This window comes from Nocardioides maradonensis (assembly GCF_054777115.1).
Map to the genome: position 1 here is coordinate 167,829 of NZ_BAAHAZ010000004.1, position 55,029 is coordinate 222,857.

Consider the following 55,029-nt stretch of genomic DNA (forward strand, 5'->3'; position numbering starts at 1 on the left):
GCCACCGCCAAGAAGGCTCCCGCGAAGAAGGCCCCGGCCAAGAAGGCCTGACCTCCTCGCTCCTCTCGAAGGCCCCCGGGTTCGCCCGGGGGCCTTCGTGCTGTCCGGGGGTAGGTGGTCGAGCTTGTCGAGGCCGGGGGGTAGGTGGTCGAGCTTGTCGAGGCCGGGGGGTAGGTGGTCGAGCTTGTCGAGACCGGGGGGGTAGGTGGTCGAGCTTGTCGAGACCGTCATCGATCCGTGGGTTCGTCGGCCTTGACATCCGGAGGTCCGAATTCCGTGTAGTTCCGGGAGAGCAGCGGCAGCGCGCCGTAGTCGCGTGCGATCAGGGCCTGCCGCTTCGCCCTGCCCCAGTTCTGAACCTGCTCCTCGCGGTTGAACGCGTCGTCGATCCGACGGAACTCCTCGTACCAGACGAGCTTCACCGGCAGCCTTCGTCGCGTGTACGCCGCTCCCCTGCCTACCTGGTGCTGGTAGAGGCGGGCCTCGAGGTCGTTGGTGCTCCCGACGTAGTAGGTCCCATCGGAGCACTCGAGCATGTAGCAATATCCGCGCACGCTGAGGACGTTGCTCCTGCTGGTGGCTGATGTCGACGCGTCGGAGACCTCGCTGTGGACAGAGGGCGTTGTCCACAGGGCGGGTTGGCCGCCGGGTCTCGACAGGCTCGACCAGCTACGGGGTCTCGACCAGCTACGGGGTCTCGACAGGCTCGACCAACTACACGGGTCTCGACGGGCTCGACCAGCTACGGGGTCTCGACCAGCTACGGGGTCTCGACCAGCTACGGGGTCTCGACCAGCTACGGGGTCTCGACGGGCTCGACCGGCTACGGGGTCTCGACCAACTGCACGGGGTCTCGACAGGCTCGGGCAGCTACGGGGTCTCGACAGGCTCGACCGGCTACGGGGTCTCGACCAGCTACGGGGTCTCGACCAACTACACGGGGTCTCGACCAGCTACAACGAGTCTCGATGGGCTCGACCGGCTGCTCCCCTGGGGCCGTAGGATCGCACCGTGGGATTCGTGCCGGGTGGCGACAACCTCCTCGTGTTCACCGTCGAGGGGTGGATCGACATCGCCGTGTTCGCGGTGCTGCTGATCATCAAGATCTTCGCGCTGGTCTGCTCGCTGCTCTACCCCAACGAGGCGTACCTGGCCGCGGACAAGCGCAACAAGGTCACCTGGAGCGCCTTCCTCGCGGTCGCGGTGGCGATCCAGCTGGTGCCGCTCAACGCTCCGGGGATGTCGCTGGTGCAGATGGGCCTGCTCGTGGCGGCGTGCGTGTTCCTCGCCGACGTGCGGCCCGCGCTGGCCAACCTGCGCCGACGCTGACCGGCGAGAGCCTCAGTCGGCGAGGTACGCCGCGAGCGCTGCGTCGGCGTCGGTGCTGACGAAGCCGGTGGCGGCGAGCTTCGTCAGGTCGAGGGCAGAGTGGGTCGGGCGCGGCGCGATGAGCCTGCCGGCGGCGTACTCCTCGGTGGTGGTGGGGGAGACGTCCGCGGCGGAGCGACCGGAGAGCTCGAAGACCCGCGCGGCGTACTCCGCCCAGGAGCGGACGGTGCCGGAGTTCGTGCAGTTGTAGGTCCCGTACGGCGCCGCGGTGTCGACCAGGTGCCGGATGGCGCGGGCCAGCTCCGGGGTGAAGGTGAGCCGGCCGCGCTGGTCGTCCACGACCGACGGGGAGACCCCGTCCGTCGCGAGCCGGCGCATCGTGCGCACGAAGTTGTTGCCGTCGCCGATGACCCAGGACGTGCGCAGGACGTAGTGCCGCGGAGTCGTGGCGACGGCGATGTCGCCGGCCGCCTTGGACTGCCCGTAGACGCCGAGCGGGGCGAACGGCTCGTCCTCGGGGTGGAGCTCGGTCCGACCGTCGAAGACGTAGTCGCTGGACACGTGCACCAGCGTGAGCCGGTGCTCGGTGGCCACCCGCGCCAGGTGCGCGGGAGCGACGGCGTTCGCGGCCCAGCAGGCGGCGCGGCCCTCGTCGGTCTCGGCGGCGTCGACGGCCGTGTAGGCGGCCGCGTTGAGGACCAGCCGGTAGTCGCCCCACGGCCACGCGGCGACCGCGGCCGGATCGGTGACGTCCAGCTCGTCGAGGTCGACCAGGTCGGCGTCGGGGAACTCCACCTGGAGCGCGCGGCCGAGCTGGCCCTGGGCGCCGATGATGAGCGTCCTCGCGGGCTGCATCGGTACGACGTCGGCGAGGACCGGGTTCGTCCGGTCCTTCTCGGAGATCTCCGCGGAGTCGAGCGGGATCGGCCACGGGATCGCCGCCGTGGTGTCGGCGAGGTGCACCGCCGGGTAGGTGCGGCCGGCGACGTAGTGGTCGTTGACCAGGTAGGAGTAGACGGTGTCGTCGGCCAGCGCCTGGTAGGAGTTGCCGACGCCGCGCGGCACGAACACCGTGGTCGCCTCGTCGATCTCGGTCCAGTACGTCGCGCCGAACGACGCGCCCGCGCGCAGGTCGACCCAGGCCGCGAAGACCCGGCCGGTGGCGACGGAGACGAGCTTGTCCCACGGCTCGGCGTGGATCCCGCGGGTCGCGCCCCGGTGGGCGTTGAAGCTCATGTTGTTCTGCACCGGGCCGAAGTCGGGCAGGCCGAGGGCGACCATCTTCTCCCGCTGCCAGTTCTCCTTGAACCAGCCGCGGGCGTCGCGGTGGACCGGCAGGCGGAGCACCAGCAGGCCCGGGATCGGCGTCTCGAGCACCTCGAGGGAATCGGCCACGGTCACTGGCCCTTCGTGGCGTACTTGGCCTCGGTGGCGGCCTTCGCGGGGCGCCACCAGGCCTCGTTCGCCTGGTACCAGGCGATGGTCTGGGCCAGGCCGGCGTCGAAGTCGGCGTACTGCGGCTGCCACCCGAGCTCGCTGCGGAGCTTGCCGGACTCGATCGCGTAGCGGCGGTCGTGGCCGGCGCGGTCGGTGACCCACTCGATGTCGTCCTCCGGGCGCCCGAAGTGGCGCAGGATCGCGCGGACGACGTCGACGTTGGACTTCTCGCCGTCGGCACCGATCAGGTACGTCTCGCCGATCCGGCCGCGCTCCAGGATCGCGAGCACCGCCGAGGAGTGGTCCTCGGTGTGGATCCAGTCGCGGACGTTGAGGCCGTCGCCGTAGACCCGCGGGCGGCGGCCGTCGATGACCTCGGTGATCTGGCGCGGGATGAACTTCTCGATGTGCTGCCAGGGCCCGTAGTTGTTGGAGCAGTTGGAGATCGTTGCGCGCACGCCGAAGCTGCGCACCCATGCGCGGACCAGGTGGTCCGAGCCCGCCTTCGACGCGGAGTACGGCGAGGACGGCTGGTACGGCGTGTCCTCGGTGAACCGCTTCGGGTCGTCGAGCTCGAGGTCGCCGTACACCTCGTCGGTGGAGACGTGGTGGAAGCGCACGTCGTGGCGGCGTACCGCCTCGAGCAGCTCGAAGGTGCCGACGAGGTTCGTGCGGATGAAGGGCGAGGGGTCGGACAGCGAGTTGTCGTTGTGCGACTCGGCCGCGTAGTGCACGACCGCGTCGGAGGCGGCCACCAGCCCGTCGACGACCTCGGGGTCGGCGATGTCGCCCTCGACCAGCCGCACGCGGTCGGCCGGCAGCGTCGCGATCGCGTCGCGGCTCGCGGCGTACGTCATCTTGTCGAGGACGGTGACGGACGCGTCGGTCTCGCGGACGAGGTGGTGGACGAAGTTCGAGCCGATGAAACCTGCTCCACCGGTCACCAGGATCCGCTTCACATGCGGCATCCTAGGCACCATGCGCGGCATCATCCTCGCCGGTGGCACTGGTAGCCGGTTGCATCCGATCACCCACGCGATCAGCAAGCAGCTGATGCCGGTCTACGACAAGCCGATGATCTACTACCCGTTGTCGACGCTGATGCTGGCCGGCATCAACGAGGTCCTGGTCATCACCACCCCGCACGACGCCGACCAGTTCCGGCGTCTGCTGGGCGACGGGTCGCAGCTCGGGGTCTCGATCACGTACGCCGTGCAACCCTCCCCGGACGGTCTCGCGCAGGCCTTCCTGATCGGCGAGGAGCACCTCGCGGGCGGGCCCGCCGGGCTGGTGCTGGGCGACAACATCTTCTACGGCGCCGGGCTCGGCACCCGACTGCGCCGCTTCGAGACCCTCGACGGGGCCGCGGTGTTCGGCTATCGGGTGGCGGACCCCTCGGCGTACGGCGTGGTGGAGTTCGACGTCGACGGCAAGGCGCTGTCGTTGGAGGAGAAGCCGGAGAAGCCGCGCAGCAGCTACGCGATCCCGGGGCTGTACTTCTACGGCGACGACGTGGTGGAGAAGGCGCGCACGTTGACGCCGTCGGCGCGTGGCGAGCTGGAGATCACCGACCTGAACCGGCTCTACCTGGAGGAGGGCCGGCTGCAGGTCGAGGTGCTGCCGCGGGGGTCGGCGTGGCTGGACACCGGGACCTTCGACGACCTCAACGACGCCAGCAACTACGTGCGGGCGATCGAGAAGCGGCAGGACATGAAGGTCGGCGCGCCCGAGGAGGTGGCCTGGCGGATGGGGTTCATCGACGACGCCCGGCTGGCCGAGCTCGCCCAGCCGCTGCTGAAGTCCGGCTACGGCCGCTACCTGATCGACCTGCTCGACGAGCCGCGCTGAGCGCCGGCTGACGGTCAGTAGGCGCCGGAGGAGCCGACCACGGCCCGGACCGTGCGGAACAGGATCGCGACGTCCTGCAGCATCGACCAGTTGTCGACGTAGAAGAGGTCCAGCCGGATCGACTCCTCCGCGCTGAGGTCGCTGCGCCCGGAGACCTGCCACAGACCGGTCATGCCGGGCCGGACCAGCAGCCGGCGCTCCATCGGCCCCTCGTACAGGTCGACCTCCTGCTGGACCTGGGGGCGCGGGCCCACCAGGCTCATGTCGCCGCGGAGGACGTTGAACAGCTGCGGCAGCTCGTCGATGGAGAAGCGCCGCAACCAGCGGCCCGGCGGCGTGATCCGCGGGTCGTCCTTCATCTTGAACAGGAGCACCTGGTCGGCCTGCTCCTGCAGCTCGGCCTTCAGGTCGTCGGCGTTGACGATCATCGTGCGGAACTTGAAGCAGTCGAAGTACTCGTTGCGACGGCCGACCCGCTGCTGCCGGTAGACGAGCGGGCCGCGGTCGTGCAGCCAGATCTGCAGGGCGGCGAGCGCGAACACCGGCGCGAGCGCCAGGATCAGGACCGCCGACCCGACGACGTCGAAGGTGCGCTTGCTCAGCCGCGACGCCTTGGCCCAGGTCGGGAGCTGGATGTGGATCAGCGGCATGCCGCCGATCGGACGGACCGTGATCCGCTCGCCTGACACGTCACTGAGGCTGGGCGCGACGACCACGTCGATGTCGTGCTGCTCCAGCTGCCAGACCCGTTCCCGGAGCGCCTGGCCGGTGTCGACGCTGCCGGCCGCGAAGAAGATCATGTCCGCGCCCGCCTCGGCGGCGACGGCCACGACCTCGTCCACCGAGCCGAGCACCGGTACGCCGGTGTCCGTCTCCACGGTGGGATCGCCCTCGGGCATGACGGCGCCGACGACGCTGTAGCCCAGCCAGGGCTTGCTGTTGAGCACGGTCGCGACCTCGTCGACGTGCGCCGCGCTGCCGGCGACGAGCACCCGGATGCGCAGGATGCCGTGCCGCCGGGCGGAGTGGATGACCTTGCGCAGGGCGAGCCGTCCGCCGAGCACGAGCGGGATGCCGGCGATCAAGGACAGCAGGAAGAAGCCGCGGGAGAGGTCGTACTTCGTGAGGTAGCAGCCGACACCGACCACCGCGGTGGTCATGAAGGTGGCCCGACCGACGCGGACGAACTCCTCCGCGCCGTGGCCGAAGGTGGCGCGGTCGTAGCCGCCGAGGGCCGCGATGCTCGCGATCCACCCCATGATCATGAGGAGGGCGGGCCAGCCCAGCGCGGTCTGGGTGCTGAAGTTGCCCGGGAGGAGCGAGGTGTGGAGCCGGGCGAGCAGGCCGACCCCGGCGCTCAGGCACACGGCCAGGACGTCGATCACCAGGGCGGCGCAGGGCAGCCACCGGAGCGTCCGGCTCGGCGACGCGGCCACCAATTGGCGCGTTCGATCCATGATCGTCAAGAAGAATGTCCCCACACTCGTGCTCAGGCCCCCACAGCCCGGTCACCGTCCCCGTCGTCACTGGCGGGGCCGGTCAAGTGCCGCGATTCTTGCAACGCGCAACGAGTGCTGTCCTCGGAATCGACGTATTGACAGCCAATCCCGAGGTTTCTTTACCGAGAAGGCCGGATGTTTGTCTCAGGTCGTCGATGTTCGGGCCGATGCAGCGCGGATCGGGCCGTCAGCCGCCCGATCGCTAGGCTCGGTGCCCATGAAGGTCCTCGTCACCGGCGGCGCCGGCTACATCGGGTCGGTCACCTCCAAGGCGCTCGAGCAGGCGGGGCACACCCCGGTCGTGCTCGACAACCTGCTCTCCGGACCGCGTCAGTACGTCGGCGACCGGATCTTCTACGAGGGCGACATCGCCGACCGGGCGCTGCTGCGCCGGGTGGTGGACGAGCACCCCGACATCGAGGCCACGATCCACATGGCCGCCCGCATCGTCGTACCGGAGTCGGTGGAGCTGCCGTACGAGTACTACCGCGACAACGTGGCCAAGTCGCTGGAGATGTTCGACGAGCTGACCGCGCTCGGGAAGACCCGGCTGATCTTCTCCTCGACGGCCTCGCTCTACGCGCTGACGCCGGAGTTCGAGGTGCGCGAGGGCGACCCGGTGGCGCCGTCGTCGCCGTACGCGCGGACCAAGCGGATGATGGAGCAGGTCCTCGACGACATGTCGGCGGCCACCGACCTGCGCGCGATCATCCTGCGCTACTTCAACCCGATCGGGGCCGACCCCGACCTGGAGACCGGCTACCACCTCAAGGACGCCACCCACGTCGTCCCGCTGATGGCGCAGGCGGCGCTGGGCCTGCGCGACGTCTTCACCCTCACCGGCACCGACCTGCCGACCCGCGACGGCACGGGCATCCGCGACTACATCCACGTCTGGGACCTCGCGAAGGCCCACGTGGCCGCCGTGGAGAGGTTCGACCAGGTGCTGGCGACGACGGGGGAGACCTCGACGTACCTGAACCTCGGGGCGGGCGACGGCGTCACCGTGCGCGAGCTGCTCGCCGCAGTGTCGCGCGTGGTCGGTCGGGACGTCCCGGTCGTCGAGGCGCCGTCGCGACCCGGCGACGCCGTCGGGGCGTTCGCGAACGCCGACAAGGCGGCCGAGCTGCTCGGCTGGCGCACCGAGCTCAGCCTCGACGATGCGATCCGCTCCGCGCTGGCGTGGGGCGAGAAGCGTCGGTCGATCCTCGGCTACGACTGATCCGGTGCGCGTCCTCGGCGTCCTCGTCGCCTGCCTGGCCCTCGCGGGCTGTGGGACGTCGGGCACGCCTGCGGCCCCTTCCGCTGCCCCGCGCACGACGGCCCCCGCCGCGCGCCCGACGCCCTCACCGCACCGGCCCGCGCCACGGCCGCTCGCCGGCAAGGTCGTCGTCCTCGACCCCGGCCACCAGCTCGGCAACCGCAGCTTCCCCGCGGAGGTGGGCGCACCGGTCGACGCGGGAGGCTTCGAGAAGCCGTGCAACACCACCGGCACCGAGACCGACGCCGGCTACCCCGAGGCGACCTTCACCTGGAACGTCGCCCGGGACGTACGCCGCCTGCTGCGCCGCCAGGGTGCGCGGGTCGTGCTGACCCGGACCAGCAACAGCGCGTCGGCGTGGGGCCCGTGCGTGGATCGGCGGGGCCGGTTCGGGAACCCCGGCGGTCCGGGACCGACCGCCGACCTGAAGCTCAGCATCCACGCCGACGGCACCTACGCACCGGGCGCGCACGGCTTCCACGTCATCTCGGCGCCGGGCCCGCTCGCGGATGCCGACGTGGCGCTGGCCCGCGCCGTCCGCGATGCCATGGTCGCGGCCGGGTTCGCCACCTCGTCGTACCTCGGCGTGCGGGGGTTGGTGGTCCGCAGCGACCTCGGGACCCTCAACTGGGCGCGCATCCCGACCGTGATGATCGAGTGCGGCAACATGCGCGACGCGGGCGACGCGGCGGTGCTGAGCTCGGCGCGCGGGCAGCACCGGATCGCTCGGGCGCTCGAGGTAGCGGTGGCGGACTACCTCGAGCGGTAGCTCAGGAGGCCGCGTGCCGGCCGGTCACGGGCGCTGGCAGCTGCTCGACGACCTCGAGGTCCTTCCTGCGTCGCGGGCGCCGCAGCGAGTGGCGTTCGATGTGCGGGCAGCGTGTGCCGTGCTTCAGGTGGCAACGGAGGCTGCGTCGCCATTTGCTCATGCCGGCCATGGGGGAGCTCCATGTGACGATCAGGGGGATGGGGGTACCCGAGTTGCCGCCAGCCTAATCACCGGTGGGGCGCGTGTCCTTGCTTTCCGTCGTCGACGGTGAACTCGGTGAGCGCGTCCAGGACGGCGCGGACGCGTGCCACCTCGTGCACCCGGTAGATGCCCGTGCGGCCGAGGTGCGCGAGGACGGTGAAGAACCCCTCGCCGCTGCGGAACTGGTCCTCGAAGACGTCGAACGCGTGCGGCATCGCGTGGCAGATGGGTACGCCGAGACGGCGCAGCCGGAAGGTGTTGAGCAGCGACGCCGCCTGGTACTGCGCGCGGGACCGCTGGTCGGACAGCCGGAAGCCGAAGCCCAGACCGGGGTCGATCGCGATGCTGGTGGCGCCGAGCTCGCGTGCCCGCGCGATCCGCTCGCCGAAGGTGTCGAGCATCCGGGGCACGGGGTCGGCCTCGACGTCGGAGCCGTCGAGGGCCCGGGCGTGCGGGCCGAGCACGTGGCACAGCACCAGGCCGGCGTCGTACTCCGCGGCGAGCTCGAACATCTCGTCGTCGACGTGGGAGCCGGTCAGGTTGACGACGGAGGCGCCCGCCTTGAGGCCGGCGCGCACGACGGTCGGGTCGTAGCCCTCGATCGAGGTCGCGATGGCGTCGGCCGCCAGCTGCTCGATGACCGGTACGACGCTGCGCACCTGGTCGGCCGCGGTGACGGCGGTCGCCGTGGCGCGGCTGGACTCGGCGCCGATGTCGATGAAGTGGGCGCCCTGAGCGGCCTGGATCCGCGCCTTGCGCACGGCCGTCTCGGGGGAGACCGCGATCGACTCGCGGTAGGTGGAGTCGCGCGACAGGTTCACGACCCCCATCAGCACGGGCTCGTGGTCGGTGTCGAAGGACCGTCCCGCGATGGTGAACGGCGCGACGAGCTGGTCGAGGTCGTCGGCGTACGTCGCAGCGAGGCGGGCCAGCTCGGCGAGCGTGATCATCGTCCGGCCCTCAGGTAGCGGGTCATCAGGAAGCCCTCGCTCTCGATGACGTGCGCCAGCTCGAAGCGGACCGAGCGGTCCAGGACGCCCGTCGCCGGCGTACGACCGGTGCCGGCGAAGAGCGGTGCGATGGTGATGTCGACCTCGTCGACGAGGTCGGCCGCGGTCAGCTCGTGCAGCAGGCGCGGGCCGCCCTCGCAGACGACCCGGGGGAGGCCGCGTGCGGCGAGGGCGCCGAGGATGCCGGCCGGGCTGGTCTCCGGCAGCTCGATCACCTCGGCGTGGTCGTCCGCGAGCGCGCGGGCCTCGGTGGGCGCCGTCGGGTCGGTGAGGACGATCGGGCGGTGCGCGGACTCGGCCCAGATCGGCAGGTCCCATGGCAGGTCGAGCGACCTGCTGACGACCACCACGACCGGTGCCGGGAGCTGCCCGGCCGCGGCCCGGGCCTCGGCGTCCTCCGGCTTCGCCCGCATCGGGGTGTACTGCTCAGCCCGCAGCGTCTGCGCCCCGACCAGGACGGCGTCCGCGTGCCGCCGGGTCGTGCGGAAGACCCGCTGGTCGGCCTCCGAGGACACCGATCCGCTGAGCCCGTCGGCCCCCGCCGCGGCCCCGTCCAGCGTCGTCACCATCATCGCCCGGACCCACACGCCCCGCTCCGGCCACGGGTAGGCGGCCAGCAGCTCCTCGTCGGTGACCGCGTCGGGAGGAGTGCGCAGCCGGTGGAGATCAGACACGGGGCGAGGCTACCCAGAAGGGTGCACCCGCGCGGCCGACGGGCGCATCATGGAGGGGACGGTGAACCGGACGGACCCGGTTCTCGTGTCCTCGGCGGAGGTGGAAGATGCCGGGCGATCCGGAGCTGATCGAGGTGCTGCACCGCGAGCACGCGGCAGCCCTGGAGAGGTACGTCGTCCGGCTGGTCGGAGACCGGGACCGGGCCGCCGACGTGGTGCAGGAGACCCTGCTCCGGGCCTGGACGCACGCCATCGCCGACGACGACGGGCGGGGGCCGGTGCGGGCCTGGCTCTACACGGTGGCCCGGCACCTGGTGGTCGACCAGGCGCGGTCCGCGTGGGCACGGCACGAGTCGAGCGCGGCGGAGCCGCCCGAGACCGCCGAGCCGGACCAGGTCGACGCCCTGTTCGACGCGCTGCTCGTGGCCGACGCGCTGGCCGGGCTGTCCCCCGAGCACCGCGCCGTGGTGGTGCGGGCCTACTACCTGCGGCTCAGCGTCGGGGAGATCGCCGAGGCGCTGGAGATCCCGCCGGGCACGGTGAAGTCGCGCCTGCACTACGGGCTCCGCGCGCTGCGCCTGGCCCTGCAGGAACGCGGGGTGACCCGATGAGGGACGAGTACGCCGAGTGGGACGCCGCCTACGTGCTGGGCGCGCTGTCCAGCACGGAGCGCCGGGAGTACGAGGACCACGTGGACGGCTGCGCCCGCTGCGCGGCGGCCGTGGCGGAGCTCGGCATGCTGCCGGGACTGCTCCGGCTGGTGCCCGACGAGGACGCACCGGCGTACCTCGAACCCGACCCCCGCGTCCCGGACCCCGTCCCGGTGCCGCTGCCGGCGCCGGTGGTGAGGCGACGGCGGCTGCCCGCGAAGGCGCTCGCAGCGGCAGCCGTCGTCCTGCTGGTCGCCGCGGTCGGCGCCGGCATCGCGGTGGTGCGGGCCGACCGGACGGGTGGCGAGACCGTCGCGCTGGCCAGCGTCGTCCCCAGCCCGCTGCAGGCCACCGTGCGCCTCACCCCGCAGGCGTGGGGCACCGAGGTCGCGATGACCTGCACCTACGGCGGCGAGTACGGCACCCCCCACCGCTACGCCCTGTACGTCGTCGACCACGCCGGCCACCGGCAGCTGGTGTCGCGGTGGTGGGCCGGCCCGGGGGAGACCGCCCTCACCACGGGGGCGACCGACCTGGCGACCCGTGACATCGGCCGGATCGAGCTGCGCTCGGCCACCGGGGCGCTGCTGCTCGCCCGCGCCCTCTGATCGAGGGGTCGCCTGGGACAATCGCCGGGTGAGCGACCTGATCATCGACCGCGAGCGCGCCGGCGTCGTGACCGTCACCTTCCACCGCCCCGAGCGCCGCAACGCCTTCACCCAGGCGATGTACCAGCAGATGCGTGACCTCTGGGAGGAGCTCGCGACCGACCCGACCGTGCGGGTCGTCGTGCTCCGCGGTGCGGGCGGGAAGGCGTTCGCGGCCGGGAACGAGATCTCGGACTTCCTCGCCGCCGACGCCGTCGAGTACGAGACCTGGATCCGGGAGATGTTCGACCGGCTCTGGGCGCTGCCGCAGGTCGTGATCGCAGCGGTCGACGGCGTGTGCGTCGGCGGCGGGCTCGCCGTCGCCACCTACTGCGACCTCCGGGTCGCCACCGCGCACTCCCGGTTCGGCTACCCGATCGCGCGGACCCTCGGCAACGCGCTCTCCTCGCCGGTGCTGCAGCGGTGCGCGGCCGTGTTCGGGGAGTCGCTCACCCGCGAGATGCTGCTCGCGTCGCGGCTGGTGACCGCCGATCGTGCGTACGCCGCCGGCGCGCTCACCACCGAGGTCGCCGACGCCGCGGCCCTCGACGCCGAGGTCGAGGACCTCGTGACCGGGATCCTGCAGGCATCACCGGTCACGCTGCGGGTGACCAAGCAGCAGTTGCGTGCCGTGCCCGAGGACGAGGAGGCGCTGCTCCGCGAGGTGTACGGCGGCCCCGACTTCGCCGAGGGCGTGCGGGCCTTCCTCGCCAAGGAGAAGCCGGCCTTCACGGGGTAGCGAAGGCCGGCTCTCCGTCGTGCAGGTGCCCGGGAGCGAGCCGCCGGTCCTGCAGCCGACCGGCGGCACGCGGTCCGGGTCAGGGCGTCACGGGCTGGAGACCGCGGCCCCGTTCGACGCCGTCAGCGACGACGTCTCCTGACAGCTGGTCGGGATCGCCCGCTGCGCCGAGTTGGTGCTCGCGTAGGACACCTTCCACGAGTAGGTGCCGGCCGGCACCGCCGAGGTGTTCGTCGTGCCCACCACCTGCGGCGATGCGCCGCTGACCGGGACGGTCTGTGCGGCGAGCACCGGGGTCCCCGTGCAGTCGGCCGTCGGGTACAGGGTGAACGTCGCCGAGCCCTTCAGGTTGCCGCTCCCGCTCGGGGCGGACAGCGTCGCCGAGTCGTTCGGTACCCAGCTCTGCGCGGTCGTGAGGGTCACGGCCACGTCCTTGACGGTCACGTCCTCGGAGGTCTCGGTGCAGGCGCCGTTGTCGGTCACGGCGTTGTTGTTCGACGAACCGCTGTAGGTCGCCACCCAGTGGTAGTGACCGATCGCGGTCGGCGTCACCAGCGGATCCGCCGTCCCGTAGTCACCGTCGCCACTGACCGTCGCCGCGCCGCTGGAGCCCGCGGCAGCGCCACACCCGCTCGAGCTCGGCCCGTTCAGCGCGAACGAGATCGAGCCGCCGGCCGCCGGTCCGGCAGCGCCGGTCAGGTTGATCACCGGAGTGGCCGGGTCGGTCGCCGTACCGGACAGCGTCGCCGTGTCCGTGACGGCGTGACCCAGGACGACGTCCGGGCCGGCGTTGGTCGACAGCGTCGGGGTCGCCTTCGTGACGGTGAAGCACTCGTTCAGCAGGCTGTCGTCGACGCCCACGGCCCCGTTCGCGGGATCACCGGAGGTGGTCGACTGCCAGCAGTAGCGGCCGGCCGAGGTGACGTACGCCGTCGGCGAGTTCACCGTCACCGGGTAGCTGCCGGTCAGGTCGACCGAGCCGACGGAGGTGAAGTCACCCGGGTTCGTGCCGCAGGTGCCGGTGTCGACCTTGCACAGGCGGAACGAGATCGACCCGCTCGCCGTACCGCTGCCGCCCTGGAGGTCGACAACCGCGTTGTCGCGGACCGCGACCACGCCCGTGCCGATGCCGATGCTGCCGCCCTGCGCGGTGGTGCTGCCCGGGAGCGCGTTGCCGGAGCCGTCGGACGGGGTGGTGGTGATCGTCTGCCGGCAGTTGCTCAGCGGCGGGATGTGCTGCAGGACCGTGTCCTTGTAGTCCGCCGTGTCGCTGTTGCCGGTGACCGTGCTCGGGATGACGTTCGCGAGCGTGATGCACTGCGGGACACCGCCGTAGATCGCCTGGGTCACGTCGATCGCGGCCTCACCACGGAAGTTGTCGGGGCTGAACTTGGCCTCGGCCTGGCTGGCCGGGATCGCCACCGGTGCGCCCAGGGTGAGGTTGCCCGCGGTGCCGCCCCACACCCGCTTGTAGAGCTGGGTGCTGCTCCCCGACTGGTCCCAGATGATCATGAAGTCGCCGGGTGCCCGGTTCTTCCAGGGGTTGCAGGTGGCGGTCAGGGTGGCCGCGGACTGGGAGTAGTCGCAGGCGGCGGGCGCGGCGTTCTTCATGAACTCGAAGGCGATGAAGCCGCTGCCCGAGTTGCTGTCGCGCTGCCAGGCGAAGTACAGCCAGTCGTCGGTGCCCTGGCGCTTCATCTGCAACCAGGTGTTGGCCAGGTCGACCTGGGCGTTCGGGTTGGTGAGGCCGAGCATGGGGAGCGGCGCTCTCTGGATCACGCCGATCTTGGTGGAGCTGGAGTTGATCGGGCCGAGCTCCTTGACGTTGCCGTCGGCGTCCGGCAGCAGCGTCGTACCGGCGTCGGGGACGACCCCGTCGATGGTGTAGGGACCGGAGGCCGCCAGGGCGGAGCCGCCGACGGACACGACCGCGGCAGACCCGATGACGAGACAGGCCGCGAGACTGGCGATCCGGGGCCGCCGGATGCGTTGCGAGAAGGAAGGGGACATCGCAGATCCTCGGGAGGCAAAGGTGGTGGTGGCGCCCCGAGTGCAGCCGGGATCATCGGCTCCGCAGGCCCGTACGACGTGGCTGGCGACGGCTGACCCCCGAAAGCCGATGCCCAATATCAGACGCCCGGTCCGCAGGGCCGTCAACGCGACTGCCCGAACCTTTACCCGCGTGCTAGACCGGCTGGCGGAAAAGAGGGTCGGAGACAGCGAGAAGGCCGCAGATCCGACGGATCCACGGCCTTCTCGATGAGTACGGCGAGCGCTACTTCGCAGCCTTCCGAGCCCGCGATGCCGCCTGCCCTCGCTTCGCTCGGGCGGCAGCTTCGCCTCGCAGAAGACGAGCAAGTAGCCCGCCCTCCGCTCGTTCCTCGCTACGTGCGGGCTACTTGCTCGCCTTACGCGCTCGGCTCGCTGCCTTCGCCCGGGTGTTGGCGTCGAGGTCGACCTTGCGGATCCGGACCGTCTCCGGGGTGATCTCCACGCACTCGTCCTCGCGGCAGAACTCCAGGCACTGCTCGAGGCTGAGCTTCTTCGGCGGGATGAGCTTCTCGAAGTTGTCGGAGGTGGCGGACCGGATGTTGGTCTGCTGCTTCTCCTTGGTGATGTTGACGTCCATGTCGTCGGCGCGGGAGTTCTCGCCGACGATCATGCCCTCGTACACCTCGGTGGTGGGCTCGACGAAGAGCACGCCGCGCTCCTGCAGCGAGGTCATCGCGTACGCCGTCGCCGCACCCGCGCGGTCGGCCACCAGCGAGCCCGACTGGCGTGAGCGGATCTCGCCGGCCCACGGGAAGTAGCCCTCCGAGATCGAGTGCGCGATGCCCGTGCCGCGGGTCTCGGTGAGGAAGTCGGTGCGGAAGCCGATCAGGCCGCGGGCCGGGACGATGAACTCCATCCGCACCCAGCCGGTGCCGTGGTTGGTCATGCCCTCCATGCGGCCCTTGCGGTTCGCGAGCAGCTCGGTGATCGTGCCGAGGAACTCCTCGGGCGCGTCGATGGTCAGGCGCTCGAACGGCTCGTGGGTCTTGCCGTCGATCTCCTTGAGGACCACCTGCGGCTTGCCGACGGTGAGCTCGTAGCCCTCGCGGCGCATCTGCTCGACGAGGATCGCCAGCGCCAGCTCGCCGCGGCCCTGGACCTCCCAGGCGTCGGGACGCTCGGTCGGCAGGACGCGCAGCGACACGTTGCCGATCAGCTCGGAGTCGAGGCGGTCCTTGACCAGGCGGGCGGTGACCTTGTGGCCCTTGCCGCCCTTGCCGACCAGCGGGGAGGTGTTGGTGCCGATGGTCATCGAGATGGCGGGCTCGTCGACGTGGATGAGCGGCAGCGCCACCGGGTTCTCCGGGTCGGCGAGCGTCTCGCCGATGGTGATGTCCGGGATGCCGGCGACGGCGACGATGTCACCGGGGCCGGCGGACTCACCCGGCTTCCGCTCGAGGCCCTCGGTGATGAGGAGCTCGGTGATCTTGACGGTCTTGGTGACGCCCTCGCGGTTGATCCACGCGACGTTCTGGCCCTTCTTCAGGGTTCCCTGCTTGATGCGCAGCAGCGCCAGGCGACCCAGGAAGGGGGAGGCGTCGAGGTTGGTGACGTGGGCCTGGAGGGGCGCGCCCTCGTCGTACTCCGGCGCCGGGATGGTCTCCAGGATCGTGCGGAACAGCGGCTCCAGGTTGTCGCCGTCGGGCAGCGAGGCGTTCGCCGGCTTGGTCAGCGAGGCGATGCCCGCCTTGCCCGAGGCGTAGACGACCGGGAAGTCGAGCGCGTCCTGGCTGTGCGAGTCGTCGAGCAGGTCCATGAACAGCTCGTAGGTCTCGTCGACGACCTCGTCGATGCGCGCGTCACCGCGGTCGGTCTTGTTGACGACCAGGATCACCGGCATGTCGGCGTTGAGCGCCTTGCGGAGCACGAAGCGGGTCTGGGGGAGCGGGCCCTCGGACGCGTCGACGAGCAGCACGATGCCGTCGACCATCGACAGGCCGCGCTCGACCTCGCCACCGAAGTCGGCGTGGCCGGGGGTGTCGATGATGTTGATGACCATGTCGCCGTTGGCCAGCTCCTGCGCCGACGGACCGCGGTAGTGCACCGCGGTGTTCTTGGCGAGGATGGTGATGCCCTTCTCGCGCTCGAGGTCGCCGGAGTCCATCACGCGCTCGGCGACGCTCTCGGCCTGGTGCTCGGTGAAGGCACCGGCCTGGCGGAGCATGGCGTCCACGAGGGTGGTCTTGCCATGGTCGACGTGGGCGACGATGGCGACGTTGCGGAGATCGGTACGACGAGTGCTGGACACGGGCCACGATCCTATCGGCGCGAGGCTGCTCCACCCTCATCCTCGATCCTCGGCTGTGGCATCCTGGGCCGATGCAGACCATCGGGCTCATCGGCGGGATGTCCTGGGAGAGCAGCGCGGCCTACTACGAGCTGCTCAACCGTGGCGTGGAGCAGCGGCTGGGTGGTCTCCACTCGGCGAAGACGGTGATGGCGTCGGTCGAGTTCGCCGAGGTCACCGCGCTCCAGGAGAACGAAGACTGGGACGCCGTCGCGGCGATCCTGTCCGACGCCGCCCGGTCGGTCGAGCGGGCGGGCGCGGACTTCCTGCTGATGTGCACCACGACCTTCCACCGGGTGGCCGAGCAGGTGCAGAGCGCCGTGCAGATCCCGCTGCTGCACCTCGGTGACGTCGTCGCCGAGGCGGCCACAGCGGAGGGCGCCACGTCGGTGGGGCTGCTCGGCACGAAGTTCGCGATGTCGCGGGTCTTCTTCACCGACCGGATCGCCAGCCACGGCCTCGAGGTGCTCGTCCCCGACGAGAAGAACTTCGACGAGCTCAACCGGATCATCTACGACGAGCTCGTGCACGGGAAGGTCCTCGACTCCTCGCGGCGCACCGTCGTCGGCATGATCGAGGGGCTGTGGGACGCGGGCGCCGGCGGCGTCATCCTGGGTTGCTCGGAGCTGGAGCTCCTGGTCAAGCAGGCCGACAGCGAGCTGCCGGTCTTCCCGTCGACGAGCCTGCACGTCGCGGCGGCGCTGGACCGGGCGCTGGCCTGACGCGAGGTCGAGTCAGAAGGGCCGACTCGGCTGGACCATCCGCCGGTTCTGCAGCTGGCCGAGAAAGGCGGCGACGTCGGGGCGGCAGCCCTCGGCGGTGACGTCGTACTCCTCGGCGACCAGGTCGCACAGCTCAACGAGCGAGCGGGGCCGGGCGAGGTGGCGCCAGACCGAGGCGGCCACGCCGCGCATCGCGTAGTACTCGCCCTGCTCGAGCCCCATCATCACGATCTCGCCGTCCATCTCGACGGCGTTCAGGTCGTGGTCGCGGACCCACAGCTGGTCGGTCGCCTCCATGCCGGGTCAACGACCGGGCGCACCCGAGGTGACGTCGGCCAGGATCGCGTCGGCCGACGCGACGACCGAGTCCACGCCACGCGGACGCTCGACGCGGACGAACCGGGCGCGGGCGGCGAGGGCCGCGCTCCGCGCGAAGTGGGTACGCCGCAGCGCGCCGACCAGCACCTCGTTGCGGTAGCCGTGCTCGTGCAGGCAGGCGAAGACCTCGGCACCGGTGATCGGGGTGAGCCGGAGCGGGCCGTCGTACCGGTCGAGCAGGTAGATCCAGCGCACCGGCAGCGGCGCGAGCACCTCGCGCTCGATCGGCACGTGGAACTTCTCGTGGGCCGGGGCGACCCGCGCCAGGTCGGTCGAGGCGCGACCGAGCCGGTCCAGGGCGTCCTGCCAGAGCTTGATCCGCGGCCAGCCGGGGATCGCGTTGCCATCGGCGTCGATCGGTACGCCGTCGTCGCTCAGCACGGCGTGGCCGCGCCGGTGCACCTCCGCGGCGAGGGTCGACTTGCCGGCGCCGGAGTGACCCAGCACGACCGCACAGCCGTCGCCGACCCGGAACGCGTTCCCGTGCAGGACCAGGTGCCCGCGCTGGGCGAGCGCGATGCCGAGTGCGGAGCCGAGCAGGAAGAGGCGCAGGGCGTCGTCGGTGGCCCCGGGCTCGGGCTGGACGGTGATCAGCCGGCCGTCCTCGCAGGAGTAGCGACCCACCTCGGGCACCTCGATGCCGACGCGCTCGCCGTCGACCCAGAGGCCGCGGGGGAGCAGCGTCGCGTCCGCGGACGGCGGTGCGACGGGGCCGAGGCGCACCCGGAGGTCCGGGGCCGCGGGGGCGGCCGGATCGGCCGCGTTGGCCGGGGCGAGGTCGGGAAGCTCGAGCTCGCTGTCCAGGACCAGCCCGTAGGCGGTGTACCCGACCATCACGGGGCCCACGCGAAGCTGGCGACCCCGGTCCAGGTCTCCGGCGAGCCGCCGGTCACGGTGAGGTCGCCGACCGTGACCCAGGCATGGGCCCGCAGCTCGCCCGCGGCGTCACGTCGTACGCCGAACACGACCGTGTGCGGCACCCGCAGCGCGCGCAGGAGGATGCGCGCGGTGAGCGCCTGCGGGTAGCAGTCCGAGCGCCACGGGGTGTGGGCGGCGGCGCTGCCGATGGCGCGGGCGACGCCGACCGCTCGTCCGCGGGCGCGGGCGTCGATCACGGACGGAGTGGCGGCGGGGAGCTCGCCGCGCGAGGAGGTGTCGCCCAGCAGCCGGCGTACCAGGCTGAACGGCGCCAGGCTGACCAGCAGCCGCGTGAACGCGAGCAGCGCCCACGCGGCCGCCGGTGCGACGCGGGCTCGGAGCGTCAGCTGCCGAGGCCGAGGGTCACGCCTGCGCTCACGCCCACGCCGACTCCGACGTCGTGGGTGGCCTTCAGGCTCAGGTTCTCGAGGACGGGCGCTTCGTAGGTGGGCTTCGTCAAAGGGAGCTCCTCTGTCGTGGTTACGGCGGTCCCGGACCTCGCCACGCTGTCCCAGGAAGCATGCGCCTGCGATGTGACCGCGGTGTTCCAAAGCGGCAAAACTTTGCCTATTCAGAACTTTGCCTTTTCGGCGCGACGCTGTGCCACGCTCGCGCGGTGGCCCTCGACCCCGCCGCCTTCTCCGTGCTGAGCCGCCTCGTGCGCCAGGCACTGGCGGTCGAGGAGGGTGCTCCCGGGGCGCCGGTCGACCTGGCAGGCGTGGCTCCCGCGCCCCTCCTCGACGCTGTGCGACGGCACCGGGTCGGCGACCTGCTCCTGCCCCACGGGGCTGCGCTCGGCCTCCCCGACGAGGTGGTCGAGCAGCTGCGGGCCGCGCACGACTACGCACGACCGCGGCTCGTCGTGCAGGCCATGGAGACGGTGCGGGCGTGGCGGGCGCTGACCGAGGCGGGCCTCGACGTGCTCGTGATCAAGGGGCTGCCGCTGGCGGTGGTCACGACCGGCCGCACCGACGCGCGCGGCGCGGGCGACATCGACCTGTTCGTCAGCCCGGCCTCCACGGTGGCGGCGCACCGGGTGCTCCACGAGCAGGGCTGGCACGTCCCCGAGACCGGACCGGTCGAGCCCGGCCTGTGGGCCTGGCGCCACCTGATCCGGTGGGGCAACGCGCTCGCCTACGTGGGCACCGCCGCCGACGTCGACCTGCACTGGCGGCTCGAGGTGACACCGGGCACGCATCCGGGGTTCGAGGCGTTCTGGCAGCGCCGGGTCGAGATCGACCTCGGCGTGGGCCGGGTCCCGACACTGGCTCCCGCCGACGCCCTGCGCCACCTCGCCGCGCACCGCGAGGGCGCGACCTGGCTGCGGACCCTGGTCGACCTGCGCCGGCTCGCGCGCGACCCGCAGGTCCTCGAGGGCCCGCTTCCCCCGCTGGCGCTGGGCTACCTCGCGGTCGCCCGCGCGACGGTGGGTCTGCCCGCGACGGTGCCGGCCGAGGTGCTCACCCGCCTCGACGGGGTCCCTCCGCAGCTGCTCGAGCGGGCGCGGCGGCGCCAGCTCGCCGACGTACGTCGGGACCTGGGTGGGGGCGCCGGCTCGCTGCGCTCACTCGCCGACAACCGGGCGCTGAGCGCCGGGCGGGGCGATCTGGCCTACGTGGCGATGGCGCTGGTGCTGCCGGCCCACACCGCGCTGCCGGTGCGGGCACGGACGGCCTGGACCGGCGTACCGACCGCGTTGGTACGCCGAGCCCGCGCGCTCCTGCGCGGCCGGCTGGCCAGGTTCAGACGCGGTGCACCTTGTGCTGGGCCGCCTGGGCGCGGGGCTTGATCACGAGCTCGTCGATGTTGACGTGCGCGGGGCGGGTGGCGATCCAGGCGACCGCGTCGGCGATGTCCTCGGCCACCAGCGGTTCGGCGACCCCCTGGTAGACGGCGTCGGCCCGGGCCTGGTCGCCACCGAAGCGCACCAGCGCGAACTCCTCGGTGTGCACCATCCCCGGCGCCACCTCGCTGACCCGGACGGGCTGGTCGAACAGCTCCAGGCGCAGCGTCTGGGTGACCGCCTTGGTGCCGTGCTTGGCGGCCGTGTAGCCGGCGCCTCCCTCGTAGACCCCGCGGCCGGCGGTGGATCCGATGTTGAGGATCAGGCCGTCGCCCGACGCGATCAGGGCGGGGAGCAGCGCGCGCGTGACGCGCATCAGGCCCACGACGTTCACCTCGTACATCCGCCGCCACTCGTCGGCGTCGGCCTCGGCGACGGGCGAGAGCCCGAAGGCGCCGCCGGCGTTGTTGACGAGCACGTTCAGGCGCGGACCGACCGCCTCGGCGAGGCGCGCCACGTCGGCCTCGTCGGTCACGTCGCAGGCGACCGCCCGGCCGCCGATCTCCGCGGCCAGCGCCTCGATCCGGTCGGTACGACGGGCCGCGCAGATCACGTCGTACCCCTCGGTCGCGAGGCGGCGGGCCGTGGCCGCCCCGATCCCGCTCGACGCCCCCGTGACGACAGCCGCTCCTCTGCTCATGTCCAGAGTCTGGCACCCTGGGAATGCGATCCGGGTACCGGTGGTTGAGCGCTCTGGGTGAGCCCTGACCGTCGAGGAGGTGTGCATGAGCGGCAGCGTGGTGGGAGGCGGCGTCGACGGCATCCGGTCTGTAGTTCCGAGCGGTTCTGTGGTTCGCGTCGATGGCGCCGGAGACACGCTCGCTCCGGGCGGGCCTGTCGAGATCCGCCGTGTGGCGATGATCAGCCTGCACACGTCCCCCCTCGACCAGCCCGGCACCGGTGACGCCGGCGGCATGAACGTGTACGTCGTCGAGGTCGCCCGCCGGCTCGCCCGCAGCGGCATCGAGGTCGACATCTTCACCCGCGCCACGCGCTCCTCGCTGGCGCCGGTCGTGGCCATGGAGCCGGGCGTCACGGTGCACCACGTGCACGCCGGGCCGTTCGAGGGCCTCACCAAGACCGAGCTCCCCGGCCAGCTGTGCACCTTCGCGCGCGAGGTCCTGCGCTCCGAGGCCGCGCACCCGCTCGGCCACTACGACGTCGTGCACTCCCACTACTGGCTCTCCGGCCAGGTCGGCGCCCTCGCGCGCGACCGCTGGGGCGTGCCGCTGGTGCACTCGATGCACACGATGGCGAAGGTGAAGAACGCCGCGCTCGCGCTCGGCGACACCCCGGAGCCCGAGTCCCGGGTGATCGGTGAGGAGCAGGTCGTCGAGGCGGCCGACGTGCTCATCGCGAACACCGACCTCGAGGCCAAGCAGCTGATCAACCTGTACGACGCGGATCCCGGCCGGGTCGAGGTCGTGCACCCTGGCGTCGACACGATGGTCTTCCGCCCGCAGTCGCAACGCGCGGCACGGGACGCGCGCGGCATCGCCGAGGACGCGCTCGTCGTGATGTTCGCCGGCCGCATCCAGCCGCTCAAGGCCCCCGACGTGCTGCTGCGTGCCGTCGGTGAGCTGGTCGATCGACGCCCGGACCTCCGGTCGCGGCTCGTCGTCCCGGTCGTCGGCGGCCCCTCGGGCAGCGGGCTCGACCGCCCGGCCGACCTCGCCGACCTCGCGGCCCGCCTCGGCATCACCGACCTGGTGCGCTTCGTCCCGCCGGTCTCGCAGGCCGACCTCGCGGGGTGGTACGCCGCCGCCACGACGGTCGCCGTCCCGTCGTACAACGAGTCGTTCGGGTTGGTCGCCGCCGAGGCCCAGGCCTGCGGCGTCCCCGTGGTCGCGGCCGCGGTGGGCGGGCTGACCACGGTCGTGCGCGGCGAGCACAGCGGGCTGCTGCTCGACACCCACGACCCCCTGGCCTGGTCGTACGGGCTGGAGCGCGTCGTGGGCGACGCCGCGCTGCGCGACCGGCTCGCGGCCGGGGCGCTGGTGCAGGCCGAGCAGTTCACCTGGGAGGAGACCGCCCGGCAGACCCTGGACGTCTACGGACGCGCCGGGCGGCTGATGCGGGCGGAGGTCGTGGCGTGAGCGGGACGGTCGAGCCGGCGGAGGTCGTGCGCGAGCACCTCACCGCCGCGGGGATCGAGTTCGAGGAGACGGCCGAGGGTCAGTTCTCGTTCTCGCTGCCGGGCGAGCGCAAGCTGCAGACGCCGGTGCGCGTCGACATCGGTCCGCACGCGCTCGGCATCCACGCGTTCGTCTGCCGCAGGCCCGACGAGGAGTTCGAGCGGGTCTACCGCTGGCTGCTGGAGCGCAACCTGAAGATGTTCGGCGTGGCCTTCGCCCTGGACGCCCTCGGTGACATCTACCTCGATGCCCGGCTGCCGCTCTCCGCGGTCAACCCCGAGGACCTCGACCGCCTGCTCGGCTCGGTCCTCACCTACGCCGACGAGTCGTTCAACGCCATCCTCGAGCTCGGCTTCGAGTCCTCCATCCGCAAGGAGTGGGAGTGGCGCAAGCTGCGCGGCGAGTCGACCGCGAACCTCGAGGCCTTCCGCGGCTGGCTCGAGGACGATCACTCCGAGTAGAGGGCCTCGATCTCCTCGGCGTACTTCGCGTCGATGGGACGCCGCTTGAGCTTCATGGTCGGCGTGAGCTCCTCGCCGCCGGGCAGCCAGTCGGTCGGCAGGATCGTGAACCTCTTGATCTGTTCCACGCGTGACAGCCGCGCGTTGGCCTGGTCGATCGCCTCCTCGATCACCTTGCGGACCAAGGGGTCGCGGGCGAAGGCGTCCGGAGCGGCGTCGAGGCCGGCCTGCTCGGCGTACGCCGTCCGTACGTCGGGGTCGATCACCAGCAGCGCCACGTTGTACGGGCGCCGGTCGCCGATCACCACGGCCTGGCCGATCAGCGGGTGGGCCGCCTTGACGACCTGCTCGATGTTGGCGGGCGACATGTTCTTGCCGGCCGCGTTGATGATCAGCTCCTTCTTGCGGTCGACGATCGTGATGTAGCCGTCCTCGTCGATGGTCGCGATGTCGCCGGTGTGCAGCCAGCCGTCGGCGTCGATCGCCTCGGCGGTCTTGTCCGGCTGGTTGCGGTAGCCGCGCATCAGCGTCGGGCCGCGGAACAGCAGCTCGCCGTCCTCGGCCAGCCTGACCTCGGTGCCCGGGATGGCCGGGCCGACCGTGCCGAGCCGGTTGTCGTGCGGCGGGTTGATGGAGCCGCAGCAGGAGATCTCCGACATGCCCCACAGCTCGCAGATCGGCAGGCCGAGGTCGGAGAAGTACTGCAGCACCTCCTTCGCCACCGGGGCCGCCCCGGAGACCGACCAGTGCACCTCGTCGAGCCCGAGCAGCGCCAGCACGGCCGCGCGGGTCTCCGCGTCGAGCGCGCTCGGGTCGGTGATGCCCTTGGCCTCGAGGCCGGCCTTCAGCTTCTCCCAGATCCGCGGGACCCCGCCCCACACCGTCGGCTTGGCGTCGCCGAGGCTCGCGATGATGTTCTGCGGGCTGTCGACGAAGGTCGTCTGGCAGCCGGTGACCAGGGACCCGTAGTAGGTGGCCCAGCGGTCGGCGACGTGCGCGAAGGGGAGGTACGACGTCCCGCGGTCCTCGCTCGTCACCTCGATGACCTGCTGGGTGCCGCGCAGCTGCGCCAGCATGCTGCCGTGGGTCAGCTCGACGCCCTTCGGCGGACCGGTGGTGCCGGAGGTGTAGATGAGCGTCAGCACGTCGTCGGGCCCGACCGCCCGCCACGAGGCCTCGAAGTCGAAGGCGGGGTCACCGGCCGCCTCCAGCTCCTCCAGGCTGGTCGTGTCCTCGCCGCCGTCGACGCTGACGACCGTGTCCACCGGGATGCCGCACGCGCGGATCGTGGGCAGGAACGACTGCTGGGTGACGACGATCCGGTTGCCGGCGTTGCCGAACAGGTGGGCCAGCTGCTCGGGCGAGGAGGTGTTGTAGACGCTGAACGGGATCGCACCGAGGTGCAGCGCCGCGCAGTCGACGAGCACCGCCTCGGGGCGGTTGAGCATCATCAGCGCGACCGTGTCGCCGTGGCCGACGCCGTGCGCGGCGAGCCCGGCCGCGAGGGCGCGCACCCGCTCGGCGTACTCCCGCCAGGTGAGGGAGACGGCGCCTCCCGGGGTGCGCAGGGCGACCCGGTCACCGCCGGCGGCGGCGGTCTCCTGGAACGCCTCGCAGAGGCTGGTGGCGGTGTCGAGGCTCATGCCGGGATCGTGCCGCAGGTCAGTCGGCTCCGCCAGCGTTTCCGGTGTTTGCGGTCGTGGCGTGGAGACGGGCGGCCTCCTTGGTCAGGTGGTCGCGCTCCGCGGCGATCGTCGTTCGCGTCGCCGCGAGGGCGTAGAGCCGAGCAGCCTCGGCCGTGTCACCCGCCGCCTCGTGGAGGTACGCCGCCACCGCATCACGCCGCGGCACGTCCCCGATCGCCGCGAGCGCGCGCAGGCCGACGAGCGGACCGTCGACCTCGGCGAGCGCCACGACCCGGTTGAGGGCGACGACCGGGCTGCCGTCGAGCCGCACCAGCTCGTCGTACCACTCGAGGACCTGGGGCCAGTCGGTCTCGTCGTGGCTCGGGGCGTCGTCGTGCAGGGCTGCGATCGCGGCCTGTACCTGGTAGGGGCCGAGGCGGTCGCGGTGCAGGGCCCGCTGGAGGATCTCGACGCCCTCCGCGATCAGAGCGGTGTCCCAGAGCGTGCGGTCCTGGCGGGGGAGCGGGACGAGGGCTCCCGTGGCGGTGGAGCGGGCGGGGCGCCGCGCGTGGTGCAGCAGCATCAGGGCGAGCAGCCCGTCGACCTCGGGGTCGTCCGTGGCGGCTGTCAATTGACGGGTCAGGCGGATGGCCTCCTCGGCGAGGTCGACCTCGCCGGTGAACCCCTCGTTGAAGACCAGGTAGAGCACCTTGAGGACCGCATCGACGGCGCCCGGCTGGTCGAAGCGCTCGCCGCTGATGGTCCGCTTGGCGCGGGAGATCCGCTGCGCCATCGTCGCCTCCGGGACGAGGAACGCCTGTGCGATCTGGGCGGTCGTCAGACCGCCGACGGCGCGCAGGGTCAGGGCGATCGCGGAGGCCGGAGTCAGCGCCGGGTGGCAGCATCGGCTGAGCAGGAGCAGCGTGTCGTCGGTCTGCTCGGTCGGACCCTGCTCCGGCTCCAGGTGGTCGTTGAGCTCGCGTCGACGCCGGGCGGCCTCCGAGCGCTGCGCGTCGATGAGCTTGCGCTGGGCGACCGTGACCAGCCACGCCTTCGGGTCGTCGGGCTGCTGGTCGGGCCACCGGCGTACCGCCTCGAGCAGGGCCTCCTGCACGGCGTCCTCGGCCATCGCGAAGTCACCCCCGCGACGGACCAGGACGCCCAGCACCTGCGGCCCGAGGTCGCGCAGGAGCTCGTCCATCAGTGCGGGCACTCGGTGGAGCCGGGGGTGTCCGACATGAACGGACGGACCTCGATCCACTCCTGGATCGGCCGGCCGCCGGGCCCCGGCGCCGAGGAGAGGTACGCCGCTGCCTCGTGCGCGCGCTCCTCGGAGTCGACGTCGATCACCATCCAGCCCGCGACCAGCTCCTTGGTCTCCAGGAACGGGCCGTCGGTGACGGGCGGGCGGCCGTCGCCGTCGTACCGGACGAAGGTGCCGGTGGGCGCGACCGCCTGCGCGTCGACGAACTCGCCGCGCTCGCGCAGGTCGTCGGCGACCTTGCCCATGAACGCGATGTGCGCCTCGATCTCCTCCGGCGTCCACTGGTCCATCGGCACCAGCGGCTCCGCCGCGATGTCGTGCGCCTGGCGGTAGTGCTTGAGCAGCAGGTACTTCATGGTCATCTCCTCAGGTCCGAGACGGCCATCCTGCCGCCTTCAGCCCTGGGACGGAGCCGCAATCGCGTCCTCGACATCGGCAGCAACGGTTTTCTCGGTGATCTTCTCTGCGGTCTTCTCGGCGGTCCGGCGGCGGCTGATCAGCACCCCGCCGATGCACATCGCCCCACCCACGAACGCGAGCGCCGGCGGCACCTCGTCGAGGAGCACCCACGCCATCAGCGCGGTCAGGAACGGCACCAGGAACGTCGACTGGCTGAACCGGCCGGCGTCGGCGTGCGAGAGCGCGTAGGCCCACAGCACGAACCCGACCGCCGACGGGAAGATCCCGAGGTAGCCGATCCACGCGAGGTCGCTCGTGGTGGCGGTCGTGGTCACGTGCGCGAGCTGGCCGGCCCACGGCAGGCAGCCGGCGGCGCCGACCACGGTGAACCAGAACGTCACGTCCAGCGCGTGCATCCGGGTGAGCAGCCGCTTCTGGGTGAGCACGCCGACCGCGAAGCCCGCCGCGGCAACGAGCGCCAGCGCGACACCGGTCAGGTCGTTCGCGTCGAGCCCGGACGCGTCGGCGATGACGGCGACACCGCCGAAGCCGATCGCCATGCCCAGGACGCTCCAGCGGGTCAGTCGCTCGCCGAGGAACACGGTGGCGAGCAGCGCGACCAGGATCGGCCCGACCTGGACCACGAGCGCGGCGGTGCCGGCGTCGATGCGTCGCTCCGAGGCGTTGAGGGTGAGGTTGTAGATCGAGAACCAGCCGAGCCCGCCGGCGAGGACGAGCGGCCACTCGCCGCGCGTCGGCACCTGGACGGCCCCGCGCCGCACGAGCAGGGCGCCGAGCGCGAGCACCATGACGACGAGCCGGCCGAGCGACAGCGCGCCCGGCGGGACGGTGCCGCCGAGGTGCCGGATCCCCACGAACGCGGATGCCCACAGCACCAGCGTCGTGCTCACCGCGGCGAGGGGGAGTGCGGTCGACCGGGGGTTGCTCACAGGTCAACGCTAGGGCGTCGTACCGACCCCGGTCGCGCGGATTTCGGACATCGCTGCGCGACATCCGGCCGCGCTCGCAGGCTCACACGAGGTCTCGATAGACGCGGTCGCTCCTGCTCGCAGGAGCGCGCGTACTCGACATCCTCGCTCCTCGGCCGTCTGCTCGTTCCTCGCAGCCGACCGCGCTCGGAGCGCGCTCGCCGTGCTCGCAGGCTCACACGTCGAGCTTGTAGCCCAGCCCTCGCACGGTGATCAGGTAGCGCGGCTCCGACGGCTCCGGCTCGAGCTTGGCCCGAAGCCGCTTGACGTGGACGTCGAGGGTCTTGGTGTCGCCCACGTAGTCCGAGCCCCAGACGCGGTCGATGAGCTGGCCGCGGGTGAGCACCCGGCCGGGGTTGCGCAGGAACATCTCCAGCAGCTCGAACTCCTTGAGCGGCAGCCGCTGCTCGGAGCCGTCGACGGTGACGACGTGACGCTCGACGTCCATCCGGACCGGGCCGGCCTCGAGGGTGTCCGGGAGCAGCTCGGGGTCTTGGCCGCGGCGCAGCACCGCGCGGATCCGGGCGACCAGCTCGCGCGGGGAGTACGGCTTGGTGACGTAGTCGTCGGCGCCGAGCTCGAGCCCGACCACCTTGTCGACCTCGTCGTCCTTCGCCGACACCATGATCACCGGCACGCTGGAGGACTGCCGGATCGTGCGGCACACCTCGGTGCCGGGGATGCCGGGGAGCATCAGGTCGAGCAGCACGATGTCGGCACCGTTGCGGTCGAACTCGGTGAGCGCGGTGTTGCCGTCGGCAGCCACGGCGACCTCGAAGCCCTCCTTCCGCAACAGGTAGGACAGCGCCTCGCTGTAGCTCTCCTCATCCTCGACGACGAGTACTCGGGTCACGATCGATCCTCCTGCTCTTCGGGGCGCGCGTGCTGGGGAAGGGTCAGGGTGAACGTCGACCCGTGCCCTTCCGAGGACCAGACGCGCACGTCCCCACCGTGGGTGGCGGCGACGTGTTTGACGATGGACAGTCCGAGGCCGGTGCCACCGGTGGATCGGTGACGGGCGGGGTCGACGCGGTAGAACCGCTCGAAGATCCGGTCGACCTCGGCCTCGGGGATCCCGATGCCCTGGTCGATCACGGAGATCTCGACACCGTCGTCGGTGGCCTTGCGGGTCACCAGGACGCGGGAGTTGGGGTCGGAGTAGGCGACCGCGTTGGCCACCAGGTTGGAGACGGCCGCGGCGACCAGCTTCTCGCTGCCGAGGACCTTCAGGCCCTCCTCGCCCTCGGCGAGCAGGGTGATCTGCTTCGCGGCGGCGTTGGTGGAGCTGGTGTCGACGGCCGAGGCGATGACCTCGTCGATCGAGACCGGCAGCGGTGAGTCCAGCGGCTCGTCGCCCTGCAGCCGGGACAGCTCGATGATCTGCTGCACCAGGCGGGTCAACCGGTCGCTCTCGTTGTGCATCCGGTTCGCGAACCGGGACACGGCCTCGGGGTCGTCCGCGGCGTCCTGCACGGCGGCGGCGAGCAGCTGGATCGCGCCGACGGGCGTCTTCAGCTCGTGGCTCACGTTCGCCACGAAGTCACGGCGTACCGCCTCGACCTGGCGCTCCCGGGTGCGGTCCTCGATCAGTGCCAGCACCAGGCGGGTGCCGAGCGGCGCGACGCGGGCGGTCACGTGCCGGTCCGGGCCTTTGGCCCGCGGCACGATCAGCTCGGTCTCGCGGATCAGGCCGTCCCGGCGTACGTCGCGGATCAGGTCGGCCAGCTCGCCGAACTGCAGGTGGGTCCCGCTCACCAGCCCCATGGCGTACGCCGGCGCCGACGCCTTCACGACCTCGTCGGACTCGTCGACCACGACCGCGCTGCTGCGCAGGACGGACAGCACGTCCGCGACGCCCGCGGGGACCTGTGGCGCGGCGGGAGGGAGGTAGCGACGCTGCTGGCGATCACTCAGGTGCCAGGCGAGCATGGCGCTTCCGGCGACGAGTGCGCCGAGGAGCGCGGCCAGGGCGGCCTGCGTCGTCGTACCCACGCCTCGATGGTACGGCGCATTCTCCGCCCGTCTGCGAATCGCGGAACCCGACGTATCCGATGTTCACCCTGCGTTCACCGCGGTCGCGGAATCGGTCACCTGGGGCCCCTAGGCTTGGTGACCATGCGTGAAGCGTTCGTTGACGAGCTCGATGCCACCTTCGCCGACCTGGCCGCGATGTGCCGCAAGGTCGAGGCGGCGGTCCGTGACGCGACGGCGGCCCTGACGACCGGTGACTCCGCCATCGCCGAGCGCGTGATCAGCGGGGACGCCGACATCGACGCCATGCGCGAGCGGATCGAGGAGGAGTCCTTCGAGCTCCTCTCCCTGCAGGCGCCGGTCGCCGGCGACCTGCGCCTGGTCGTGGCCGCGCTGCGGATGGTCAGCGAGCTGGAGCGGATGGGTGACCTCTCCGTCCACGTCGCCAAGATCGCCCGCCTCCGGGTGCCCGACCTCGCGGTGCCGGCGGACGTGCGCCCGACGATGGACCGGATGGCCGAGGTCGCCGAGGACATGGTCAGGCGGGTCGGCGACATCATCGCCACCCGCGACGTCGAGGCCGCCATCGCGCTCGGCCGCGACGACGAGGAGATGGACCACCTGCGCCGCAAGAGCTTCACCGAGATGCTCGGCGACGACTGGGCGCACGGCGTCGAGGCGGCCGTCGACCTCGCCCTGCTGGGGCGGTACTACGAGCGCATCGCCGACCACGCCGTCTCGATCGCGAACCGGGTGGTCTACGTCGTGACGGGGCACAAGCCCGAAGCCTGAGACGACGAGACCCGGGTTTGTCACCCCCGAGATCCGGAACAGTTCCAGATCTCGACGGTGACAAACCCAGGTCTCGGCGAGGTGGGTCAGCGGCCCTGGTTGGCGACCGCGGCGGCAGCGGCGGCGGCGGCCTCCGGGTCGAGGTACCGGCCACCGGGCACGGTCGGGGCGAGGGTGTCCTCGTCCAGCTCGTAGACCAGCGGCTGGCCGGTCGGGATGTTGAGCCCCGCGATGTCGGCGTCGCTGATCTGGTCGAGGTGCTTCACGATGGCCCGCAGGCTGTTGCCGTGGGCGGCCACGAGGACGGTCTTGCCGGCGCGCAGGTCCGGGACGATGCCGGCCTCCCAGTAGGGGAGCAGCCGGTCGATGACGTCCTTGAGGCACTCGGTGCGGGGCATCTCGGCGTCGGTGAGGTCCGCGTAGCGCGCGTCGCCGACCTGGGACCACTGGTCGTCGTCGGCCAGCACCGGCGGAGGTACGTCGAACGACCGGCGCCAGAGCATGAACTGCTCCTCGCCGTACTCGTCGAGGGTCTGCTTCTTGTCCTTGCCCTGCAGAGCGCCGTAGTGGCGCTCGTTGAGCCGCCAGCTGCGCCGGACCGGGATCCAGTGCCGGTCGGCGGCGTCGAGCGCGAGCGCCGAGGTGTTGATCGCGCGGCGCAGCAGCGAGGTGTGCACCACGTCCGGCAGCACGCCGGAGGACAACAGCTGCTCACCACCGCGGACCGCCTCGGAGCGGCCCTGCTCGGTCAGCGCGACGTCCACCCAGCCGGTGAACAGGTTCTTCGCGTTCCACTCGCTCTCGCCGTGGCGGAGCAGGACGAGCGTGAAGGTCATTCGGCCGGCGCCTCGGACGGGGACGGGTCGGTGCAGCTGTACGCCGAGGTGTCGACGGTCGGGCTGGCGCTGGCCTTGCCGCCGGCCTTGCCGGTGGCGGGCGCGCTCGGCGTCGGCACCGCGGTGTACTGGTGGCAGTTCTTCACGACCGGCACGTTGAGCGAGATGGTGTCGGACTGGCCCTCGCGCGTGAAGGTGATCTGCACGCCCATCAGCACCTGGCCCGGCTCGAAGTCGCCGGTGAAGGTGATCGGGTTGTCGGCGTGCGCGCTGAGGTTGTACGCACCGCCGTCCAGCATCTTGATGGGCTTGAACGGGGCGACCGTGGTGGCGCCGTCGCCGACCTCGACCTTCGTGACCGTCGCCGCGGAGGTGGTGCTCTCGTTGGAGAACGCGCCGATCAGGCGACCCTCGCCGGGCGCGCTCGTCAGGACCCGGATGCCGAGGGCGTCGACCGAGCTCGTGCGGTTGTTCTCACCGGCGCTGATCGTGTTGACCCGGTCGGTCGGGTAGTGGAACCCGCAGGCGGACAGGGACGCGGCGAGCAGCAGGCCGAGAACGGGCGCGGCGACTGCCTTCGGGCGGCGGTGGTGCATTCGGCTCTTGCCTCCGGTCACACGGGTGGTACGGGCGGCCACACTCTAGCGGGATCTCAACGGGACAGGCCCACCTGGGCACCGACCACGACCATGGCGATGACGACGACGACGGTGTACGTCGTCGACAGCGCCAGCAGCCGGGTCGCGCCGACCTTCATCGCGAGCTTGAGCGGCAGGTAGGTCCAGCCCTCCTCGTGGTCGCCGACCAGGCCCCACACCGAGCGCATGAAGTGGATGCCGATGCCGAGCAGCGCGGCCAGCACGACGATGGCCGGCTCCGGCGGCGTACCGACGAACTTGCCGCCCCACCCGCCGTAGGACAGGTAGTAGGGGAGCAGGCCGAACGAGACGGCCCACGACCACCAGGACAGGATCCCCTTGCGGAAGGTGACGTTGCCGAGCATGCCGACGGCGACCGAGGCCAGGTAGAGGCAGCCGGCGGTGATGCCGGTGGTGACGGCCAGCGGCACCAGGACGAGCGCGGCCACCACGATGGCGTACCAGACCGTGCCGGGCTCGAGCCGGCCGTCCGCCAACGGCTTGCCGGGCGTCTCGAGGCGGTGGTCGCGCAGCCGGTCGGTGAGGTCGTTGTGCCAGCCGAGGATCACCTGTCCGGTGAGCACGGTCAGGATCACGATCCCGACCTCGCGCGCCGAGCGGCCCGACGCCATGGCCACGCCGCCGACGACCAGGGCCGTCACGACGGCCTGCTTGAGGTGGGCCGCCTGGGTCAAGGAGAGGACGAGCGAACCCCGCAGGCCGCGGTGCGGCCTCTCGACGACGGGGTTGTCGTCGATGGCGAGGTCGTCGACGGGCTCGTCGTGCTCGTCCTCGCCCTCGTCGGGCTCGTCGAGCTCCTGGTCCTCGAGGGCGTCCTCGGGCTCCTCGTCGGCATACCCCTCGACGTCGTCCTCCGCGTCGACCTCCTCGGCACCGTCCTCGACGGTGACGTCGGTGTCGCCGGGGTCCTCGGAGTCGTCGATGGGGCCGGTGTCGAGCTCCTCGTCGACCGGGGTCGTGTCCTCCCCGGCGGAGCGGCCCCGTCCCTTGCGCCGCAGAATCGCCATGCGCAGCAGTATTGACCACCGGGAGCGAGGATCCGCGTCCTGGTCGCCGTGTGGCGTGCAGCGGCGCGTCTGCGCGGCCTCCCGCGCGACACGCGGAAGCGGCGATCCGGCGTCTGTGATCTGAGATACACATGCAACGCGTTCTGTCAAGATCCGGACAGGTGCCCTGACCTGCGAAAACGCCGCCTGAGCGTCTCCTGAGACGTGGTAGGATGGAGGCCTAGGAAGGGGAATCTTTCATATGACTTTCACCGTCGGCGAAACGGTTGTGTACCCGAATCACGGGGCAGCCGTCATCGAGAACATCGAGATGCGGACGATCAAGGGGGTGGAGCGTCAGTACCTCGTCCTGCGGATTGTCGCGCAGCAGGATCTCGTTGTGCGGGTGCCCGCGGACAACCTCGACCTGGTCGGGGTCCGTGACGTGGTCGACAAGGACGGTCTCGACCGTGTGTTCGGTGTCCTGCGCGCCGAGCACGTCGAGGAGCCGACGAACTGGTCGCGCCGCTACAAGGCCAACCTGGAGAAGCTGCACAGCGGCGACGTCATGAAGGTGGCCGAGGTCGTGCGCGACCTGTGGCGCCGCGAGCGTGACCGCGGGTTGTCGGCCGGCGAGAAGCGGATGCTGGCCAAGGCACGCCAGATCCTCGTCTCCGAGCTGGCCCTGTGCGAGAACACCAACGAGGACAAGGCCGAGATCATCCTCGACGAGGTCCTCGCGTCCTGAGTTGAGCCTGTACGACGAGCAACGTCCCGCGGCCTCCGGTGTCATCCTCGACGCCGACCGCGGGACGTTGCCATTTCAGCTGATCCACGGCGAGTCGTTGGTGGCCGCCGCGGCCTGGTCGGCGGGCGAGGCCGGCATCGACCTCGTCGACAGCACGCTGCCGCTGTCCGTCGTCGCCGAGCGCGAGGAGCCGCTCGTCCTGCACGACCCGCTGTGCCCCATGACGCCGCCGTCGTTCCTGGCCGCCTGCGTGGACCGAAGTATCGATGCCGACGCGGTCGTGGTCGGCATCCGACCGGTCACCGACACCGTCAAGCGGGTCGCCGACGGCGTCCTCGGCGACACGGTCGACCGCGACGGGCTCGTCGCCGTGTGCAGCCCGGTGGTGCTGCCGCCGGACGTGCTCGCCGAGCTTGCTGCTCAGCCGATCCCGTCGGACCTGGTGGCGTTGCTGGCCCTGCTGCGCGCGCGCTACCCGGAGCGGGTGGAGCTGCTCGAGGCGCCGGCCGCGGCGCGTCGCGTGGCGTCCGCTGAGGACATCCGGGTCCTCCAGGCACTCACGGCCCCAGCAGACGCTCCGCTGCGCTGAGGTCCTCGGCGTAGGTCACCTTCAGGTTGGCCGGACCGACCGGCACCGCACGGATCACGACGTCGGCGTACCGCTCGACGGTCGCGGCGGTGTCGGTGCCCTCGGAGCCCTCGCCGGACGCCTGCCGGTAGGCATCGAGGAGGGGAGCGGCCCGGAACGCCTGCGGTGTCTGTACGCCGACCAGGCCGGTCGGGATCGGCGCCCCGGCATCGCGCGGGGCCAGCCCCGGCAGGTCGACGGTCGGGACCGCACCTCCGTGCGCCCGTGCGGTGCGGATGACCTCGTCGAAGAGCGCTGGCGAGGCGAGCGGTCGCGCGCCGTCGTGGATCGCGACGACGTCGACGGACCCGTCGCGCACCCGGGCCGCGAGGACGGCGAGGGCCGCCTGCTCGGAGGCGTGCCGGGTCGCGCCGCCCTCCACCAGGAGCACCTCCCGGTCACCCAGGTGCGGCGTCAGCGCGTCGGCGACCGCCTGCCCCTCGCCGGCCCGGTGGACCACGACGACCACGCCCACCTCGCTCGCGTCGAGCGCGGCCTGCACCGACCAGGCCAGGATCGGCCGGTCCCGCAGCGGCAGCAGGATCTTGTTGACCTCGGCGCCGACCCGGCTGCCGGAGCCGGCGGCCAGCACGGCGACGGCTGCGGACCGTCGTACCTGACCAACGCGTTGGGAATTCGCCGCAATTCCAACGCGTTGGTCAGGTACGACGCTCACGGGGCCACCACGAGGGCGGTCGCGATCGCGGCGACGCCCTCCCCGCGGCCGGTGAGGCCGAGGCCGTCGGTGGTCGTGGCCGAGATGCTCACCGGCGCGCCGACGACCGCGGTCAGGGCGGCGGTGGCCTCGTCGCGGCGGGGACCGAGCCGGGGCCGGTTGCCGATCACCTGGATCGCGACGTTGCCGATGGAGAAGCCGGCGGCGCGGACGCGTCGTACCGTCTCGCCGAGCAGGGCGGCACCGGAGGCGCCGGCCCAGGCGGGGTCCGACGTACCGAAGTTGCTGCCGAGGTCGCCCAGGCCGCACGCGGACAGGAGCGCGTCGCAGGCGGCGTGCGCCGCCACGTCGGCGTCGGAGTGACCCTCCAGCCGGACGTCCTCGTCGGGCCAGGTGAGGCCCGCGAGCGCGAGGGTCGGGTCGCCCTCGGAGCGCGGGACCAGGCGGTGCACGTCCGTGCCGATGCCCACCCGTAATCCGACTGTAAGAGGTGTTGCGGTCACGTCCCGATCATGCCTGAGCCACAATCGCCTTGTGCAGAGGTCTCGTCGGTGGTGGCCGGTCGCAGGTGCGGTCGTCGGGTTGCTCGGCCTCGCCCTGAGCTACCTGGCCGCCTCGTTGCTGCGCGTGCGGGCCTCGCCGCCGGTCGCGGTCGCCGACTGGGTGACCGCGCTGACGCCCGGCTCCCTGGCCGAGTGGGTGATCCAGCACTTCGGCACGAACGACAAGAAGCTGCTCATCGTCGGGATGCTCGTCGTCCTGGCGCTGGTCTTCGCGCGCCTCGGCGCGGCCGCGCGACGGCGCTGGTGGGTCGCGGCCCTCGGCTTCACGGTCGTCGGCGCCATCGGCCTGGTCGCGGTCATGCGCGAGCACGACGCGAGCGTCGTCAACGTGCTGCCGATCGCCGTCGGCGCGATCACCTGGGCGCTCGGGTTCTCGATGGCCGCGCTGTGGCTGCGCCGCTGGGAGGTCGTCGAGGCGGACACGTTGCCGGGCGAGCCGGAGCCGTCGCACACCCGGCGGGCGTTCTTCATGGGCATCGGTGGCATGGCAGCGGCCACGGCCGTGGCCGGCGTGCTCGGGCGGGTCGCCGGCGGCGCCCGGCGCAAGGTCGAGGAGAGCCGACGGCTGCTGCGCCTGGAGGGCGTCACCCAGCCGCGGGTGCCGGACGGCGCGCGCCTCGACGTACCGGGCATCAGCGCGTGGATGACGCCGGCCGACGACTTCTACTTGATCGACACCGCCTACATCAAGCCGGCCATCGAGCCCCACCAGTGGCGGCTCCGGATCCACGGCATGGTCGAGAACGAGATCACGCTGACCTACGACCAGCTCGTCGCGCGCAGGCTCACCGAGGACTGGATGACGCTCAACTGCGTGTCCAACAGCGTCGGCGGCGACCTGATCGGCAACGCCTGGTGGAGCGGGGTGAAGCTGTCCGGCCTGCTCGCCGAGGCGAAGCCGCTGGCCGGTGCCGATGCGGTGCTGCAGACCTCGGAGGACGGCTGGACGTGCGGTACGCCGTTGGCTGCCCTCACCGACCAGCGCAACGCGCTGCTCGCCGTCGCCATGAACGGTGAGGCGCTGCCGATCGAGCACGGGTTCCCGGTGCGCACGATCGTGCCGGGGCTCTACGGCTACGTGTCGGCGTGCAAGTGGGTCGTCGACCTCGAGGTGACGCAGTTCGACCGGATCACCGGTTACTGGATCGACAAGGGCTGGTCGGAGATGGGACCGGTCAAGATCGCGTCCCGGATCGACGTACCCACCGCCGGGGCGAAGCTCCCTGCCGGGGAGACCGTGCTGGGTGGCGTCGCGTGGCACCAGGAGACCGGTATCTCCGCGGTCGAGGTGTCGGTCGACGGCGGCACCTGGACGCGGGCCACGCTCGGCACCGTCCCGAGCCTGGACACCTGGGTGCAGTGGCGGCTGGCCACCGGGCTGACCCCCGGCAAGCACGAGATCAGGGTGCGCGCGGTCGACCGCGGCGGTGCCGTGCAGACCGGTGTCGTCACCGCCGAGGCACCCAACGGGGCGACCGGGTGGCATACGATCGAGATCACCGCGAAGTGACCGAGCCGACCGACTTCGCCGGACGGTCCGGTGGCGCGCTGGTGATCGGCGGCTCCGGCGGTCTCGGCCGCGCGATCGCGGAGATGCTGCAGGAGCGCGGAGCGCGCGTCGCCATCACGTACCGGAACCACGAGGTGGCGGTGGGGGAGGCGTCGTACCGCCTGGACCTCTCCGACGTCTCCTCTGTCGGGGCAGTCGTGGACGCGGCCGGGGAGCGGCTGGGCGGGCTGCACACGGTCGTGCACGCCGCCGGCCCGCACGTGCCGATGGTGCACCTGTCGCGCGTGGCCGCCACGACGATGGCCGAGCAGCTCGCGGCCGACGCGGCCGGGTTCTTCGCCGTGGCGGCGGCCTCGGTGCCGCACCTGCGGCGCAGCCAGGGCTCCCTGGTGGCCGTGACGACGGCGGCCACGGCACGCTTCCCGATCCGCGACGGGCTCTCGTCGGCGCCCAAGGCCGCCGTCGAGGCGATGGTGCGCGCGTTGGCGGCGGAGGAGGGACGCTTCGGCGTACGCGTCAACGCGGTGGGCCCGGGCATGCTCACCGACGGCATGGCCGAGCGACTGATCGACTCCGGCGAGCTGTCGCCCGACGCACTCGACGTGACCCGCGGCAACATCCCGCTGCGTCGGTTCGGCAGCGCCGTCGACATCGCGGAGGCCGTCTGCTTCCTCGCCTCGCCGCGGGCCGGGTTCATCTCGGGCCAGAAGCTCGACGTCGACGGCGGGTACGGGGTCTGAAGCCCGTCGCACCTGGCGAATCGGTCGCGAATTCGCCGGAACGACAACCATTTCGCCAGGTACGACGCTGATGGGGAGAATGGGCGGGTTGTGAAGATCTCCTACCCGCCCGAGCTGCCGGTCAGCGCGCGTCGTGACGACATCGCGGCCGCCATCCGGGACCACCAGGTCGTGGTGATCGCGGGCGAGACCGGGTCGGGCAAGACCACGCAGCTGCCGAAGATCTGCCTCGAGCTGGGGCGCGGCACGGAAGGGAAGCTGATCGGGCACACCCAGCCCCGTCGGATCGCGGCCCGGTCGGTGGCGGAGCGGATCGCCTCCGAGCTCGGCACCGAGATCGGGGACCTCGTCGGCTACCAGGTCCGGTTCACCGACCGTACGTCGGCGGCGGGCCGGCTCAAGCTGATGACCGACGGCATCCTGCTCGCCGAGCTGCAGCGCGACCGGCTGCTGCGCCGCTACGACACGATCATCATCGACGAGGCGCACGAACGGTCGCTCAACATCGACTTCCTGCTCGGTTACCTCAAGCAGCTGCTGCCCCAGCGGCCGGACCTCAAGCTCGTCATCACCTCCGCCACCATCGACACCCAGCGCTTCTCCGAGCACTTCGGCGACGCGCCGGTGATCGAGGTGTCGGGGCGGACCTACCCGGTCGAGATCCGCTACCGGCCGCTGACCGAGGTGCGCGACGACGACGACGAGCTGGTCACCCGCGATCCGACCGAGGCGATCGTCGCGGCCGTGAAGGAGCTCTCGGCCGAAGGCCCCGGGGACATCCTGGTCTTCCTGCCGGGAGAGCGGGAGATCCGCGACACCGCCGACGAGCTGGCCTCCCTCGGCGACCGGATCGAGGTGCTCCCGCTCTACTCGCGGCTCTCCGCGGCCGAGCAGCACCGCGTGTTCAGCCCGTCGGGGTCCCGCCGTCGCGTCGTGCTCGCCACCAACGTCGCCGAGACCTCGCTGACCGTCCCCGGCATCCGGTACGTCGTCGACACCGGGCTCGCCCGCATCTCCCGCTACTCCGCGCGCACGAAGGTGCAGCGCCTGCCGATCGAGCCGATCAGCCAGGCCTCGGCCAACCAGCGCTCCGGTCGCTGCGGTCGCGTCGCGGAGGGCATCGCGATCCGGCTGTACGCCGAGGACGACTTCGACGCGCGCCCCGAGTTCACCGACCCCGAGATCCTGCGCACCAACCTCGCCTCGGTCATCCTGCAGATGACCTCGCTCGGTCTCGGCGACATCGCGCGCTTCCCGTTCGTCGAGCCGCCGGACCGGCGCAACATCCAGGCCGGCCAGCAGCTGCTCGACGAGCTCGGTGCACTCCGGGACGACCGGCTGACCCGGCTCGGGCGACGGCTGGCGCGGCTGCCCATCGACCCGCGGCTCGGCCGGATGCTGCTCGAGGCCGAGCGGCTCGGCTGCGTGCGCGACGTCATCGTCATCGTGGCCGCGCTGTCGCTGCAGGACCCGCGCGAGCGGCCCGCGGAGCAGCAGGCGCAGGCCGACCAGTCCCACGCGCGGTTCAAGGCCGAGGGCTCGGACTTCCTCACGTGGCTGAACCTGTGGCGCTACATCCGCGAGCAGCAGCGCGAGCTGTCCTCGAGCGCGTTCCGGCGGATGTGCAAGCGGGAGTTCCTCAACTACCTGCGGATCCGGGAGTGGCAGGAGCTGGAGAGCCAGCTGCGGCGGATCGCGAAGGAGATGGGCGTTGGTTTCGATGCGCCCGCTCGTTCCTCGCGGGCTACTCAACCAACGACATCGGCCGAGTACGACGCGGACGGGATCCACCAGGCGCTGCTGTCCGGGCTGCTGTCTCACGTCGGCCTGCTCGAGGAGCGGGAGAAGCCGACACCCGGCAAGGCCCGCGACAAGCGGCGCCCGGGCCCCCGGGAGTACCTGGGCGCCCGCGGCGCGAAGTTCGCGATCTTCCCGGGCAGCGGGCTGGCGCGGAAGAACCCGGCGTACGTGATGAGCGCCGAGCTCGTCGAGACCGGGCGGCTGTGGGCCCGGCAGAACGCGGAGATCAAGCCGGAGTGGGCCGAGCGGATCGGGGCGCACCTGGTCAAGCGCAGCTACTCCGAGCCGCACTGGTCGCAGAAGCGGCAGGCGGTGATGGCGCGCGAGCGGGTCACCCTGTACGGCGTACCGTTGGCCGCTGACCGCCTCGTCAACTACGGCAAGGTGGACCCGCCGCTCGCGCGCGAGCTCTTCATCCGGCACGCGCTCGTGTACGGCGAGTGGGCGACCCGGCACCGGTTCTTCACCCAGAACCGGCAGCTGCTCAAGGAGGCCGAGGAGCTCGAGCACAAGGCGCGCCGCCGCGACCTGGTCGTCGACGAGCACACCCTGTTCGACTTCTACGACGCGCGCATCCCGGAGACCGTGGTGAGCGGCGCCCACTTCGACCAGTGGTGGAAGCAGGAGCGCCGATCCCACCCGGACCTGCTGACCTTCGACCCCGCCATGCTGGTCCGCGACAGCGCCGGTGAGGTGAGCGCGCAGGACTTCCCCGACCGCTGGGTCAGCCAGTCGCACGACTTCGAGGTCCGCTACCACTTCGAGCCCGGCGCGGCCGACGACGGCGTGCTCATCGACATCCCGCTCGCGACCCTGAACCGGGTCGACGACGACGACTTCTCCTGGAACGTCCCGGGCCTGCGCGAGGAGCTCGTCACCGAGCTGATCCGCGGCCTGCCCAAGGCGATCCGGGTGCAGTGCGTCCCGGCGCCGAACACCGCACGCGAGTTCCTGGCCGCCGTCCCGGCCGGGGACGAGCCTCTCCTCCCCGCCCTGGAGCGCTTCATGCGCGGCACCCGCGGCGTCCACGTCCCGCCCGGGACCTGGGACCTCGCCCACCTGCCGCCGCACCTGCGCCCGACCTTCCGGGTCGTCGACGAGCGCGGCCGGGAGCGGTCGCGCGGCAAGGACCTGGACGCGCTCAAGGCGCCGTTGAGCGGGGACTTCGCGAAGGCGATGGCCGAGGTCGCCACCGACACCGGCCTCGCGCGCACGGGGGAGACGGAATGGGTCTTCGGCGACCTCCCCGCGGTCGTCGAGGAGAAGCGCGCCGGTCACGAGGTCGAGGCGCACCCCGCGCTCGTCGACGAGGGCAGCACCGTCGGTCTGCAGGTCTTCGGCTCGGCCGCCGAGGCCACCGCACGGCACCGGTACGGCGTCGCCCGGCTGCTGCTCCTCGCCCTCGGCACGGCGCCGGTCAAAGGGATCGTCGACAGCCTGTCGATGGGGGACAAGCTCGGGCTGGCGGGGTCGCCGTACCCGAACGTCGACGCGCTGCTCGCCGACTGCCTGCGTGCGGTCGTGCTCGACGCGGTCGGGGAGCAGGGGCCCCGCACCCAGCAGGAGTACGCCGACCTGCTGGCCGCGCTGCGCCGCGACGCCGCCGACCGCGTCCGTGAGCTCGTCACGGGCACCGTGCTGCGGGTCCTCGACTCGTGGCGCGAGACCGACAAGGCGCTCAGCGGACGGGTCGAGATGGCGCTGCTGCCGGCGCTCACCGACCTGCAGGCCCAGCTCGGCCGGCTCGTCCACGCGGGCTTCATCGGCGAGGCCGGGAGCGCGCAGCTGGCCCGCTACCCGGCATACCTGCACGCGATGCGGACCCGCCGCGCCAAGCTCGCCGAGTCCGCCGCGAACGTGCACAAGGACCGCGAGGCGATGGAGCGGATCGGGCCGCTCCAGGACGCCTACCTGCACCGGGTCGAGGCGCTGGCCGACGGACGCCCTCCCGGTCCGGGCCTGCGCGCGGTGCGGTGGATGCTGGAGGAGTACCGGATCTCGCTGTGGGCCCAGCAGATCGGCACCGCCGGACCGGTCAGCGACGTGCGGATCCGCAAGGCGCTGGACACCGCCTGAGACGAAGTAGCCTGATCGGGATGTCCGAGGAGCGCGCCCACCGCCACCACCGCCCCGCCCCCGTTGAGGGGCGGTTCTTCGACGAGCACGCGGGCGGCACCGACCCCGCGTTGGTGACCGAGGCAGGCGAGCGCGCCGCCGAGATCCTGGTCCGCGGTGCCCGGGACAGCGCCGACGACGCCGTCGCCGAGCGGCTCGTCCACCTCGCCGACACCGAGGGCATCGAGGCCATCGCCGAGGTCTGGTCGGGCGCGCCCGCCGACTCGCTCGCGGGCTGCCTGTGGCGGCTCTACCTGCTCCGCAGCTGGGTGTACGCCGACCCGGCGGCCGTGGCGCGGCAGTTCGACCGGGGGCGGCGTACCGACGCGTTCGCGGAGGTGGTCGCCGGCGTCGCGGACCCTCCCGGGCCCGAGGAGCTGCGCACCATGATCGACGCGGTGCTGCGCGGCATCGCATCCGGCGACTTCGCCGACGTGCTGTTCCGGGCGTCCGCGTTCGCGCGGATCGTGGCGGCCGGACGGGCGACCGAGGCCCACGGCGAGGTACGCCGGATGCTCGTCCTCGCCGAGCAGCTCGAGGCGGCTGGTCACGCGGAGCTGGCGCGCACCGTAGAATAGGCGGCGAGCACGCTGGGCCGCGGCAGCCCCGGGTCCCAATATCAGCCGCTACGAGCGGCCACGCGCCGTGAGGCGCTCCCGGTCCAGCGTGCTCAACCATGACGGTCGGTGGTGAGGACGGCGGATGAGCGCGGAGCGGGTCGGCCGGCCGACGTACGTGACCGCCGGGTGCCTCGTCGTCGCCGTCGTCATCGCCTCGATCGTGGTCGCGGCGACCTCGTCCGGCCGGCACCCGCGCACCCGTCCGCCGGCCCCCACGGTGACCACGCCGGTGGCCAGCGGTGAGCTGACGTTCGGGGTGTTCGGCACCGCCGCCGAGCTGGCGGCGTACCGCTCGATCGTGGCGACGTACAACAGCACGGCGACGGTCCCCGTCCGCCTGCGGACCTACGCCGACGCGGCCGCGCTCGAGAGCGCCGTGACCACGGACACCGACGCCCCGAACGTGTACCTGCTGCCCCGGGCCGGGCTGGCCCAGGTGATGGCCACGCAGCGCAACCGGCCGCTGCAGGACCTGCTCTCGGACCGCGGGATCAGCCTCGGCGACGACTACTCACGCGACGCGGTCACCGCGTTCTCCGCGGACGACGACCTGCAGTGCATGCCGTACACCATCTCGCCGATGGTCATCTACTACAACACCGACCTGATCGACCTCGACCTGATGCGCCGCCACGGGATGAACGTCCCGCCGGTCGACCGGTCGTCGTTCAGCCTCGACGAGTTCCGGGTGCTGGCGCGCTACGCGGCGCGCGACGGCGACGCGGGGCTGGCGATCGACCCGACGCTGCGGGGGCTGGCGCCGTTCATCTACTCCGGTGGCGGGCAGGTCTTCGACAACACGACCACACCGACCAGCCTCGCGCTCGGGCAGGGCAGCTCGGTCAACGCGCTGCGCAGCACCCTCGAGATCCTGCGGGACGCGCGCCTGACCCTCACCTCGACCCAGCTCGACGCGCACAGCGCGGTGGAGTGGTTCGAGCGGGGTCGGGTCGGCATGATCGCCGGGTTCCGCGGCCTGGTTCCGCAGCTGCGCAGGACCAAGGGGTTGCACTTCGACGTGCTGCCGATGCCCGCGGTCGGCTCGAACCGCACCGTCGGCGACTTCACTGGCGTCTGCCTGCTGACGGGGCACCCCGACCAGCTGTCCGCGGCGGCCGACTTCCTCGCCTACGCGGTGGGCGACCGGGCGATGACCAGGCTCGCCCGGGTGGGGTCCGTGCAGCCCGCCGACCTGCGGGTCGCGTACGCCGACGCCTTCCAGCAGCCGAACCAGCAGCCCGCGCACGCCTCGGTCTTCACCGAGACGCTGCGCAACATCGTGGCGCCGCCGCTCGGCGTACCGTGGGTCGAGCTGGAGACGCTGGTCGACCCCGACCTGAAGGCGCTGATGTACCAGCCGGGCGACCTCGGCGACCTCGGGCAGCGCCTCGACGCGATCGACCTGGCCTCGGCGAAGCTCCTCGGTCCGCTGGCCAGCGCCAGCGCCGACGCGACGCCCTGATCACCTGCTGCGCGGGCCTGACGCCCGTTCGGCTTGGTGACCGGCTACTGCTCGTCGGCCCGCAGCACCGCCTGCGCCAGCGCGTGTCCGGTCAGCCCGACCTGCCACCCGCGCGCGCCGTAGCCGTGCAGCTGGTCGATGAGGGCCTCGAGGAGCGCCACCGGATCGCGGGTCGACGGCGGCGCCCACATCACGCGCCGCAGCGTGTCGGGCGTGAGCAGGTTCTCGGTCGGCAGGTTGTTGGCCTCGGCGATCGCCGCGACGGCCGCGCGGGCGTGCTCGAGACGGCGGGCGGCGACCGGGTCGCGCTCGGCCCAGTTGCGCGGCGGGGGAGGGCCGTCGCTGCGCGCGGTACGGACCGGGAGCTCCTCCTCGGGCATCTGCGCGGCCTGCTGGATCGCGGCCAGCCACTGCGCCGCGAAGCGTGAGGCGCCGCGGCCGTGGAAGCCGTCGGTGCCCATCATCGCGCCGCGCGTGGTCGGCATCGCCGTGGCGACCGCGATCATCGCGGAGTCCGGGATCAGCCGGCCGGGCGTGACGTCGCGCTCGCGGGCGATCTCGTCGCGCGTCTCCCACAGCAGCTTCACCGCCGCCAGGGAGCGGCGGCCGCGGACCCGGTGCAGCCCGGAGGTACGCCGCCACGCATCCACCCGCGGGGTCGGCTCGAAGCCGCGCAGGTGCTCGAACTCCTGGGCCGCCCAGTCGGCCTTGCCCGTCTCGGCCAGCTCGGCGGCGATCCGGTCGCGCAGCTCGACCAGGACCTCGACGTCGAGCGCGGCGTACTCCAGCCACGGCTCGGGCAGCGGGCGGGTTGACCAGTCGACGGCGGAGTGCTCCTTGAGCAGCTGGACCCCGAGCAGGGTCTCGACCAGCGTGGCGAGGCCCACCCGCGGGTAGTTGAGCAGGCGGCCGGCGAGCTCGGTGTCGAACAGCGCGGCCGGCTTGAGGCCGACCTCGGCGAGGCAGGGGAGGTCCTGGGTGGCCGCGTGCAGGATCCACTCGGCGTCGCCGATCGCCTCCTGGAGCGGCTCGAGGGTGCCGAACGGGATCGGGTCGATCAGGCCGATGCCGGCGCCTGCCCGCTTGACCTGGATCAGGTAGGCGCGGTTGGAGTAGCGGTAGCCCGACGCACGCTCCGCGTCGATCGCGACCGGGCCCGAGCCGGCGGCGATCGCGGCGCAGTAGGCGGCGAGCGCCTCCTCGGTCTCGATGACCGGTGGCAGCCCACCGGCCAGGCGGAGCAGGGGCACCTCGGCGGGCTCGGCCGCCTCGGGGGTCTGGGGGTCCTCGGTCGCGGACTCGCTCACGAGGGCGTGCCTCGCTGTCCCCGGCGCGACGGCATCACCGCGACGCCGTCGGGCACCGGCTCCAGGCCGCCGGCGGTGCAGAGCAGGTCGCCCCACGCCTCGACGTGGCGGGTCAGCTCGGTGGGGTCGACGGGGGTCCACGACGCGCGGATCTCGAGCTGGGCGTTGCCGGGCTCGTCGGCCATCGTGCCGAAGCTCTCCGTGGCGACGCGGGTGACGGTGCCGGAGGCGGCGACGTGCTCGGCGCCGAAGGCGTCCAGGGCCTCCATCAGCCAGGTCCAGCCGACGTCGGCCAGCATCGGGTCGGTGGCGAGCTCGCCGTCGATCTCCGCGCGGCAGTAGGCGACGCAGCGGAAGGTCCCTTCCCAGGCGTCGTTGCCCGCAGGGTCGTGCAGCAGCACGATCCGGCCGGTGGCCACCTCCTCGTCGTCGACGTTGACGTCGGCGGACAGGGCGGCGGCGTACGGCGCGATGCGCTGGGGCGCGGGCATCTCCTCGCACCAGATCTCGGGGCGGAAGGTGGCGGCGTGCAGGCACGCGACGGCAGCCTCGAACTCCGGGGGACCACCGGTCGTGCCGGAACCCCGGTGAGTCTCCTGCCGGGCCACCATGGGTCCAACATAGGCCGCCCCGCCCCCGGCGATGTGCGTCCCACGCCGTCACCTGCGACCCTGAGCCTCGTGAGTGACCTGTCGCAGAGTGCTTTCCTGGCGGCCGCGCGGGGCGAGAAGCCTGCGCACACCCCGGTCTGGTTCATGCGGCAGGCGGGTCGCTCGCTGCCGGAGTACCTCAAGGTCCGCGAGGGCGTCGGCATGCTCGAGAGCTGCATGAACGCCGAGCTGATCACCGAGATCACCCTCCAGCCCGTCCGGCGGTACGCCGTGGACGCGGCCATCTTCTTCTCCGACATCGTGCTGCCGCTCAAGGCCGTCGGGATCGACCTGGACATCAAGCCGGGCGTCGGCCCGGTGGTGGCGCGGCCGGTCGCCACGCTCGCGGACGTCGAGGCGATCCCGGACCTCACCTCCGAGCACGTCCCCTACATCACCGCGGCCGTGCAGACGCTCGTCGGAGAGCTCGCGTCGATGAACGGCGGCACGCCGCTGATCGGGTTCGCGGGCGCGCCGTTCACCGTGGCGTCGTACCTCGTCGAGGGTGGGCCGTCCAAGGAGTACGCGAGGACCAAGGCGCTCATGTTCGGTGCCCCGGAGATCTGGGACGCGCTGATGCGCAAGATCGCGGGCATCTCCGCGGCCTTCCTCGAGGTGCAGGTCGCGGCCGGCGCCTCGGCGATCCAGCTCTTCGACTCCTGGGCCGGCGCCGTCACCCCGGACGACTACCGCACCTACGTGCGGCCCTACTCCGCGCTCGTGCTCTCCCGGATCGGCGAGCTCGGCGTCCCCCGGATCCACTTCGGCGTGAACTCCGCGCTCCTGCTGGACCAGATGGGGGAGGCCGGCGCCGACGTCGTCGGTGTCGACTGGCGCACGCCGCTGTCGTGGGGCATCGAGCGGATCGGCCCGGACCGCTGCGTCCAGGGCAACCTCGACCCGGCGCTGGTCTTCGCCCCGACCGAGGTCATGACCGAGCGGGCCGGCGCGATCATCGAGGCCGGCCGCGCCGCGAAGGGTCACATCTTCAACCTGGGCCACGGGGTCATCCCCGCCACCGACCCCGACCAGCTGAAGCGCCTCACCGACTTCATCCACGCCTACCCGCGGGGCTGAGTCACCCGTCGTACCTGATCGTCTGGCCCCTAGATCGCCCGAACAGGGGCCAGATCGTCAGGTACGACGCTCCCCGACCCGGCCGCGTACTCCTCCGCCCGCGCCAGCAGGGTCGCCTGGAACTCCCGCACCGGTAGCGGCGCTTGCTCGGTCCGGCGCTCGCGGAGGATCAGCCGGACGACGGTGTGGTCGTCGGCGACCGGGCGGGTGTCGAGCAGCCCGGCCCGGTGCAGCGGGTCGCCGTGGACGGAGTAGTCCGGCAGCACGGTGATGCCGAGGCCGTCGACGACGAGCGCCTTGCCCATCTCGGCGCCGTCGGTGGTCTGGGTGATCGGCGGCAGGTCGGGGCCGAGGGCGCGGTGCACCCAGCGGTGCATCAGGTAGCCGGCCCGCATCATCACGAAGCGCTCGGCGCGCAGCTGGTCGAGCGTGACCTCGACGTACCCCAGCAGGTGGTGCCCGGCTGGGAGCACCACGACCGGCCGGCCCCGGAGCAGCTCGATCCCGGTGAGCCCGGCGGCCAGGTCGTCCCCGTCCAGCAGGTTGACCAGGCCCAGGTCGAGGCCGCCCTCGACCAGGCCCTCCTCGATCTCGGTCTGCTGCAGGGTGAGCACCTCGACGGTCGTGCCGGGGTGGCGCTCCTGGAACGCGCGGACCGCGGGCACCAGCAGGGTCGAGGTGGCGGCGTGCACGGTGCCGAGGCGGATCAACCGGCGGTCGGTGCGCTGCTCGCCGGCCGCCGAGCGCAGCCGGTCGACGGCGGTGAGGACCTCCGTCATGTAGGGGAGCAGGTCGCGTCCCTCCCGGCTGATCCGCGCGCCGGAGCGGCGGCGGTCGAGCAGGGTCACCCGCAGCTCGCGCTCCAGCTTGGTGATCGCCTCGCTCAGGGCGGGCTGCGAGATGTGCAGCCGGTCGCTGGCCCGGCGCAGCGACCCGTGCTGGGTGACCGCGGCGAGGTACTCCAGCTGTTCGATCCGCATCTGCTCCTCCTGAGCGCAACGCACGCGGGCGCATGAAAGTCTAGTAATCTGATGTAGAAAGTAACACAGGTCAGCCGTCCGCCCGGGATCCCCGTCTTACGCAGCCGCGGGTCCCGGGCGGGGCTGTCGTCGGGGCCTGAGTGATCGGATCCGCCGATCACCACTTCGCTCGAACCGAGGCTCGAGAACCTCGTGTCCTCGGCATTCGGTCGTTAATGTCTATTGAAGTACTCGACTTTGCACCACGTCTCGAAGGAGTCGCCATGAACGCGCAGCACCACCCCGACCCGGCCGCCCTCGCCGAGCCGCTGAAGTTCGCCTACTGGGTGCCGAACGTCAGCGGGGGCCTGGTGGTCAGCAAGATCGAGCAGCGCACCGACTGGGGCTACGACTACAACGTCGAGCTCGCCCGGCTGGCCGAGGACAACGGCTTCGAGTACGCGCTCTCGCAGGTGCGCTACATCGCGTCGTACGGCGCGGCGTACCAGCACGAGTCCACCTCGTTCAGCCTCGCGCTGCTGCTGGCCACCGAGCGGTTGAAGGTGATCGCTGCCATCCACCCGGGTCTGTGGCACCCCGGCGTCCTGGCCAAGTACATCGCCACCGCCGACCAGCTCTCCGGCGGCCGGGCCGCGATCAACGTGGTGTCCGGCTGGTTCAAGGACGAGTTCACCAAGCTCGGTGAGCCGTGGCTGGAGCACGGCGAGCGCTACCGCCGCGCCGAGGAGTTCATCCGCTACGTGCGCGAGATCTGGACCTCCGAGCACGCCGAGTTCAACGGCGACTTCTACAACCTGCACGACTTCGACCTGAAGCCGAAGCCGGTCACCGGCCCGACCCGGCCGCACCCGGAGATCTTCATGGGCGGCAACTCGACCGACGCGCGCGGCATGGGCGGTCGGGTCACCGACTGGTACTTCGCGAACGGCAACACCCCCGAGGGCATCGCCGAGCAGATCCGCGACGTGAGCGACGTCGCGACCGTGCACGGTCGCAGCGTGAAGTTCGGCGTCAACGGCTTCCTCATCGGCCGCGACACCGAGGCCGAGGCGCGCGACGTCCTGCGCGAGATCATCGACAAGGCCGACCGCGACGCGGTCGAGGGGTTCGGGTCGGCGGTCAAGCAGGCCGGCCAGAGCACCGGTGACAAGAAGGGCATGTGGCAGGACTCCGAGTTCGCCGACCTGGTGCAGTACAACGACGGCTTCCGTACCGGCCTCATCGGTACGCCGGAGCAGATCGCGCACCGGATGCTGGAGTACAAGCGGCTCGGCGTGAACCTCTTCCTGCTGGGCTTCCTGCACTACCACGAGGACGTGCAGTACTTCGGGCGTGAGGTCCTGCCGATCGTCCGCGAGCTCGAGGCACGCGAGCTGGAGCGGGTGTGACCATGAGCGCCCTCCGTGTCGAGCTGGAACAGCGCGTCCCGGTGCTGTCAGCCGAGGAGGCCGTCGCGGTCGCCCGCGACCTCGGCGCCCGGTTCGCCGCTGGCGCCGCCGAGCGGGACCGGTCGCGGATCCTGCCCACCGAGCAGGTCGACGCGCTGTCGGCCTCCGGGCTGCTCGCGCTCACCGTCCCCGAGCAGTACGGCGGGGCCGGCCTCGGTGCCGGCGTGCTGGCGGAGGTGATCCGCCTGATCGCGGCCGGCGACCCCAACATCGCCCAGATCCCGCACAGCCACTTCGTCTACGTCAACGCCATGCGCGAGCAGGGCACGCCCGGCCAGAAGGCGTTCTTCTTCGGCGAGGTGCTGGCCGGCAAGCGGTTCGGCAACGCGCAGTCGGAGATCAGCAGCAAGCACGTGCGCGACCACGCCACGACGCTGCGGCCCGAGCCCGGCGGCGGCTGGGTGCTCTACGGCGAGAAGGGCTACTGCACCGGCGCGCAGTTCGCGCACTGGATCCCCGTGCTGGCCCACCTCGGCGAGGACGGTCCGCTGCACGTGGCCTGGGTGGCGCGGCACGCGCCGGGCGTCACGGTCGTCGACGACTGGGACGGGCTCGGGCAGCGCACCACCGCGAGCGGGCGGGTCCTGCTCGAGGGGGTCCGCGTCCCGCAGGACCAGGTCACGCCGTACCACCTGACCTTCGAGCGTCCGCAGACGTACGGCGCCTTCGCGCAGCTGCTGCACGCGGCGATCGACGCGGGCATCGCCCGAGCCGCGCTGACCGACGCGGCGGAGTTCGTCAGCACCCGCAGCCGGCCCTACCCGGACGCCGGTGTGGACCGGGCCGCCGAGGACCCCCTGATCGTGCACGCCTTCGGCGAGATGGAGCTCGCGGTGCGTGGCGCCGAGGCGCTGCTCGCGGAGGCGGGCCGCGCGGTCGAGGCGGCGGACGCCCGGCTGACCGCGCAGAGCGCGGCCGCGGCGAGTCTCGCCGTGGCGGCCGCCCGCGCCAGCTCGACCGCGGTCTCCGTCGACGTGGCGAGCCGGCTCTTCGAGGTCTCCGGCACGCGCTCGGCGCTGGCCTCGCTCGACCTCGACCGGCACTGGCGCAACGCCCGCACGCACACCCTGCACGACCCCGCGGCGTGGAAGGTGCAGCACCTCGGTCGCTTCGCGATCGACGGCACACCCCCGCCCAACCACGGCCAGATCTGACCGAAAGGCTCCTCATGTCCCTCAAGTTCCACTGGTTCCTCCCCACCAACGGCGGGGACGGCCGGCACGTCGTCGGCGGCGGGCACGGGCTCGCGCCCGGCCACTCCGGCCGACCCGGCGACGTCGCCTACCTGACCCAGGTGGCGCGGGCCGCGGAGGACAACGGCTTCGAGGCCGCCCTCACCCCGACCGGCGCCTGGTGCGAGGACGCCTGGTTGTCCACCGCGATGCTGAGCCGCACCTCGGAGCGGCTCAAGTTCCTGGTGGCGTTCCGGCCCGGCCTGGTCTCGCCCTTCCTCGCCGCGCAGATGGCGGGGACGTTCCAGAACCTCTCGGGTGGCCGGCTGCTGCTCAACGTCGTGACCGGCGGGGAGAGCCACGAGCAGCGCATGTACGGCGACTTCCTCGACAAGGAGGAGCGCTACGAGCGGTGCGACGAGTTCCTCGAGATCGTGCGCCGGCTGTGGGCGGGGGAGACCGTCGACTTCACCGGCAAGCACCTGTCCGTCGAGGCCGCCAGCCTCGACCAGATCCCGCACCCGCAGCCGGAGATCTACTTCGGTGGCTCCTCGCCGGCGGCCGGTCTCGTCGCGGCCAAGCACGCGGACGTCTACCTGACCTGGGGCGAGCCGCCCGCGGCCGTCGCCGAGAAGATCGCGTGGATCCGCGGACTGGCCGGCGACCGGCCGATCCGGTTCGGCATCCGGATGCACACCATCACCCGCGACACCTCGGCGGAGGCGTGGGCCGAGGCCGACCGGCTGCTCTCGCAGATCTCACCGGAGGCGATCGCCCGCGTCCAGCAGGGCCTGCGGCGCAGCGAGTCGGAGGGCCAGCGGCGGATGCTCGACCTCCACGGCGGGTCGGTCGAGGACCTGGAGATCTACCCCAACGTCTGGGCCGGTGTCGGCCTGGTCCGGGGCGGTGCGGGCACGGCCCTGGTCGGCTCGCACGAGGAGGTCGCCGACAGGATCGAGGAGTACGCCGCCCTCGGCATCGAGGAGTTCGTGCTCTCGGCGTACCCCCACCTGGAGGGCGCCTACTGGTTCGGCGAGGGCGTCCTGCCGATCCTCGAGCAGCGCGGGGTGTGGAAGAACCCCACGCCGGCCCGCCACCACAACGCGGCGGTGCCCTTCCAGGCCGTCGGTCGGAGCGTGGTCTCATGAGCGCGGCGACGACGGCCACGCCGCAGCGCGTCGCCCTGGCGGCCGCGGTCGGCGCGGTCATCGAGTGGTACGACTTCTTCCTCTACGGCACGGCCGCCGGCCTGGTCTTCGAGAAGCTCTTCTTCAACGGGCTCTCCGGCTCGGCCGCGACCTTCGCGTCCTTCGGCACCTTCGCCGTCGGCTTCCTCGCCCGCCCGATCGGCGGCGTGATCTTCGGTCACTTCGGCGACCGGGTGGGCCGCAAGACGATGCTCATCTGGACGCTGGCGATCATGGGTCTCGGCACCGCGCTGGTCGGCGTGCTGCCGACGTACGACAGCATCGGCGTGGCCGCACCGATCATCCTCGTGGTGCTGCGCGTGCTGCAGGGCATCGGCGTCGGCGGTGAGTACGGCGGGGCCGTGCTGCTCGCCGTCGAGTTCGCGCCCAAGGAGCGGCGTGGCCTGTTCGGCAGCTTCGCCCACATCGGCGTGCCGGGCGGCCTCTTCCTGGCCTCGGGTGCCTTCGCCCTGGTCAGTCTGCTGCCCGACGACCAGTTCCTGTCGTGGGGCTGGCGGGCGTGCTTCCTGGTCAGCATCCTGCTGCTCGGGATCGGTACCTGGATCCGGCTCTCCATCGTGGAGACGCCGTCCTTCCGCCAGGTCCAGCAGGCCAACCAGGTCACGCGCGTCCCGCTCGGCGAGCTGGTCCGCAGCCAGCCGCGCACGCTGCTGCTCGGCATGGGCACGCGCCTGATCGAGGGCTTCACCTTCAACCTCTACTCGGTCTACCTGCTGACCTACGCCGTGACGAACGTCGGCCTGCAGAAGGGGTACGTGCTCGACGCGATCATGGTCGGCGCCCTCCTCGGCGTCGTGCTGACCGTGGTGTCCGGTGCGCTGAGCGACCGGGTCGGCCGCAAGCCGGTCTACACGGTCGGTGCCCTCATCGGCCTGGCGCTGGCCTTCCCGACCGCCGCCCTGGTCCAGTCGGGCTCCGCGCCGGCCGCTGCGGCTGCCTTCATCGGCGGGCTCGGCGTCGTCTACGGCACCGTCTACGGTCCGCTCGCGGCGTTCTGGAGCGAGCTGTTCGACACCCGCTACCGCTACTCGGCGCTGAGCACCCTCTACCAGGTCTCGGGCGTCGTCGCGTCCGGCCTGACGCCGCTGGTCTGCGCCTGGCTGGTGGCGGGCTGGGGATCCGGCAGCCTCTGGGCCGTCGCGGCCTACCACTGCGTCATCGCGGTGATCAGCCTCGTCTGCATGCGGGCGCTGCCCGAGACGCGAGGTCGGGAGCTGCGCGACCGCGCGGTCCTCGCCACCGAGCGGGCGTCCGTCCGCGAGCCCGTCTTCACCTGATCGGAGGACCCGATGTCCCAACCCATCCGCACCGCCGTGGTGGTCGGCAACCCCAAGCCGGCCAGCCGCACCCTGGTGGCCGCCCAGTACGTCGCCGAACGACTCACCGGCCGCGAGCCCGACCTGGTCGTCGACCTCGCCACCTACGGTGGCGAGCTGCTCGACTGGAAGAACCCCGAGGTCGATGCGGTGGTCGCCGAGGTCGGCTCGTCGGACCTGGTGGTCGTGGCGTGCCCGACGTACAAGGCGACGTACACGGGGCTGCTGAAGCTGTTCCTCGACCGCTTCTCGGTCGGGCAGCTGGCCGGTGTCGCCGTACCGCTGATGCTCGGCGGCGGCCCCACGCACGCCCTGGCGCCCGAGCTCGGGCTGCACTCCCTGCTCACCCACCTCGGCGCGACCGTGCCGACCGGTGGCCTCTACGTCCTCGACCAGCAGTACGACGACCCCTCGGCGTACGACGAGTGGCTGGCGCGCGCCCAGCCGGTCGTGGACTCCCTGCTGCGCGTCGTCCCCGAAGGAGCAACGGCATGACCGCCGCCACCGTCCATCCTGCTCAGCCCAGCCCGGCCTTCTCCACCAACCAGGACCTCGACCCGTCCCGGCTCCGGCAGGCGTTCGGCGCCTTCCCGAGCGGTGTCGTCGCGGTCGCGGCCGAGGTCGATGGCGAGCTCGTCGGGCTCGCGGCGAGCTCGTTCACCTCGGTCAGCCTCGACCCGCCCCTGGTGTCCTTCTCGATCGCGAACACGTCCAAGACCTGGCCGGACCTGCGCCGCGCGCATCGGCTCGGCGTGACCGTGCTCGCCGACCACCACGGCGAGACCTGCCGGCAGCTGGCCGGTCCGGTGGCCGACCGCTTCACCGGCGTCCCGGCCACGGTGTCGGCGCGCGGCGCGGTGACGATCGACGACGGCCTCGCGCGCTTCGACTGCTCGATCTACCGCGAGGTCGAGGCGGGCGACCACACGATCATCCTGCTGGAGCTGCACGGCGTCGAGCACGACACCACCGAGGCCGCGGTCCGGCCGCTGGTCTTCCACCGCTCCGGCTTCCAGCGTCTCGGCAAGGAGGCGCCGCGATGATCGAGATCGCCGGGCTGACCAAGGCCTACGGCGACAGCGTCGTCCTGGACGGCATCGACCTGACGGTGGCCGACGGGCGGATCGCGGCCGTGGTCGGGCCGAGCGGTGCGGGCAAGAGCACGCTGGCCCGCTGCGTGAACCTGCTGGAGCGGCCGACCTCCGGCTCCATCACCGTCGCGGGTCGGGACCTGACCCGGCTGTCGCGCGCCGACCTGCGCTCGGCCCGCCGCCAGATAGGCACGGTCTTCCAGTCCGCCAACCTGCTGCGCCGGCTCACCGCCGCGCAGAACGTCGCCCTCCCCATGCGGTACGCCGGCCTGCCGGACCACGAGGTCCGAGCGCGCGTGGGCGACCTGCTCGAGCGCGTCGGCATGCTGCACCGCGCCAACCACTTCCCGTCCCAGCTGTCCGGCGGGCAGCGGCAGCGGATCGGCATCGCCCGCGGCCTCGCGCTGCGGCCCTCGGTGCTGCTCTCCGACGAGGCGACCTCGGGCCTCGACCCGGAGTCGACCCGCGCGATCCTCGACCTGCTCACCGAGCTGCGCGACGACCTCGGCGTCACGATCCTGGTCATCACCCACGAGATGGACGTCGTGCGCGGCATCGCCGACCACGTGGCCCAGCTCGACCACGGCCGGATCGTGGAGCAGGGCACGGTCGCCGACGTCGTACGACGCTCGGACTCGGTGCTGTCGCGCTCGCTGCTCCCGTTGCCGCCCGCTCGGGCGGCGGAAGGCCTGCGGGTGTGGACCGCCCGCTACGAGGCGGAGCGGGTCTCGCCCACCTGGCTCGGTGCGGCGGGTCGCGAGCTCGGCACCGACGTCGCCGTGCTGGCCGCTCTCGTCGAGGAGTCGGGCACGACGCCGGTCGGCCGCCTCACCCTCGGGCTGGACCGGCGGCTCGACGAGCGTCGCGTGGTCGAGGTGCTCGGCCGGCTCGGCATCGTGGCCGAGCCGGGGCCGGACGCGGCCGCCCGACCCGTCCTCACCGAGGCCGTGGCATGAGCGTCCTGCCGCTGCTCGGCACGGCCTGGCCCGACGTACCGTCGCTGCTGGGGCCTGCGGTCTGGGAGACCTTCCGGATGGTCGGCCTGGTGATGACGATCGTGGTGCTGCTCGGCGGCCCGCTCGGCGTGCTCATCTTCAACACCTCACCGCTCGGGCTCACCCCGAACCGAGCGGTCAACGTGTCGATCAGCTGGATCGCCAACCTCGGCCGGTCGCTGCCCTTCCTGGTGCTCATGGCGGCGGTCATCCCGGTGACCAAGCTGGTCTTCCACACCACGATCGGGTTCACCGCCGCGATCATCCCGATGTCCATCGCGGGCATCGCGTTCTTCGCCCGGCTCACCGAGAACGCCGTGCGCGAGGTCCCGCGCGAGCTGCTCGACGTGGGCCTGGCCAGCGGCGCCACCCGCACCCAGATCGTCGCCGGCATCCAGCTCCGCGAGGCGCTGCCCGGCCTCGCGGCGGGGCTGACCCTCAACGTCATCGCGATGATCGAGTACTCCGCCATCGCGGGCGCCATCGGCTCCGGCGGGCTGGGCTACCTGGCCGTCAACTACGGCTACCGCCGCTTCGACAAC

General features: G+C 72.0%; 55 protein-coding genes (2 of these 55 running past the window's edge). 29 read left to right on the plus strand and 26 right to left on the minus strand.

Going from position 1 to position 55,029, the window contains the following annotated elements; translation table 11 throughout:
- Positions 1 to 51: the final stretch of a hypothetical protein gene (locus ACYVAQ_RS06030; protein WP_460787583.1), read on the plus strand. 531 nt of this gene lie to the left of the window's left edge; 51 of the gene's 582 nt are visible here — the last part of the coding sequence; the start codon falls outside the window, past its left edge; its stop codon occupies positions 49 to 51.
- Between the two features lie 176 nt (positions 52 to 227).
- Here the strand turns inward: ACYVAQ_RS06030 and ACYVAQ_RS06035 are convergent, their stop codons facing one another.
- On the minus strand, positions 228 to 536 hold the full coding sequence (locus ACYVAQ_RS06035; RefSeq protein WP_460787584.1) for a GIY-YIG nuclease family protein: 309 nt from the start codon (positions 534 to 536) through the stop codon (positions 228 to 230).
- 475 nt (positions 537 to 1,011) lie between these two features.
- Between ACYVAQ_RS06035 and ACYVAQ_RS06040 the strand changes: the two genes are divergently transcribed.
- Entirely contained in the window at positions 1,012 to 1,329 is a 318-nt protein-coding gene (locus ACYVAQ_RS06040) for a DUF2516 family protein (RefSeq protein WP_460787585.1), read from the plus strand.
- A gap of 12 nt (positions 1,330 to 1,341) precedes the next feature.
- On the opposite strand, the gene ACYVAQ_RS06045 is transcribed toward ACYVAQ_RS06040, so the two are convergent.
- Entirely contained in the window at positions 1,342 to 2,724 is a 1,383-nt protein-coding gene (locus ACYVAQ_RS06045; RefSeq protein WP_460787587.1) for a sugar nucleotide-binding protein, read from the minus strand.
- Between the two features lie 2 nt (positions 2,725 to 2,726).
- The gene (gene rfbB, locus ACYVAQ_RS06050; RefSeq protein WP_460787588.1) at positions 2,727 to 3,725 is read right to left on the minus strand and encodes a dTDP-glucose 4,6-dehydratase; all 999 of its coding nucleotides are present in this window, start codon (positions 3,723 to 3,725) and stop codon (positions 2,727 to 2,729) included.
- Between the two features lie 19 nt (positions 3,726 to 3,744).
- Here rfbB and rfbA point away from each other — a divergent pair, with 19 nt between their 5' ends.
- On the plus strand, positions 3,745 to 4,614 hold the full coding sequence (rfbA, locus tag ACYVAQ_RS06055) for a glucose-1-phosphate thymidylyltransferase RfbA (protein WP_460787589.1): 870 nt from the start codon (positions 3,745 to 3,747) through the stop codon (positions 4,612 to 4,614).
- Positions 4,615 to 4,628: 14 nt separating this feature from the next.
- On the opposite strand, the gene ACYVAQ_RS06060 is transcribed toward rfbA, so the two are convergent.
- On the minus strand, positions 4,629 to 6,071 hold the full coding sequence (locus ACYVAQ_RS06060) for a sugar transferase (protein ID WP_460787590.1): 1,443 nt from the start codon (positions 6,069 to 6,071) through the stop codon (positions 4,629 to 4,631).
- 259 nt (positions 6,072 to 6,330) lie between these two features.
- On the opposite strand from ACYVAQ_RS06060, the gene galE reads away from it, so the two are divergent.
- On the plus strand, positions 6,331 to 7,335 hold the full coding sequence (gene galE / locus ACYVAQ_RS06065) for a UDP-glucose 4-epimerase GalE (protein WP_460787591.1): 1,005 nt from the start codon (positions 6,331 to 6,333) through the stop codon (positions 7,333 to 7,335).
- 4 nt (positions 7,336 to 7,339) lie between these two features.
- Positions 7,340 to 8,143 (plus strand): N-acetylmuramoyl-L-alanine amidase family protein, encoded by an 804-nt coding sequence (locus ACYVAQ_RS06070; RefSeq protein WP_460787592.1) that lies wholly within the window; start codon positions 7,340 to 7,342, stop codon positions 8,141 to 8,143.
- A gap of 227 nt (positions 8,144 to 8,370) precedes the next feature.
- Here the strand turns inward: ACYVAQ_RS06070 and ACYVAQ_RS06075 are convergent, their stop codons facing one another.
- Both ACYVAQ_RS06075 and ACYVAQ_RS06080 read right to left on the minus strand, forming a co-directional pair.
- The gene (locus ACYVAQ_RS06075) at positions 8,371 to 9,294 is read right to left on the minus strand and encodes a dihydropteroate synthase (RefSeq protein ID WP_460787593.1); all 924 of its coding nucleotides are present in this window, start codon (positions 9,292 to 9,294) and stop codon (positions 8,371 to 8,373) included.
- Entirely contained in the window at positions 9,291 to 10,028 is a 738-nt protein-coding gene (locus tag ACYVAQ_RS06080) for a dihydrofolate reductase family protein (protein ID WP_460787594.1), read from the minus strand. Before ACYVAQ_RS06080 ends, ACYVAQ_RS06075 begins: the two co-directional genes overlap by 4 nt.
- Before the next feature lie 107 nt (positions 10,029 to 10,135).
- On the opposite strand from ACYVAQ_RS06080, the gene ACYVAQ_RS06085 reads away from it, so the two are divergent.
- The 3 genes from ACYVAQ_RS06085 to ACYVAQ_RS06095 are packed head-to-tail and all read left to right on the plus strand — an operon-like array spanning position 10,136 to position 12,064.
- Positions 10,136 to 10,639, plus strand: a complete 504-nt coding sequence (locus tag ACYVAQ_RS06085; protein WP_460787595.1) for a sigma-70 family RNA polymerase sigma factor — start codon at positions 10,136 to 10,138, stop codon at positions 10,637 to 10,639.
- On the plus strand, positions 10,636 to 11,286 hold the full coding sequence (locus ACYVAQ_RS06090) for an anti-sigma factor family protein (protein WP_460787596.1): 651 nt from the start codon (positions 10,636 to 10,638) through the stop codon (positions 11,284 to 11,286). The genes ACYVAQ_RS06085 and ACYVAQ_RS06090 overlap by 4 nt, the downstream gene beginning before the upstream one ends.
- A 28-nt stretch (positions 11,287 to 11,314) precedes the next feature.
- A complete protein-coding gene (locus tag ACYVAQ_RS06095) occupies positions 11,315 to 12,064 on the plus strand; it encodes an enoyl-CoA hydratase-related protein (RefSeq protein WP_460787597.1) in 750 nt (249 codons plus the stop codon).
- 87 nt (positions 12,065 to 12,151) lie between these two features.
- On the opposite strand, the gene ACYVAQ_RS06100 is transcribed toward ACYVAQ_RS06095, so the two are convergent.
- Both ACYVAQ_RS06100 and typA read right to left on the minus strand, forming a co-directional pair.
- Positions 12,152 to 14,074 carry a hypothetical protein gene (locus tag ACYVAQ_RS06100; RefSeq protein ID WP_460787598.1) on the minus strand — a complete coding sequence of 641 codons (1,923 nt, stop codon included), beginning with the start codon at positions 14,072 to 14,074 and terminating at the stop codon, positions 12,152 to 12,154.
- A 385-nt stretch (positions 14,075 to 14,459) separates the two neighbouring features.
- A complete protein-coding gene (gene typA, locus ACYVAQ_RS06105) occupies positions 14,460 to 16,364 on the minus strand; it encodes a translational GTPase TypA (protein WP_460787599.1) in 1,905 nt (634 codons plus the stop codon).
- A 71-nt stretch (positions 16,365 to 16,435) separates the two neighbouring features.
- Here typA and ACYVAQ_RS06110 point away from each other — a divergent pair, with 71 nt between their 5' ends.
- Positions 16,436 to 17,125: an aspartate/glutamate racemase family protein gene (locus ACYVAQ_RS06110; RefSeq protein WP_460787600.1), complete on the plus strand. Its 690-nt coding sequence runs from the start codon at positions 16,436 to 16,438 to the stop codon at positions 17,123 to 17,125.
- 12 nt (positions 17,126 to 17,137) lie between these two features.
- On the opposite strand, the gene ACYVAQ_RS06115 is transcribed toward ACYVAQ_RS06110, so the two are convergent.
- The 3 genes from ACYVAQ_RS06115 to ACYVAQ_RS06125 are packed head-to-tail and all read right to left on the minus strand — an operon-like array spanning position 17,138 to position 18,768.
- Complete coding sequence (locus ACYVAQ_RS06115) at positions 17,138 to 17,422, minus strand: PqqD family protein (protein ID WP_460787601.1); 285 nt, start codon at positions 17,420 to 17,422, stop codon at positions 17,138 to 17,140.
- A gap of 6 nt (positions 17,423 to 17,428) precedes the next feature.
- Positions 17,429 to 18,340 carry a hypothetical protein gene (locus ACYVAQ_RS06120; RefSeq protein ID WP_460787602.1) on the minus strand — a complete coding sequence of 304 codons (912 nt, stop codon included), beginning with the start codon at positions 18,338 to 18,340 and terminating at the stop codon, positions 17,429 to 17,431.
- Positions 18,337 to 18,768 (minus strand): lasso peptide biosynthesis B2 protein, encoded by a 432-nt coding sequence (locus tag ACYVAQ_RS06125; protein WP_460787724.1) that lies wholly within the window; start codon positions 18,766 to 18,768, stop codon positions 18,337 to 18,339. Before ACYVAQ_RS06125 ends, ACYVAQ_RS06120 begins: the two co-directional genes overlap by 4 nt.
- Before the next feature lie 269 nt (positions 18,769 to 19,037).
- Here ACYVAQ_RS06125 and ACYVAQ_RS06130 point away from each other — a divergent pair, with 269 nt between their 5' ends.
- Complete coding sequence (locus tag ACYVAQ_RS06130; RefSeq protein ID WP_460787603.1) at positions 19,038 to 20,210, plus strand: nucleotidyltransferase family protein; 1,173 nt, start codon at positions 19,038 to 19,040, stop codon at positions 20,208 to 20,210.
- On the opposite strand, the gene ACYVAQ_RS06135 is transcribed toward ACYVAQ_RS06130, so the two are convergent.
- Entirely contained in the window at positions 20,164 to 20,904 is a 741-nt protein-coding gene (locus tag ACYVAQ_RS06135; protein WP_460787604.1) for an SDR family NAD(P)-dependent oxidoreductase, read from the minus strand. The two genes, ACYVAQ_RS06130 and ACYVAQ_RS06135, sit on opposite strands and share 47 nt — an antisense overlap.
- A 217-nt stretch (positions 20,905 to 21,121) precedes the next feature.
- On the opposite strand from ACYVAQ_RS06135, the gene mshA reads away from it, so the two are divergent.
- The gene (gene mshA / locus ACYVAQ_RS06140; protein ID WP_460787605.1) at positions 21,122 to 22,360 is read left to right on the plus strand and encodes a D-inositol-3-phosphate glycosyltransferase; all 1,239 of its coding nucleotides are present in this window, start codon (positions 21,122 to 21,124) and stop codon (positions 22,358 to 22,360) included.
- Entirely contained in the window at positions 22,357 to 22,860 is a 504-nt protein-coding gene (locus ACYVAQ_RS06145; protein WP_460787606.1) for a type III secretion system chaperone family protein, read from the plus strand. Before mshA ends, ACYVAQ_RS06145 begins: the two co-directional genes overlap by 4 nt.
- Here the strand turns inward: ACYVAQ_RS06145 and ACYVAQ_RS06150 are convergent.
- The 6 genes from ACYVAQ_RS06150 to ACYVAQ_RS06175 form a co-directional block, all read right to left on the minus strand.
- Positions 22,848 to 24,503, minus strand: coding sequence for an AMP-dependent synthetase/ligase (locus tag ACYVAQ_RS06150; RefSeq protein ID WP_460787607.1), 1,656 nt, complete (start codon positions 24,501 to 24,503; stop codon positions 22,848 to 22,850). The two genes, ACYVAQ_RS06145 and ACYVAQ_RS06150, sit on opposite strands and share 13 nt — an antisense overlap.
- 19 nt (positions 24,504 to 24,522) lie before the next feature.
- Positions 24,523 to 25,686, minus strand: a complete 1,164-nt coding sequence (locus ACYVAQ_RS06155; protein ID WP_460787725.1) for an RNA polymerase sigma factor — start codon at positions 25,684 to 25,686, stop codon at positions 24,523 to 24,525.
- Entirely contained in the window at positions 25,686 to 26,105 is a 420-nt protein-coding gene (locus ACYVAQ_RS06160; protein ID WP_460787608.1) for a YciI family protein, read from the minus strand. Before ACYVAQ_RS06160 ends, ACYVAQ_RS06155 begins: the two co-directional genes overlap by 1 nt.
- Before the next feature lie 39 nt (positions 26,106 to 26,144).
- Positions 26,145 to 27,098 (minus strand): DMT family transporter, encoded by a 954-nt coding sequence (locus ACYVAQ_RS06165; RefSeq protein WP_460787609.1) that lies wholly within the window; start codon positions 27,096 to 27,098, stop codon positions 26,145 to 26,147.
- Between the two features lie 214 nt (positions 27,099 to 27,312).
- On the minus strand, positions 27,313 to 27,990 hold the full coding sequence (locus ACYVAQ_RS06170; RefSeq protein WP_460787610.1) for a response regulator: 678 nt from the start codon (positions 27,988 to 27,990) through the stop codon (positions 27,313 to 27,315).
- The gene (locus ACYVAQ_RS06175) at positions 27,987 to 29,129 is read right to left on the minus strand and encodes a sensor histidine kinase (RefSeq protein ID WP_460787611.1); all 1,143 of its coding nucleotides are present in this window, start codon (positions 29,127 to 29,129) and stop codon (positions 27,987 to 27,989) included. Before ACYVAQ_RS06175 ends, ACYVAQ_RS06170 begins: the two co-directional genes overlap by 4 nt.
- Positions 29,130 to 29,252: 123 nt before the next feature.
- On the opposite strand from ACYVAQ_RS06175, the gene phoU reads away from it, so the two are divergent.
- Positions 29,253 to 29,900, plus strand: coding sequence for a phosphate signaling complex protein PhoU (gene phoU / locus ACYVAQ_RS06180; RefSeq protein WP_460787612.1), 648 nt, complete (start codon positions 29,253 to 29,255; stop codon positions 29,898 to 29,900).
- Between the two features lie 86 nt (positions 29,901 to 29,986).
- Here phoU and ACYVAQ_RS06185 read toward each other — a convergent pair whose 3' ends face one another.
- Genes ACYVAQ_RS06185 through ACYVAQ_RS06195 form a run of 3 tightly spaced genes read right to left on the minus strand, consistent with a single transcriptional unit; the run spans position 29,987 to position 32,402 of the window.
- Complete coding sequence (locus tag ACYVAQ_RS06185) at positions 29,987 to 30,736, minus strand: phosphoglyceromutase (protein ID WP_460787613.1); 750 nt, start codon at positions 30,734 to 30,736, stop codon at positions 29,987 to 29,989.
- Entirely contained in the window at positions 30,733 to 31,332 is a 600-nt protein-coding gene (locus ACYVAQ_RS06190) for a hypothetical protein (RefSeq protein ID WP_460787614.1), read from the minus strand. The genes ACYVAQ_RS06185 and ACYVAQ_RS06190 overlap by 4 nt, the downstream gene beginning before the upstream one ends.
- 56 nt (positions 31,333 to 31,388) lie before the next feature.
- Entirely contained in the window at positions 31,389 to 32,402 is a 1,014-nt protein-coding gene (locus ACYVAQ_RS06195; protein WP_460787615.1) for a UbiA family prenyltransferase, read from the minus strand.
- Between the two features lie 241 nt (positions 32,403 to 32,643).
- Here ACYVAQ_RS06195 and ACYVAQ_RS06200 point away from each other — a divergent pair, with 241 nt between their 5' ends.
- On the plus strand, positions 32,644 to 33,129 hold the full coding sequence (locus ACYVAQ_RS06200) for a CarD family transcriptional regulator (RefSeq protein ID WP_460787616.1): 486 nt from the start codon (positions 32,644 to 32,646) through the stop codon (positions 33,127 to 33,129).
- Position 33,130: 1 nt separating this feature from the next.
- Positions 33,131 to 33,718, plus strand: a complete 588-nt coding sequence (locus ACYVAQ_RS06205) for a 2-C-methyl-D-erythritol 4-phosphate cytidylyltransferase (protein WP_460787617.1) — start codon at positions 33,131 to 33,133, stop codon at positions 33,716 to 33,718.
- Here the strand turns inward: ACYVAQ_RS06205 and ACYVAQ_RS06210 are convergent.
- Positions 33,687 to 34,349: an IspD/TarI family cytidylyltransferase gene (locus ACYVAQ_RS06210; protein WP_460787618.1), complete on the minus strand. Its 663-nt coding sequence runs from the start codon at positions 34,347 to 34,349 to the stop codon at positions 33,687 to 33,689. The genes ACYVAQ_RS06205 and ACYVAQ_RS06210 overlap by 32 nt on opposite strands.
- Before the next feature lie 80 nt (positions 34,350 to 34,429).
- On the minus strand, positions 34,430 to 34,903 hold the full coding sequence (gene ispF, locus ACYVAQ_RS06215) for a 2-C-methyl-D-erythritol 2,4-cyclodiphosphate synthase (RefSeq protein ID WP_460787619.1): 474 nt from the start codon (positions 34,901 to 34,903) through the stop codon (positions 34,430 to 34,432).
- 64 nt (positions 34,904 to 34,967) lie between these two features.
- On the opposite strand from ispF, the gene ACYVAQ_RS06220 reads away from it, so the two are divergent.
- The 5 genes from ACYVAQ_RS06220 to ACYVAQ_RS06240 all read left to right on the plus strand — a co-directional run bounded on the left by ACYVAQ_RS06220 (position 34,968) and on the right by ACYVAQ_RS06240 (position 43,243).
- Positions 34,968 to 36,506: a molybdopterin-dependent oxidoreductase gene (locus tag ACYVAQ_RS06220; RefSeq protein WP_460787620.1), complete on the plus strand. Its 1,539-nt coding sequence runs from the start codon at positions 34,968 to 34,970 to the stop codon at positions 36,504 to 36,506.
- On the plus strand, positions 36,503 to 37,246 hold the full coding sequence (locus ACYVAQ_RS06225; RefSeq protein ID WP_460787621.1) for an SDR family NAD(P)-dependent oxidoreductase: 744 nt from the start codon (positions 36,503 to 36,505) through the stop codon (positions 37,244 to 37,246). The genes ACYVAQ_RS06220 and ACYVAQ_RS06225 overlap by 4 nt, the downstream gene beginning before the upstream one ends.
- Before the next feature lie 90 nt (positions 37,247 to 37,336).
- Positions 37,337 to 41,122: an ATP-dependent RNA helicase HrpA gene (gene hrpA, locus ACYVAQ_RS06230; RefSeq protein WP_460787622.1), complete on the plus strand. Its 3,786-nt coding sequence runs from the start codon at positions 37,337 to 37,339 to the stop codon at positions 41,120 to 41,122.
- A 20-nt stretch (positions 41,123 to 41,142) separates the two neighbouring features.
- The gene (locus ACYVAQ_RS06235) at positions 41,143 to 41,739 is read left to right on the plus strand and encodes a hypothetical protein (RefSeq protein WP_460787623.1); all 597 of its coding nucleotides are present in this window, start codon (positions 41,143 to 41,145) and stop codon (positions 41,737 to 41,739) included.
- Positions 41,740 to 41,863: 124 nt separating this feature from the next.
- Positions 41,864 to 43,243, plus strand: coding sequence for an ABC transporter substrate-binding protein (locus ACYVAQ_RS06240; RefSeq protein WP_460787624.1), 1,380 nt, complete (start codon positions 41,864 to 41,866; stop codon positions 43,241 to 43,243).
- A 44-nt stretch (positions 43,244 to 43,287) separates the two neighbouring features.
- On the opposite strand, the gene ACYVAQ_RS06245 is transcribed toward ACYVAQ_RS06240, so the two are convergent.
- Together ACYVAQ_RS06245 and ACYVAQ_RS06250 are read right to left on the minus strand one after the other, a co-directional pair.
- Positions 43,288 to 44,550: an HRDC domain-containing protein gene (locus ACYVAQ_RS06245; RefSeq protein ID WP_460787625.1), complete on the minus strand. Its 1,263-nt coding sequence runs from the start codon at positions 44,548 to 44,550 to the stop codon at positions 43,288 to 43,290.
- On the minus strand, positions 44,547 to 45,161 hold the full coding sequence (locus ACYVAQ_RS06250) for a DUF3000 domain-containing protein (protein WP_460787626.1): 615 nt from the start codon (positions 45,159 to 45,161) through the stop codon (positions 44,547 to 44,549). The genes ACYVAQ_RS06245 and ACYVAQ_RS06250 overlap by 4 nt, the downstream gene beginning before the upstream one ends.
- Positions 45,162 to 45,239: 78 nt before the next feature.
- Between ACYVAQ_RS06250 and hemE the strand changes: the two genes are divergently transcribed.
- Positions 45,240 to 46,277, plus strand: coding sequence for a uroporphyrinogen decarboxylase (gene hemE / locus ACYVAQ_RS06255; RefSeq protein WP_460787726.1), 1,038 nt, complete (start codon positions 45,240 to 45,242; stop codon positions 46,275 to 46,277).
- A gap of 29 nt (positions 46,278 to 46,306) precedes the next feature.
- On the opposite strand, the gene ACYVAQ_RS06260 is transcribed toward hemE, so the two are convergent.
- Positions 46,307 to 47,257 (minus strand): LysR family transcriptional regulator, encoded by a 951-nt coding sequence (locus tag ACYVAQ_RS06260; protein ID WP_460787627.1) that lies wholly within the window; start codon positions 47,255 to 47,257, stop codon positions 46,307 to 46,309.
- A 263-nt stretch (positions 47,258 to 47,520) separates the two neighbouring features.
- Between ACYVAQ_RS06260 and sfnG the strand changes: the two genes are divergently transcribed.
- The 8 genes in view from sfnG to ACYVAQ_RS06300 are tightly spaced (at most 14 nt apart) and all read left to right on the plus strand, a layout consistent with a single transcriptional unit that may run on beyond the window.
- The gene (gene sfnG, locus ACYVAQ_RS06265) at positions 47,521 to 48,645 is read left to right on the plus strand and encodes a dimethylsulfone monooxygenase SfnG (RefSeq protein ID WP_460787628.1); all 1,125 of its coding nucleotides are present in this window, start codon (positions 47,521 to 47,523) and stop codon (positions 48,643 to 48,645) included.
- 2 nt (positions 48,646 to 48,647) lie between these two features.
- Entirely contained in the window at positions 48,648 to 49,859 is a 1,212-nt protein-coding gene (locus ACYVAQ_RS06270) for an SfnB family sulfur acquisition oxidoreductase (RefSeq protein WP_460787629.1), read from the plus strand.
- A gap of 14 nt (positions 49,860 to 49,873) precedes the next feature.
- Positions 49,874 to 51,025: an LLM class flavin-dependent oxidoreductase gene (locus ACYVAQ_RS06275; protein ID WP_460787630.1), complete on the plus strand. Its 1,152-nt coding sequence runs from the start codon at positions 49,874 to 49,876 to the stop codon at positions 51,023 to 51,025.
- A complete protein-coding gene (locus tag ACYVAQ_RS06280; RefSeq protein ID WP_460787631.1) occupies positions 51,022 to 52,362 on the plus strand; it encodes an MFS transporter in 1,341 nt (446 codons plus the stop codon). The genes ACYVAQ_RS06275 and ACYVAQ_RS06280 overlap by 4 nt, the downstream gene beginning before the upstream one ends.
- Before the next feature lie 12 nt (positions 52,363 to 52,374).
- Positions 52,375 to 52,896, plus strand: a complete 522-nt coding sequence (locus ACYVAQ_RS06285) for an NADPH-dependent FMN reductase (protein ID WP_460787632.1) — start codon at positions 52,375 to 52,377, stop codon at positions 52,894 to 52,896.
- A complete protein-coding gene (locus tag ACYVAQ_RS06290) occupies positions 52,893 to 53,444 on the plus strand; it encodes a flavin reductase family protein (RefSeq protein WP_460787633.1) in 552 nt (183 codons plus the stop codon). The genes ACYVAQ_RS06285 and ACYVAQ_RS06290 overlap by 4 nt, the downstream gene beginning before the upstream one ends.
- Positions 53,441 to 54,448 (plus strand): methionine ABC transporter ATP-binding protein, encoded by a 1,008-nt coding sequence (locus ACYVAQ_RS06295; protein WP_460787634.1) that lies wholly within the window; start codon positions 53,441 to 53,443, stop codon positions 54,446 to 54,448. Before ACYVAQ_RS06290 ends, ACYVAQ_RS06295 begins: the two co-directional genes overlap by 4 nt.
- On the plus strand, positions 54,445 to 55,029 hold the 5' portion of the coding sequence (locus tag ACYVAQ_RS06300; RefSeq protein WP_460787635.1) for a methionine ABC transporter permease. The gene runs 93 nt beyond the window's last position; the window shows 585 of its 678 coding nt (coding positions 1–585); it begins with the start codon at positions 54,445 to 54,447; its stop codon lies beyond the right edge, outside the window. Before ACYVAQ_RS06295 ends, ACYVAQ_RS06300 begins: the two co-directional genes overlap by 4 nt.

Excerpts from the sequence above, each read along its gene's own strand:
- ACYVAQ_RS06035 (WP_460787584.1), bottom strand. The coding sequence starts at position 536 with ATGCTCGAGTGCTCCGATGGGACCTACTACGTCGGGAGCACCAACGAC.
- rfbA (WP_460787589.1), top strand. The coding sequence starts at position 3,745 with ATGCGCGGCATCATCCTCGCCGGTGGCACTGGTAGCCGGTTGCATCCG.
- ACYVAQ_RS06060 (WP_460787590.1), bottom strand. The coding sequence starts at position 6,071 with ATGGATCGAACGCGCCAATTGGTGGCCGCGTCGCCGAGCCGGACGCTC.
- galE (WP_460787591.1), top strand. The coding sequence starts at position 6,331 with ATGAAGGTCCTCGTCACCGGCGGCGCCGGCTACATCGGGTCGGTCACC.
- ACYVAQ_RS06075 (WP_460787593.1), bottom strand. The coding sequence starts at position 9,294 with ATGATCACGCTCGCCGAGCTGGCCCGCCTCGCTGCGACGTACGCCGAC.
- ACYVAQ_RS06085 (WP_460787595.1), top strand. The coding sequence starts at position 10,136 with ATGCCGGGCGATCCGGAGCTGATCGAGGTGCTGCACCGCGAGCACGCG.
- ACYVAQ_RS06090 (WP_460787596.1), top strand. The coding sequence starts at position 10,636 with ATGAGGGACGAGTACGCCGAGTGGGACGCCGCCTACGTGCTGGGCGCG.
- ACYVAQ_RS06100 (WP_460787598.1), bottom strand. The coding sequence starts at position 14,074 with ATGTCCCCTTCCTTCTCGCAACGCATCCGGCGGCCCCGGATCGCCAGT.
- ACYVAQ_RS06110 (WP_460787600.1), top strand. The coding sequence starts at position 16,436 with ATGCAGACCATCGGGCTCATCGGCGGGATGTCCTGGGAGAGCAGCGCG.
- ACYVAQ_RS06115 (WP_460787601.1), bottom strand. The coding sequence starts at position 17,422 with ATGGAGGCGACCGACCAGCTGTGGGTCCGCGACCACGACCTGAACGCC.
- ACYVAQ_RS06135 (WP_460787604.1), bottom strand. The coding sequence starts at position 20,904 with ATGAGCAGAGGAGCGGCTGTCGTCACGGGGGCGTCGAGCGGGATCGGG.
- mshA (WP_460787605.1), top strand. The coding sequence starts at position 21,122 with ATGATCAGCCTGCACACGTCCCCCCTCGACCAGCCCGGCACCGGTGAC.
- ACYVAQ_RS06150 (WP_460787607.1), bottom strand. The coding sequence starts at position 24,503 with ATGAGCCTCGACACCGCCACCAGCCTCTGCGAGGCGTTCCAGGAGACC.
- ACYVAQ_RS06155 (WP_460787725.1), bottom strand. The coding sequence starts at position 25,686 with ATGGACGAGCTCCTGCGCGACCTCGGGCCGCAGGTGCTGGGCGTCCTG.
- ACYVAQ_RS06160 (WP_460787608.1), bottom strand. The coding sequence starts at position 26,105 with ATGAAGTACCTGCTGCTCAAGCACTACCGCCAGGCGCACGACATCGCG.
- phoU (WP_460787612.1), top strand. The coding sequence starts at position 29,253 with ATGCGTGAAGCGTTCGTTGACGAGCTCGATGCCACCTTCGCCGACCTG.
- ACYVAQ_RS06185 (WP_460787613.1), bottom strand. The coding sequence starts at position 30,736 with ATGACCTTCACGCTCGTCCTGCTCCGCCACGGCGAGAGCGAGTGGAAC.
- ACYVAQ_RS06190 (WP_460787614.1), bottom strand. The coding sequence starts at position 31,332 with ATGCACCACCGCCGCCCGAAGGCAGTCGCCGCGCCCGTTCTCGGCCTG.
- ACYVAQ_RS06195 (WP_460787615.1), bottom strand. The coding sequence starts at position 32,402 with ATGGCGATTCTGCGGCGCAAGGGACGGGGCCGCTCCGCCGGGGAGGAC.
- ACYVAQ_RS06200 (WP_460787616.1), top strand. The coding sequence starts at position 32,644 with ATGACTTTCACCGTCGGCGAAACGGTTGTGTACCCGAATCACGGGGCA.
- ACYVAQ_RS06235 (WP_460787623.1), top strand. The coding sequence starts at position 41,143 with ATGTCCGAGGAGCGCGCCCACCGCCACCACCGCCCCGCCCCCGTTGAG.
- ACYVAQ_RS06240 (WP_460787624.1), top strand. The coding sequence starts at position 41,864 with ATGAGCGCGGAGCGGGTCGGCCGGCCGACGTACGTGACCGCCGGGTGC.
- ACYVAQ_RS06250 (WP_460787626.1), bottom strand. The coding sequence starts at position 45,161 with ATGGTGGCCCGGCAGGAGACTCACCGGGGTTCCGGCACGACCGGTGGT.
- ACYVAQ_RS06260 (WP_460787627.1), bottom strand. The coding sequence starts at position 47,257 with ATGCGGATCGAACAGCTGGAGTACCTCGCCGCGGTCACCCAGCACGGG.
- sfnG (WP_460787628.1), top strand. The coding sequence starts at position 47,521 with ATGAACGCGCAGCACCACCCCGACCCGGCCGCCCTCGCCGAGCCGCTG.
- ACYVAQ_RS06270 (WP_460787629.1), top strand. The coding sequence starts at position 48,648 with ATGAGCGCCCTCCGTGTCGAGCTGGAACAGCGCGTCCCGGTGCTGTCA.
- ACYVAQ_RS06275 (WP_460787630.1), top strand. The coding sequence starts at position 49,874 with ATGTCCCTCAAGTTCCACTGGTTCCTCCCCACCAACGGCGGGGACGGC.
- ACYVAQ_RS06280 (WP_460787631.1), top strand. The coding sequence starts at position 51,022 with ATGAGCGCGGCGACGACGGCCACGCCGCAGCGCGTCGCCCTGGCGGCC.
- ACYVAQ_RS06285 (WP_460787632.1), top strand. The coding sequence starts at position 52,375 with ATGTCCCAACCCATCCGCACCGCCGTGGTGGTCGGCAACCCCAAGCCG.
- ACYVAQ_RS06290 (WP_460787633.1), top strand. The coding sequence starts at position 52,893 with ATGACCGCCGCCACCGTCCATCCTGCTCAGCCCAGCCCGGCCTTCTCC.
- ACYVAQ_RS06295 (WP_460787634.1), top strand. The coding sequence starts at position 53,441 with ATGATCGAGATCGCCGGGCTGACCAAGGCCTACGGCGACAGCGTCGTC.